This is a genomic window from Palleronia marisminoris, assembly GCF_900172315.1.
GTDB lineage: Bacteria > Pseudomonadota > Alphaproteobacteria > Rhodobacterales > Rhodobacteraceae > Palleronia > Palleronia marisminoris.
In genome coordinates, this window is sequence record NZ_FWFV01000016.1 from 1 (window position 1) to 50,411 (window position 50,411).

Annotated in this window: 48 protein-coding genes and 2 pseudogenes; 24 read left to right on the forward strand and 26 right to left on the reverse strand. The window is 64.4% G+C overall.

Features of this window, described 5'->3' with window-relative positions; genetic code table 11:
• The 12 genes and pseudogenes from PAM7066_RS19200 to PAM7066_RS17265 form a co-directional block, all read left to right on the forward strand.
• On the forward strand, positions 1-192 hold a 192-nt coding region (locus tag PAM7066_RS19200; RefSeq protein WP_217808392.1), incomplete at its 5' end, for a hypothetical protein.
• Positions 153-785: pseudogene (locus tag PAM7066_RS17215) on the forward strand (transposase family protein); the annotation flags it as partial. The gene PAM7066_RS19200 and the pseudogene PAM7066_RS17215, both read left to right, overlap by 40 nt.
• A 532-nt stretch (positions 786-1,317) precedes the next feature.
• Complete coding sequence (locus tag PAM7066_RS17220; RefSeq protein ID WP_085855462.1) at positions 1,318-2,391, forward strand: zinc-dependent alcohol dehydrogenase family protein; 1,074 nt, start codon at positions 1,318-1,320, stop codon at positions 2,389-2,391.
• A gap of 143 nt (positions 2,392-2,534) precedes the next feature.
• Positions 2,535-3,644, forward strand: coding sequence for an ATP-NAD kinase family protein (locus tag PAM7066_RS17225; RefSeq protein WP_217640000.1), 1,110 nt, complete (start codon positions 2,535-2,537; stop codon positions 3,642-3,644).
• Between the two features lie 34 nt (positions 3,645-3,678).
• A complete protein-coding gene (gene gcvPA, locus PAM7066_RS17230; RefSeq protein ID WP_085855464.1) occupies positions 3,679-5,082 on the forward strand; it encodes an aminomethyl-transferring glycine dehydrogenase subunit GcvPA in 1,404 nt (467 codons plus the stop codon).
• Positions 5,079-6,668 carry an aminomethyl-transferring glycine dehydrogenase subunit GcvPB gene (gcvPB, locus tag PAM7066_RS17235; protein WP_085855465.1) on the forward strand — a complete coding sequence of 530 codons (1,590 nt, stop codon included), beginning with the start codon at positions 5,079-5,081 and terminating at the stop codon, positions 6,666-6,668. The genes gcvPA and gcvPB overlap by 4 nt, the downstream gene beginning before the upstream one ends.
• Before the next feature lie 276 nt (positions 6,669-6,944).
• On the forward strand, positions 6,945-8,384 hold the full coding sequence (locus PAM7066_RS17240; protein WP_085855466.1) for an aldehyde dehydrogenase family protein: 1,440 nt from the start codon (positions 6,945-6,947) through the stop codon (positions 8,382-8,384).
• Positions 8,385-8,476: 92 nt separating this feature from the next.
• On the forward strand, positions 8,477-9,622 hold the full coding sequence (locus PAM7066_RS17245; protein WP_085855467.1) for an MFS transporter: 1,146 nt from the start codon (positions 8,477-8,479) through the stop codon (positions 9,620-9,622).
• Positions 9,619-10,596: a pirin family protein gene (locus tag PAM7066_RS17250; RefSeq protein WP_085855468.1), complete on the forward strand. Its 978-nt coding sequence runs from the start codon at positions 9,619-9,621 to the stop codon at positions 10,594-10,596. The genes PAM7066_RS17245 and PAM7066_RS17250 overlap by 4 nt, the downstream gene beginning before the upstream one ends.
• Entirely contained in the window at positions 10,593-11,501 is a 909-nt protein-coding gene (locus PAM7066_RS17255) for a ring-cleaving dioxygenase (RefSeq protein ID WP_085855469.1), read from the forward strand. The genes PAM7066_RS17250 and PAM7066_RS17255 overlap by 4 nt, the downstream gene beginning before the upstream one ends.
• Positions 11,498-12,181, forward strand: coding sequence for an alpha/beta hydrolase (locus tag PAM7066_RS17260; protein ID WP_085855470.1), 684 nt, complete (start codon positions 11,498-11,500; stop codon positions 12,179-12,181). Before PAM7066_RS17255 ends, PAM7066_RS17260 begins: the two co-directional genes overlap by 4 nt.
• A 165-nt stretch (positions 12,182-12,346) precedes the next feature.
• The gene (locus PAM7066_RS17265; RefSeq protein WP_085855499.1) at positions 12,347-13,714 is read left to right on the forward strand and encodes an FAD-containing oxidoreductase; all 1,368 of its coding nucleotides are present in this window, start codon (positions 12,347-12,349) and stop codon (positions 13,712-13,714) included.
• Positions 13,715-13,727: 13 nt separating this feature from the next.
• On the opposite strand, the gene PAM7066_RS17270 is transcribed toward PAM7066_RS17265, so the two are convergent.
• The 4 genes and pseudogenes from PAM7066_RS17270 to PAM7066_RS17280 form a co-directional block, all read right to left on the reverse strand.
• A complete protein-coding gene (locus PAM7066_RS17270; protein WP_085855471.1) occupies positions 13,728-14,168 on the reverse strand; it encodes a hypothetical protein in 441 nt (146 codons plus the stop codon).
• Positions 14,169-14,294: 126 nt separating this feature from the next.
• A complete protein-coding gene (locus PAM7066_RS17275) occupies positions 14,295-16,016 on the reverse strand; it encodes a recombinase family protein (RefSeq protein ID WP_085855472.1) in 1,722 nt (573 codons plus the stop codon).
• Between the two features lie 14 nt (positions 16,017-16,030).
• A pseudogene (locus PAM7066_RS19585) lies at positions 16,031-16,147 on the reverse strand (hypothetical protein); the annotation flags it as partial.
• Positions 16,144-16,509, reverse strand: a complete 366-nt coding sequence (locus PAM7066_RS17280; protein WP_085855473.1) for a recombinase family protein — start codon at positions 16,507-16,509, stop codon at positions 16,144-16,146. The gene PAM7066_RS17280 and the pseudogene PAM7066_RS19585, both read right to left, overlap by 4 nt.
• 519 nt (positions 16,510-17,028) lie before the next feature.
• Here PAM7066_RS17280 and PAM7066_RS17285 point away from each other — a divergent pair.
• Positions 17,029-17,688 carry an SOS response-associated peptidase gene (locus PAM7066_RS17285; protein ID WP_085855474.1) on the forward strand — a complete coding sequence of 220 codons (660 nt, stop codon included), beginning with the start codon at positions 17,029-17,031 and terminating at the stop codon, positions 17,686-17,688.
• Positions 17,689-17,960: 272 nt separating this feature from the next.
• Here the strand turns inward: PAM7066_RS17285 and PAM7066_RS17290 are convergent, their stop codons facing one another.
• Positions 17,961-18,158, reverse strand: coding sequence for a hypothetical protein (locus PAM7066_RS17290; RefSeq protein WP_085855475.1), 198 nt, complete (start codon positions 18,156-18,158; stop codon positions 17,961-17,963).
• 751 nt (positions 18,159-18,909) lie between these two features.
• Here PAM7066_RS17290 and PAM7066_RS17295 point away from each other — a divergent pair.
• Together PAM7066_RS17295 and PAM7066_RS17300 are read left to right on the forward strand one after the other, a co-directional pair.
• Positions 18,910-20,115 (forward strand): PQQ-dependent sugar dehydrogenase, encoded by a 1,206-nt coding sequence (locus PAM7066_RS17295; protein WP_085855476.1) that lies wholly within the window; start codon positions 18,910-18,912, stop codon positions 20,113-20,115.
• 508 nt (positions 20,116-20,623) lie between these two features.
• On the forward strand, positions 20,624-21,037 hold the full coding sequence (locus PAM7066_RS17300) for a hypothetical protein (protein WP_085855477.1): 414 nt from the start codon (positions 20,624-20,626) through the stop codon (positions 21,035-21,037).
• Positions 21,038-21,229: 192 nt separating this feature from the next.
• Here the strand turns inward: PAM7066_RS17300 and PAM7066_RS19430 are convergent, their stop codons facing one another.
• From PAM7066_RS19430 to PAM7066_RS19440, 4 genes are read right to left on the reverse strand one after another with little or no spacing between them, the layout of a single operon-like run.
• The gene (locus PAM7066_RS19430; protein WP_245749749.1) at positions 21,230-21,703 is read right to left on the reverse strand and encodes a glutathione S-transferase family protein; all 474 of its coding nucleotides are present in this window, start codon (positions 21,701-21,703) and stop codon (positions 21,230-21,232) included.
• Positions 21,679-22,023: a glutathione S-transferase N-terminal domain-containing protein gene (locus PAM7066_RS19435; RefSeq protein ID WP_245749750.1), complete on the reverse strand. Its 345-nt coding sequence runs from the start codon at positions 22,021-22,023 to the stop codon at positions 21,679-21,681. Before PAM7066_RS19435 ends, PAM7066_RS19430 begins: the two co-directional genes overlap by 25 nt.
• Before the next feature lie 4 nt (positions 22,024-22,027).
• Complete coding sequence (locus PAM7066_RS17310) at positions 22,028-22,300, reverse strand: cupin domain-containing protein (protein WP_338061505.1); 273 nt, start codon at positions 22,298-22,300, stop codon at positions 22,028-22,030.
• Entirely contained in the window at positions 22,297-22,470 is a 174-nt protein-coding gene (locus tag PAM7066_RS19440; protein WP_245749756.1) for a hypothetical protein, read from the reverse strand. Before PAM7066_RS19440 ends, PAM7066_RS17310 begins: the two co-directional genes overlap by 4 nt.
• A gap of 140 nt (positions 22,471-22,610) precedes the next feature.
• Between PAM7066_RS19440 and PAM7066_RS17315 the strand changes: the two genes are divergently transcribed.
• Positions 22,611-22,895, forward strand: coding sequence for a helix-turn-helix domain-containing protein (locus tag PAM7066_RS17315; protein WP_245749751.1), 285 nt, complete (start codon positions 22,611-22,613; stop codon positions 22,893-22,895).
• Between the two features lie 107 nt (positions 22,896-23,002).
• Here PAM7066_RS17315 and PAM7066_RS17320 read toward each other — a convergent pair whose 3' ends face one another.
• The 4 genes from PAM7066_RS17320 to PAM7066_RS17335 all read right to left on the reverse strand — a co-directional run bounded on the left by PAM7066_RS17320 (position 23,003) and on the right by PAM7066_RS17335 (position 26,662).
• Positions 23,003-23,413, reverse strand: coding sequence for a hypothetical protein (locus PAM7066_RS17320; protein ID WP_175484717.1), 411 nt, complete (start codon positions 23,411-23,413; stop codon positions 23,003-23,005).
• A gap of 297 nt (positions 23,414-23,710) precedes the next feature.
• The gene (locus PAM7066_RS17325) at positions 23,711-23,911 is read right to left on the reverse strand and encodes a hypothetical protein (RefSeq protein ID WP_085855478.1); all 201 of its coding nucleotides are present in this window, start codon (positions 23,909-23,911) and stop codon (positions 23,711-23,713) included.
• A gap of 448 nt (positions 23,912-24,359) precedes the next feature.
• On the reverse strand, positions 24,360-25,433 hold the full coding sequence (locus PAM7066_RS17330) for an AraC family transcriptional regulator (RefSeq protein ID WP_085855479.1): 1,074 nt from the start codon (positions 25,431-25,433) through the stop codon (positions 24,360-24,362).
• A 494-nt stretch (positions 25,434-25,927) separates the two neighbouring features.
• Positions 25,928-26,662 (reverse strand): pseudouridine synthase, encoded by a 735-nt coding sequence (locus PAM7066_RS17335; RefSeq protein ID WP_085855480.1) that lies wholly within the window; start codon positions 26,660-26,662, stop codon positions 25,928-25,930.
• Positions 26,663-26,790: 128 nt separating this feature from the next.
• On the opposite strand from PAM7066_RS17335, the gene PAM7066_RS19080 reads away from it, so the two are divergent.
• Positions 26,791-26,949 carry a hypothetical protein gene (locus tag PAM7066_RS19080; protein WP_175484719.1) on the forward strand — a complete coding sequence of 53 codons (159 nt, stop codon included), beginning with the start codon at positions 26,791-26,793 and terminating at the stop codon, positions 26,947-26,949.
• Positions 26,950-27,009: 60 nt separating this feature from the next.
• Here PAM7066_RS19080 and PAM7066_RS17340 read toward each other — a convergent pair whose 3' ends face one another.
• The 3 genes from PAM7066_RS17340 to PAM7066_RS17350 all read right to left on the reverse strand — a co-directional run bounded on the left by PAM7066_RS17340 (position 27,010) and on the right by PAM7066_RS17350 (position 29,787).
• On the reverse strand, positions 27,010-28,452 hold the full coding sequence (locus PAM7066_RS17340; RefSeq protein WP_090929516.1) for an alanine/glycine:cation symporter family protein: 1,443 nt from the start codon (positions 28,450-28,452) through the stop codon (positions 27,010-27,012).
• 231 nt (positions 28,453-28,683) lie between these two features.
• Complete coding sequence (locus tag PAM7066_RS17345) at positions 28,684-28,926, reverse strand: hypothetical protein (RefSeq protein WP_085855482.1); 243 nt, start codon at positions 28,924-28,926, stop codon at positions 28,684-28,686.
• Positions 28,927-29,322: 396 nt separating this feature from the next.
• Positions 29,323-29,787, reverse strand: coding sequence for an Lrp/AsnC family transcriptional regulator (locus PAM7066_RS17350; protein ID WP_085855483.1), 465 nt, complete (start codon positions 29,785-29,787; stop codon positions 29,323-29,325).
• A 113-nt stretch (positions 29,788-29,900) separates the two neighbouring features.
• Between PAM7066_RS17350 and PAM7066_RS17355 the strand changes: the two genes are divergently transcribed.
• The 4 genes from PAM7066_RS17355 to PAM7066_RS17370 all read left to right on the forward strand — a co-directional run bounded on the left by PAM7066_RS17355 (position 29,901) and on the right by PAM7066_RS17370 (position 33,960).
• Positions 29,901-31,361: an aminotransferase class V-fold PLP-dependent enzyme gene (locus PAM7066_RS17355; protein WP_085855484.1), complete on the forward strand. Its 1,461-nt coding sequence runs from the start codon at positions 29,901-29,903 to the stop codon at positions 31,359-31,361.
• Between the two features lie 78 nt (positions 31,362-31,439).
• On the forward strand, positions 31,440-32,906 hold the full coding sequence (locus tag PAM7066_RS17360; protein WP_085855485.1) for an NAD(P)-binding domain-containing protein: 1,467 nt from the start codon (positions 31,440-31,442) through the stop codon (positions 32,904-32,906).
• A 92-nt stretch (positions 32,907-32,998) separates the two neighbouring features.
• Positions 32,999-33,379 carry a hypothetical protein gene (locus PAM7066_RS17365; protein ID WP_246799795.1) on the forward strand — a complete coding sequence of 127 codons (381 nt, stop codon included), beginning with the start codon at positions 32,999-33,001 and terminating at the stop codon, positions 33,377-33,379.
• Positions 33,376-33,960 (forward strand): peroxidase-related enzyme, encoded by a 585-nt coding sequence (locus tag PAM7066_RS17370; RefSeq protein WP_085855487.1) that lies wholly within the window; start codon positions 33,376-33,378, stop codon positions 33,958-33,960. The genes PAM7066_RS17365 and PAM7066_RS17370 overlap by 4 nt, the downstream gene beginning before the upstream one ends.
• Before the next feature lie 303 nt (positions 33,961-34,263).
• Here the strand turns inward: PAM7066_RS17370 and PAM7066_RS17375 are convergent, their stop codons facing one another.
• The 10 genes from PAM7066_RS17375 to PAM7066_RS17420 form a co-directional block, all read right to left on the reverse strand.
• Positions 34,264-34,986, reverse strand: a complete 723-nt coding sequence (locus tag PAM7066_RS17375; RefSeq protein WP_085855488.1) for a ribonuclease activity regulator RraA — start codon at positions 34,984-34,986, stop codon at positions 34,264-34,266.
• Positions 34,987-35,199: 213 nt separating this feature from the next.
• A complete protein-coding gene (locus tag PAM7066_RS17380) occupies positions 35,200-36,081 on the reverse strand; it encodes a 2-hydroxy-3-oxopropionate reductase (RefSeq protein ID WP_085855489.1) in 882 nt (293 codons plus the stop codon).
• A gap of 36 nt (positions 36,082-36,117) precedes the next feature.
• Positions 36,118-37,107, reverse strand: a complete 990-nt coding sequence (locus PAM7066_RS17385; protein ID WP_085855490.1) for a D-2-hydroxyacid dehydrogenase — start codon at positions 37,105-37,107, stop codon at positions 36,118-36,120.
• Positions 37,108-37,233: 126 nt separating this feature from the next.
• The gene (locus tag PAM7066_RS17390) at positions 37,234-37,944 is read right to left on the reverse strand and encodes a GntR family transcriptional regulator (protein WP_085855491.1); all 711 of its coding nucleotides are present in this window, start codon (positions 37,942-37,944) and stop codon (positions 37,234-37,236) included.
• A gap of 128 nt (positions 37,945-38,072) precedes the next feature.
• Positions 38,073-39,101 carry a lactonase family protein gene (locus PAM7066_RS17395; RefSeq protein ID WP_085855492.1) on the reverse strand — a complete coding sequence of 343 codons (1,029 nt, stop codon included), beginning with the start codon at positions 39,099-39,101 and terminating at the stop codon, positions 38,073-38,075.
• 1 nt (position 39,102) lies between these two features.
• On the reverse strand, positions 39,103-40,308 hold the full coding sequence (locus PAM7066_RS17400) for a mandelate racemase/muconate lactonizing enzyme family protein (RefSeq protein ID WP_085855493.1): 1,206 nt from the start codon (positions 40,306-40,308) through the stop codon (positions 39,103-39,105).
• Between the two features lie 11 nt (positions 40,309-40,319).
• Positions 40,320-42,122 carry a dipeptide ABC transporter ATP-binding protein gene (locus PAM7066_RS17405; protein ID WP_245749752.1) on the reverse strand — a complete coding sequence of 601 codons (1,803 nt, stop codon included), beginning with the start codon at positions 42,120-42,122 and terminating at the stop codon, positions 40,320-40,322.
• Complete coding sequence (locus PAM7066_RS17410) at positions 42,122-43,348, reverse strand: ABC transporter permease (RefSeq protein ID WP_245749753.1); 1,227 nt, start codon at positions 43,346-43,348, stop codon at positions 42,122-42,124. Before PAM7066_RS17410 ends, PAM7066_RS17405 begins: the two co-directional genes overlap by 1 nt.
• A gap of 4 nt (positions 43,349-43,352) precedes the next feature.
• Positions 43,353-44,339, reverse strand: a complete 987-nt coding sequence (locus PAM7066_RS17415) for an ABC transporter permease (protein ID WP_085855494.1) — start codon at positions 44,337-44,339, stop codon at positions 43,353-43,355.
• Between the two features lie 235 nt (positions 44,340-44,574).
• The gene (locus PAM7066_RS17420; RefSeq protein ID WP_085855495.1) at positions 44,575-46,527 is read right to left on the reverse strand and encodes an ABC transporter substrate-binding protein; all 1,953 of its coding nucleotides are present in this window, start codon (positions 46,525-46,527) and stop codon (positions 44,575-44,577) included.
• A 376-nt stretch (positions 46,528-46,903) separates the two neighbouring features.
• On the opposite strand from PAM7066_RS17420, the gene PAM7066_RS17425 reads away from it, so the two are divergent.
• The 3 genes from PAM7066_RS17425 to PAM7066_RS17435 all read left to right on the forward strand — a co-directional run bounded on the left by PAM7066_RS17425 (position 46,904) and on the right by PAM7066_RS17435 (position 50,175).
• Complete coding sequence (locus tag PAM7066_RS17425) at positions 46,904-47,785, forward strand: NAD-dependent epimerase/dehydratase family protein (protein WP_085855496.1); 882 nt, start codon at positions 46,904-46,906, stop codon at positions 47,783-47,785.
• Positions 47,782-48,798 carry an aldose epimerase family protein gene (locus tag PAM7066_RS17430; RefSeq protein ID WP_085855497.1) on the forward strand — a complete coding sequence of 339 codons (1,017 nt, stop codon included), beginning with the start codon at positions 47,782-47,784 and terminating at the stop codon, positions 48,796-48,798. The genes PAM7066_RS17425 and PAM7066_RS17430 overlap by 4 nt, the downstream gene beginning before the upstream one ends.
• Before the next feature lie 237 nt (positions 48,799-49,035).
• Positions 49,036-50,175 carry a mandelate racemase/muconate lactonizing enzyme family protein gene (locus PAM7066_RS17435; RefSeq protein WP_085855498.1) on the forward strand — a complete coding sequence of 380 codons (1,140 nt, stop codon included), beginning with the start codon at positions 49,036-49,038 and terminating at the stop codon, positions 50,173-50,175.
• Positions 50,176-50,411 lie beyond the last annotated feature (236 nt).

The window sequence follows — 50,411 nt, forward strand, 5'->3', positions numbered from 1 at the left end:
ATCGATGACAGATCCGGGCTGGTGAAGCGGGGTGATCGTGATATCGTCTTCCAAGGCGTATCGCTCCTTCGGGAGGTTCTGGCAGGCTTTGACACCCGCCACGATACGCCGCCTTCTCAGGCCCCATCACCCAAAATCTCGCATAGCTCGCAGGCCCGCTACGGGAGCGCGTTCTCGACACACTGGTTCTGACTTCACGGCTGCTGCGGCAACAGCCGAAGGACAAAGGCAAGATCTTCAGCCTGCACGAGCCGGAGGTGGACTGCATCTTCAAGAACAAGGCGCGGGTGCGCTACGAGTTCGGCGCCAAGGTAGTGTCGCCGCCACGATCGACGAGGGCTTCATCGTCGGCATGCGGGCAATGCCCGGAAATCCCTATGACGGCCATACCCTCGCCGAGGTCATTGAGCAGATCGAGGTGCTGACGGACCGCCGGCCCAACCTCGCCGTCGTTGACCGCGGCTATCGCGGGCACGGCGTCGAGACGACACGGGTGCTGATCAGCGGCACTCGCAAGGGTATGACGCCGACACTGACCAAGCTCCTGCGTCGCCGCAGCGCGATTGAGCCGGAGATAGGCCATATGAAGACCGACGGGCGACTGACGCGCTGTCCGCTCAAGAGCACCACCGGCGACGCGCTCTTCGCCGTCCTCTGCGCCCGCGGCCACAACATTCGCAAGATCCTCGCCCACCTCAGGGCCCCTTTTGGCTCTCTTGATTGGCGCCATTCTCAGCGCGTTCAAACCGGATCGCATTCACGCAACGGGAGCGGTCATCGCCTGAGCGGATTGTTCAGGGCGGACTAAAGAAGAGATCGGTGCCCTCAGATGTGGTGACCAGAGCCATGACAGGATTCCCTCAGGTTGAGCTTGCGCAAGTTCCGCAAGAGGATGGAGCATTCCGCCTGTCGTGAGCGGTGTCTTCGCCTCGGGCTATGCCGGCCCTTTCCAGGTGGGGTCCTTCCCGGCCGAAGCGCTCGACGGTTTCGACCCGACCAGCCTAGCAAGCGCTGAAAACCATGCGGCGCGGAAGCTGCTGCGCAGTTGCCGATCGTGCAGCCCAGGCGCGGACTTTGGAGATCGAGCAGCCGTGGCTCACCTGGCGGCGGAAACGGGCGCAATTTCGGCAACTGCGCAGCAGCCCCCGCACCGCATTGCTTCTGCGTTTCGGTAAATTGAGATTATGCCGCGATCGCGACCGCCTTGCAATGCTCGGCGGTGCGAGTCTCGGAGGACCAGAGGGAGCGTAGACGGATCTCCCGCCCATTTCGGCTTCAACCTATCGACGCACCTCGATACGAAGAACGGAACACCGCATGCCCGACACCATGAGAGCCGCCGTACTGACCCGCTTCGGCGGCCCTGACGCGTTCGAGATCCAGACCCTTCCCGTCCCTTCGTTCGGCCCGCGGCAGGTACGCGTTCGTGTGCATGCCACGGCGATCAACCCGCTCGACTACAAGATCCGTCGCGGGGACTACGCTGATGACGTACCGCTGCCGGCCGTGATCGGTCACGACGTCTCTGGTGTCGTGGAGGCCGTCGGTGCGGACGTCACCGAATCCGCCCCCGGCGACGAGGTCTACTACACCCCGAAGATCTTCGGCGGCGCCGGATCGTACGCCGAGGTCCATGTCACCGACGCCCTCCTCGTCGGCCGCAAACCACGCAACGTGTCGCACGTCGAGGCTGCGAGCCTGACGCTCGTGGGCGGGACCGTTTGGAAGGCCTTCGTAACCCGCGCCGGCCTGCGCGTCGGCGAGACGATCCTCATCCATGGCGGTGCCGGCGGCGTCGGGACGATCGCGATCCAGGTGGCTAAGGCCATCGGCGCGCGGGTCATCACCACGGCACGCGCCAACAACCATGATTTCGTCCGTTCGCTCGGCGCGGACGACGTGATCGACTACACCTCGACCGACTACGTCGATGCGGTGAACGGCCTCACCGACGGACGCGGGGTCAACGTCGTCTTCTACACGGTCGGCGGCGACACGCTGACGAGGAGCCCGTTCGTGCTCGCCCCGCTGGGGCGTCTCGTTTCGATTGTCGATAACTTCGCGCCGCAGAACCTCATCGAGGCCTGGGGGCGTAACGCCTCCTACCACTTCGTCTTCACCCGCCAGAACCGCGGCAAGCTCGACGCGCTGACGAATCTCGTCGAACGCGGCCTCGTGCGGCCGGTAGTCGGCGCCGTCCTGCCCCTGGGGCGCCTGGCGGAAGGGCACGAGGTCCTAGAAACGGGCTCGCGCCGCGGGCTGCGAGGCAAGGTCGTGGTCGACGTCACGGGCGAGGCGGCAACCATCGTGCCGCCGCTCACCGTCAGCCTAGCGCAGCCGCTTACTCCGGGCCTCGCGCCCGCGTCGCTCCCTTCCGGAGAACCGACATGACCACCGAACTCGCAATTCTTCGCGTCCGGCCCGGGAACCTAGTCCCGAAGGATCTCGGTCCAGTCACCAGGACCCTGCAACGGTCGAGGCACACGACGGCTCAACATGGGAGGACGGCCGCGGGATCCGGCGAGGGCCCGGTGATGGGCTTCATCGTCAACCCGCTGGCGGGGCTTGGCGGCCCGGTCGGTCTCAAGGGCACAGACGGTGATGACATCGTGCGCGAGGCGCTGCGTCGCGGCGCATTCCCTGTCGCCCAGCAGAAGGCGGTCGAGGCTCTGATGCGGCTGTCGACCATAGTCCCCTCGCTGCGGGTCGTAGCCGCAGGCGGCGCAATGGGCGAGGACGCCGCCTCCGATGCGGGATTTCTACCCAGCGTCATTCATCGGCCGCATGGAGTTCCGTCGACCCGAAGCGACACGATCTCGGCGGCCGCCGCGATGGCGCACCATGGGGTCGACCTCATCTTATTCGCGGGGGGCGACGGCACAGCGCGCGACATACTGGCCGCTGTCGGCGATCGCGTGCCGGTGCTGGGTGTTCCTGCTGGCGTGAAGATGCATTCGGCCGTGTTCGCGACAAGCGCCAATAGCGCCGGCCTGCTCGCCGCGTCGTTCCTCGCCCATGAACCTGCGACAAGACTGCGCGACGCCGAGGTCATGGACCTCGACGAAGACGCCATCCGAACTGACCGCGTCTCTGCCCGACTGTTCGGCTATGCTAGGAGTCCTTACGAGCGCCGCCTTGCACAGAACGCCAAGGCAGGGGGCGGCCCCGGCGAAGACGCGGCGCTGGACGCGACCGCCCGCCAAGTCGCCTCCGCGATGCGCCCGGGCCGCCTTTACATCCTCGGGCCCGGCACCACCACCCGCCGCGTCTCGGACGCCCTTGCCTTGCCGTCCACCTTGCTTGGGGTCGACGCTGTGCTGGACGGCGAGATCGTTGGCCTCGACCTCGGCGAAAGTGAACTGCTGCGGCAGATGAAGGGTCACGAGGCCCACATCATCGTCGGCGTCCTCGGCGGACAGGGCAGCCTGTTCGGGCGAGGCAATCAGCAGATCAGCGCCGAAGTCATTCGCCGGACCGGACGAGAGCGGATCACCGTAATCGCCAGCATCGAGAAGCTGATCGCTCTGTCAGGCGCGCCTCTGCGGGTCGACACCGGCGATGCCGAAACCGACGCAATGCTTTCGGGCCATTTCCACGTTGAGACTGCCCCGGGCCGGAGAACCCTCGTCAGGGTCGTAGCCTGATCCCGTTCCCTCCAAAACACCTAAGGAGCTATCAATGCAACCGCCTACCGCACATCCCTACATGGCCAACTCGGTGCCCGCCATCCAGCGGGAAATGCTGGACTCCATCGGCGTCCGCGACATCGAGGAGCTGTTCGTCCAGATACCAGCAGACCATCGCCTCGCGCGCCCGCTCGACCTGCCGCCGGCGCTGAGCGAACATGAACTTCGGCGACACTTGGTCGAGACGCTGTCGAAAAACAGCACCACCGAGGACAATCTGAGCTTTCTTGGCGCCGGCATCTGGCAGCATCACGTTCCGGCGGCCGTGGATGAAATCGTCCGACGCAACGAATGGCTTACCTCCATCTATGGCGTGCCCAGTTCCGACCATGGCCTCTATCAGTCTTGGTTCGAGTTCTGCAGCCAGCTTGGCGAGTTACTGAACCTCGATCTGGTCGGCATGCCCGTACGTAGTTGGGGTACCGCCGCCGGACACGCTTTGCGCATGGCGGCCCGGCTCACCGGCCGCAATGAGGTGGCTGTCGTACGCGCGATCGACCCCGAACGCCTCTCGATCATCCGCAACTATTGCGAACCCCCGGAGATGGCAGATCACATCGTTGTCCACCTCATAAACTACGATCCCGCCACTGGGCTGGTTGATCTCGATCAGCTGCGGGCAACGGTCGGCGCGCAGACGGCCGCTGTCTACTTCGAAGTACCGTCCTACCTCGGCCTGATCGACCATCAAGCCGCCGAAATCGCCGCGATCGCCCGCGCGGCCGGCGCCGAGACCATAGTGGGGGTCGATCCGATCTCTCTCGGCGTGCTGTCCGCGCCGTCAGACTACGGGGCCGACATTGTCGTCGGCACCATCCAGCCCCTCGGCATCCACCTCCATGCAGGCGGCGGGGTCGGCGGTTTCATCGCGACGCGCGACGAACCTCGCTACGCTGGAGAATATCCGACGCTGTTCATCAGCATCGCCGAGACCATCAAGCCAGGCGAGTACGGGTTCGGGCGCGCCCTTCTCCACCAGTCGTCCTACGCCCTGCGCGAAAAAGGCAAGGACTGGATCGGTCACTCCGTCTACATGTGGGCGGTCGCCGCCACGGCCTACATGGCGATGATGGGGCCGCAGGGCTTCGCCGAGATCGGTGAAATCATCGTGCAACGCGCCCACCACGCCGCGCGCCGCCTCGGCGAACTCGAGGGGATCACGATCACTTTCCCCTCAGGCTTCTTCAAGGAATTCGTCGTCAATTTCGACGACGCCGGAAAGAGCGTCTCCGAGATCAATGACGCCCTGCGCGCCGAAGGCATCTTCGGCGGGCATGACCTCTCCTCCGACTTCCCGGAACTGGGCCAGAGCGCACTCTACTGCGTCTCAGAAGTTCATACTCATTCCGACATCGAGCGCTTGGCCGGCGCCCTTCAGAAGGTGATTTCACAATGAACGCCATACTCAAGCAGTACCAGGCGCCCGTCTGGAACGAGCCTGTCATCATGGAGATGGGCTACCCCGGTCGCCGCGGAGTGCTCTTCGCGCCCGCGGAGCCGGAGATCCGGCAGCAGGTCGGCGACGTGTCGGCCTTGATCCCGTCCAAACTGCGCAGGCAGGACAGACCGGCCTTGCCCGAGATGACGGAGCCCGAAGTTCTTTATCACTACCTGCGCCTCTCCCAGCAGACACTGGGCATGATGGGCATAAGCCTCTTCGGCACCTGCACCATGAAGTACAATCCCCAGATCAACGAGCAGATGGCCTGGCGCCCGGAGATCACGGAACTCCACCCCCTGCAGCACGAAGATACCATGCAGGGCGCCCTCGAGATCGTGCATGAGATGGATCTGATGCTGCGCGAGCTGTCGGGTATGGACCAGTTCGTGTTCCAGGCCGGAGGCGGGTCCGAGGCAGCCTACACCAACTGCGCGGTGACACGCGCCTATCACGCCTCGAAGGGCGAGTTGGAACAGCGCGACGAGATCATCGTGACGATCCAGAGCCATCCCTGCAATCCAGCGACCGCCGCAGCGGCCGGATTCAAGGTCGTCACCCTGATGCTCGACGAGAACGGCTACCCGTCACTCGACGCGCTCAAGGCGGCGGTCTCCAACCGCACCGCAGCCCTGATGGTCACCAACCCTGATGACATGGGCGTCTATAATCCGGAGATGAAGGAATGGGTCCGCATCGTCCATGAAGCAGGCGGTCTGGCCTTTTACGACGCCGCCAATTTCAACGCCACCATGTCGAAACTCCGCCCTCGAGAGATCGGCTTCGACGCCTGCATGTTCATGCTGCACAAGACCTTCGGCGCGCCCAAGAGCGGTGTGGGCGGACCGGCGACCGGCGCCTACGGATGCTCGGCCGAACTGGTGCCGTTCCTGCCGTCGCCTCTGGTGGTGCGTGATGAAGGCCGCTATCGCCTCGACGCCGACCGCCCTCAGAGCGTTGGCAAGATCCGGGAGTTCCTAGGCAACGTCCAGGTAGTCCTGAAGGCCTACGCATGGACCCGGGCGATGGGGGCCGACGGCATCGCGCAGGCCTCCGACATTTCAGTCCTGGCCAATAATTACATGGAGAAGGGACTGCTCGCCATCCGGGGCGTGACCCGATCCCACCCGGAGGCCACGACGCCGAGGATGGAGATGACCCGGTACTCGTTCCAGACGTTGAAGGAGGAGACCGGGGTCGACACCCACGATGTCCAGAACCGGATGTCCGACTTCGGGATGGACCCGCTGTGGCAAAGCCACGAACCTTGGCTTGTGCCCGAACCCTTCACGCCGGAAGCCGGTGAGACGTACGGTAAGGAAGCGCTGGACCAGTGGATCGCCGTGATCAGGCGGATCTCGGAGGAGGCCTATTCCAATCCGGAGCTCGTCAAGACGTCGCCTCATAACCAGGCGGTTCACCGTCTGAAGCCAGGCGCGACGGACGACCCCGAGAGCCGCGCGATGACCTGGCGCGCCTTCCAGAAGAAGCGGCTACGGCAAGCCCGGAGCGGGACCGACCAAATGCGCGCGGTAGTCGACTGACGCGCTGAAGATGGTGCAGGCGTGGCGCGTGCTCAACTGAACAAGAGGTCCCGACGAGGTTGCTCGCCGGGGCCGAAGCGAAAAACTTCTTCCGACGACAGGATCTCGCCTCAGCCTTCGAGATCAAGATGATCGCGCGGATCCCGTGAGGATAAGGCGCCCTGCGGCTAGAGCTTGGCGAGGTTGCGGTTTCAGTAGGGGCCAAGCGCCAGCACGCCCGGCGTCAAGAACCTCCGACGTCGCCGGCTTGTACATGACCTGAAAGGAGAGCAGAGCATGATTTACGCTAATTTCATCGATGGCAGGGAAGTTCAGAGCGCGGACGCGGTCGAGAACGTTAATCCATCGGACACGGACGACGTGATCGGGCAATTCGCCCGCGCGCAGCCCAAGGATGTCGACGACGCGGTCGCGGCCGCCCGCCGGGCGCTGCCGGGATGGGCGGCGAGCCTCCCGGGCGAGCGCCATGATATCTTACGGCGGGCTGCGGACGAGATCTTTGCCCGGAAGGAAGAACTGGGCCGGGCCTTATCTCGGGAGGAAGGCAAGACTCTCGCGGAGGGTATCGGTGAGGTGGTCCGTGCCGGACAGCTTTTGGGTTTCTTTGCGGGCGAGGCTTTGCGTCTATCGGGCGAGCTTTTGCCCTCGGTCCGGCCGGGCGTCGAAGTCGGGATGACCCGCGAGCCGCTCGGCGTGGTGGGCCTCATCACTCCTTGGAACTTCCCGATCGCGATACCGGCCTGGAAGATCGCGCCTGCCCTCGCTTGGGGCAACGCAGTGGTGTTCAAGCCGGCGGAGCTCGTGCCCCATTCAGCGTGGCTCCTCGTGGACATCCTGAATCGTGCCGGCCTGCCAAAGGGCGTCCTGAACCTGGTCATGGGGCAGGGGAGCCGGATCGGTCAAGCCATGATCGATCACCCCGATATCGAAGCGATTTCCTTTACCGGGTCCGTGGCGACGGGACGGCGGATCGCCGCCGGCTGCGTTGCGGCGACGCCGATGAAAAAGGTTCAACTGGAGATGGGCGGCAAGAACCCGTTCGTAGTTCTCGACGACGCGGATCTCGAGGTTGCTGTGGAGGCCGCTGTAAACGGGGCGTTCTTCTCCACCGGTCAGCGCTGCACCGCGTCTTCGCGGCTGATTGTGACGGAAAGAATCCATGATAGATTCGTCGCGGCTTTGATCGACAAGATCGATTCCCTGCGTGTCGGGCACGCCTTGAAGGAAGGCACGCAGATCGGCCCGGTGGTCGATCAGGGGCAGCTGGAGATCGACCAGCGCTACCTCGAGATCGGCCGTCGGGAAGGCGCGACCCTGAAACACGGTGGTCGCAGACTTGAACAGCCAACTGCCGGATTCTACCTTGAACCGGCGCTGTTCACCGAGGTGAATAACGGCATGGCAGTCGCCCGCGAGGAGATCTTCGGTCCCGTTGCCGCAGTGATCCGGGTGCGGGATTACGACGAGGCGCTCGCGGTCTCCAATGATACAGAGTTCGGCCTGTCAGCTGGGATCGCCACCACGAGCTTGAAATATGCGAGCCACTTCCGGCGCCATGCGCAGGCAGGAATGGTGATGGTCAACCTACCTACGGCGGGCGTAGATTACCATGTTGCCTTCGGAGGACGGAAGGCATCCAGCTACGGCGCGCGGGAGCAGGGCGCCTACTCGAGGGAATTCTACTCGATCATGAAGACCGCCTATGTCGCATCTTGACGCTGCCCACGGTCCCGAAGTCACCAAGCAAACTTGCTTCTACGGCATTTTGGCCGATCCGATCGGGCATGTGAAGACGCCACAGGTCATGCGTGACCTGTGGAGCAGTGCTGATCGTGGCACTAGGCCTCTGCGCGCCGTTCCTCGTCAATACGCTGAGCTTCCTAAGCATTCTCGCCGCGCTTTGGCTCTGGGCCGGCGAGCCCGCGCGCCAGGGACGCCTGCCACCCGAGACACTGGTTGCGGCGATGGGCGCGGGTTTGCGCTATGCGAGCCAGAGCCCGCCGCTCCAACGCACGTTGCTGCGCGCTGTTGCGTTCTTCCTCTTTGCCTCCTGCTTCTGGGCCATGCTGCCACTGATCGTGCGGGGCGTGCTTGGCGGTGGTGCGGGCCTCTACGGTCTGCTCCTCGGCGCGGTGGGCGCGGGTGCCGTCGCAGGCGCTTTCGTTCTCCCGACACTCCGGCGCCGGCTCGGCGCGGACCGGATGGTTGCCGCCGGGACCCTGGCAATGTCGTCCACGCTCCTGCTCTTCTCGCTTGCACCGGGCAACATGCTGGCGGTCGCGGCAGCTGCGCTGGGAGGCTTTGCCTGGATCGCGGTTCTTTCGAGCTTCCATGTTGCGGCGCAAATGGCGCTGCCGGACTGGGTGCGCGCGCGCGGGTTGTCGCTTTTCCTGATGGTCTTTGCCGGCACGATGGCCGTGGGAAGCCTGGTCTGGGGGCAGGTCGCGACCGCGACCGGCGTGCCTGTGGCGCTGGCCATCGCCGCCATCGGCGCGATCGTTGCGATACCGCTCACTTTGCGAGCCGCGCTGGAGATGGGGGAGCTGCCCGATTTCTCGCCAGCGCACCACTGGGCCGAGCCCGCTTGGGCGCTGCCCCGAGAGGCGGGCGACCGGCGGATCATGGTCCAGATCGGCTATCGCGTCGAGACCGCGCAGCAATCCGGGTTCACCGCGTGCATGCTGGACCTAGCAGCGGCGCGGCGACGCAATGGCGGCTTCGGCTGGTCGCTGATGCAGGACGCGTCAGACCTCGAGCGGTTCGTTGAGACCTGGACCGAGGCGTCCTGGACCCAGCATTTGCGTCACCATGCGCGGGTCACAGTGGCCGAGAAGGCATTGCAGGATCGGATCCGGAGCCATCTGGCTGCGGGCACCGCGCCCGAAATATACCATCTGGTGACCCCCGAGCCGGGCGCCATCCCGATACCATCTGGAAAGGAGACCAAGACATGAGTTGGAGTCCATGCCCCGACCCGACACTCGGCGATGCCGCCAGCGTGGACGCCGTCGAAACCGTGATCGTGCCCCGCGCCGTTGATCTCGGCGAGATGACCGTGCGCCGGGCCCTGCCCTCGACCGCGCGCCAGATGGTCGGCCCGTTCATCTTCTTCGACCAGATGGGTCCGGCGGAATTCCTGACCGATCAGGGCATCGACGTGCGGCCGCATCCGCACATCAATCTCGCCACGGTGACCTATCTGCTCGAAGGAGAGATCCTGCACCGCGACAGTCTCGGAACCGAGCAGGCGATCCGCCCAGGCGCAATCAACTGGATGCGCGCAGGCCGCGGGATCGTCCATTCGGAACGCACGGCGCCAGAGCTCAAGCGCACCGGGCAGCGGCTCTTCGGCTTGCAGACTTGGGTGGCGCTGCCGGCCGCTGAGGAGGAGTCCGACGCGGCCTTCATTCACCATGGCGAGGCGGAACTGCCGGTGATCGAGGAAGGTGACTTGAGTCTCCGCCTGATAGCGGGCGCGCTCCACGGCGCGCGCTCGCCGCTCGTGACGGCCTCGGAGACGCTCTATGCCGATATCGCGCTGGCGGCGGGCGGGAGCTATCGGGTGGAGGCCACGCACGAGGAGCGCGCGCTTTACATTCTCGCAGGGTCTGTCGGGGTCGATGGAAAGACATATGAGCCGGGCACCCTGCTGATCCTCGCGCCGCGCGCCGAGGCGGTGATCGCGGCCGAGGGCTCCGCCCGCCTGATGCTCTTCGGCGGCGAGCCGATGGAGGGGCCGCGCTACATCTGGTGGAACTTCGTCTCCTCGCGCCCCGAGCGCATCGAGCAGGCAAAGGAGGAATGGCGCCGCGGCCGCTTCGACACAGTGCCGGGCGACGAGGCGGAGTTCATCCCGCTGCCGGACAACGGTACGCGCCCGCGGCGTGCGACCGGCGGGCGCAAGATGGGCGCGGAGGATCAGTCATGACTGCCATTCCCGGACTGCACCACGTCACCGCCATCTGTTCCAGCCCGCAGGACAATCTCGATTTCTACACGCGCAGGCTCGGTCAGCGGCTGGTGAAGAAGACCGTCAACTTTGACGACCCCGGTACATATCATCTCTATTACGGGGACCGGACCGGAACGCCGGGGTCGATCATGACCTTCTTCCCCTTTGTCGGTGCCGGGCCCGGCCGGGCGGGCAACGGCATGGCGTCGGCCGTGGCCTATGCCGCCGACGCCGCAGGCGTTGACGCTTGGATGGAGCGCTTGGCGCTCGACGCCATCGACTTCGACGGGTCGGAAGAACGGTTCGGCGCGCGCGTGATCACGTTGACCGATCCCGACGGGCTGCCTGTCGAGATTGCCGAGACCGCAGACATGGCGCCCGGCGGCTTCCATTCGGTCACGCTCCGCCTCGCCGATCCGAAGCCCACTGCTCGGCTTCTGACCGGCATCATGGGCTACGAGGAGCTTGGTGAGGAGACGCGCCCCGGCTTCTCGCGCCTGCGTCTGCGGGTGCCGGGCGGCGCCAAGGGCAGCGTCATCGACCTCGTCCGCAACGATGCCGCACCCTTAGGGCGGTCGGGCGCGGGAACGATCCACCACATTGCTTTCCGTGCACGCGACGCAGAGGAGCAGAGTGGCTGGCAGGACCGCCTGCGCACGGCTGGGCTCGACGTGACGCCGATCATCGACAGGCAGTATTTCACGGCGATCTACTTCCGGGAACCGGGCGGCGTGCTGTTCGAGATCGCCACCGATCCGCCGGGCTTCGCCATCGACGAGCCGGAGCACGCGCTTGGCCGCAAGCTGATGCTGCCGAAGCGTTACGAGCCGCATCGCGCCGGCATCGAGGATGTGCTGCCGCTGCTGTCGGTGCCCGCATGACCGGCGATCCGCACGGCACGGCCCGCATTCACCGGCACGGCGAGGCGCGGGCCGAACGCGCGCTCGTGCTGCTGCATGGCCGCGGGGCGGGGGCAGGTGACATTCTCGACCTCGGCGCGGCCCTCGTGCCGGCCGGGGCCGCGTTTTTCGCGCCCGAGGCGGCCGGGCGCTCCTGGTGGCCCACGAGCTTCCTCGCCCCCATGGCCGCCCTCGAACCCTGGCTCGGATCGGCGCTTGCCGCCGTGGAACGGGCCGTCGCCGCTGCGCGCGAGGAAGGGTATGCGGAGGACCGGATCTGCCTCCTCGGTTTCAGTCAGGGAGCCTGCCTCGCGCTGGAATACGTCGCCCGTTCTGGCCGACGTCTTGGTGCCGTGGGGGCACTGTCGGGCGGCCTCGTCGGTACCGGCGACGCCGAGGGCGGCCCCTCCAAAGCCCTCTACGGCCACTCCCCAAAACGCTTCGACTATATGGCCGATCTTGCCAGAATGCCCATCTACCTCGGTTGCCACGCCCGCGACCCGCATATCCCACTGGCGCGGGTGCGGGAAAGTGAGGCCGTGCTCTCGGGCCTCGGCACCACCTGCGAAGTCGTGATCCATCCCGGTGCCGGTCACGCCGTCACAGCCGAGGACGCGACCGCCATGCGCAGGTTGCTGGTTTCAGAACAGAGCACGCAATAGTTTTCCGAAACAGGAGCTGAACGATGACGATCCTTGTTACAGTCCTACTTGCCGGCCGGATCGCAGCCGGAGCAGCACGCGGTGCCTGCGTTGCGCGCTATCAGCCCGCCGCTCTGATCGGGGACGCCTTGGCGATTTTCGCCGGACCCATTGCAGGGTGATACCGTGACCGGGTCCTTCGACGCCGTGATTGTGGGCGCCGGCCAAGCCGGCCCGCCCCTTGCCGGTCGTCTGACGGCGGCCGGCATGACCGTCGCGCTGATCGAGCGCCAGCGCATCGGTGGCACATGCGTCAATTTCGGCTGCACGCCGACCAAGACCCTCGTCGCCTCTGCCCACACCGCGCATGTGGTCCGGCGCGGGGCGGAGTTCGGCATCGACACCGCGCCGCCGCAGATCGACATGGGCCGGGTTCGCGCCCGGATGCGCAGCGTCGTTGCGTCTTCGCGAGACGGGCTCGAAGCCTGGCTGGGCGGGATGGAGAGCTTGACGCTGCTCCGGGGAAAGGCACGGCTTACGGCGCCGGATACGGTCGAGGTCGATGGCGAGACGCTGACCGCGCCGCGCATCTTCCTCAACGTCGGCGCTCGACCCGCACAACCGGACATGCCCGGCATCAAGGGTATGCCGTACCTCACCAGTACGACGATCCTCGAGCTCGACCGCGTCCCGAAGCATCTGGTGATCGTCGGCGGCAGCTATATCGGCCTCGAATTCGCGCAGATGTACCGCCGCTTCGGCGCCGACGTGACGGTGGTCGAGCGCGGACCGGCCCTGATCCCGCGCGAGGACCCGGAGGTGTCGCAGGCCATTCGGGGCATACTCCAGGCCGAGGGCATCGCAGTACGCCTTGACGCCGACTGCATCGCGCTCGCCCCGAGTTCAGAGGGTGTCTGTGTGCACGTGAGCTGCGACGAGGGTGTGCCTGAGGTGCACGGGACGGACGTGCTGCTTGCGGTCGGCCGGACGCCGAACACCGACGATCTTGGCCTCGACGCCGCCGGCCTTTCCGCCGACACGCGCGGGTTCATCCCGGTGAACGAGCGGCTGGAGACCGCGGTGCCCGGCATCTGGGCGCTAGGCGATTGCAACGGCCGGGGCGCCTTCACGCATACCAGCTGGAACGACCACGAGATCGTCGCGGCGAACCTGCTCGACGGGGCTGACCGCAAGGTCTCGGACCGGGTGCCGGGCTACGCTCTCTACATCGACCCGCCGCTCGGCCGCGCTGGCCTGACCGAGGCGCAGGCACGTGCCGCCGGGCACAGGGTGCGGACCGCCTCCCGCCCGATGACCCGCGTTGGCCGCGCCGTCGAGAAGGGCGAGACACAGGGGCTGATGAAAGTGGTCGTCGATGCCGATACCGGCACAATCCTCGGTGCCGCCATCCTCGGACCCGGCGGCGACGAGGCGATCCACGGGGTTCTCGACCTGATGACCGCCGGCGTCCCGGCAGAAGGCCTGGCATGGGCGGTGCCGATCCATCCCACCGTCTCCGAACTCCTGCCGACGCTAATCGGCGACCTGATCTGATGTCGCGTTGCCCTTAGAGTATCTGTCTTGATCGAGCTGGTTTCGGCGTCCATTTGCGGTCTTGTTGGACAAGCGCGTTGGCGAGTTCGATCAGCTTTCGCATGAGAGAGAAGCCCGCAAAGCGGAGCATCGACGCCACACCAACCATGGTGGACGACCTTGAGAAGGCAATGGTGAACTGCGGCACAAACAGGCTGAAAGCCATGCGTTCGGGATAGAAGCTGATGGCAACGGCCGCAAAACCGGCGGCAGACAAACTCTTGATGAAAGTGATGACGCCAACCCTCTGTTCGACTGGCAATCTAATTTTGCTCTGGGAGTTCCGCGGGCACATGGTGGTGCGGTAACAGTGGCAGGTCAGTGTCGGGTTTCGTCCTCGCGGTTTCATCTCACCGTGCTGTCGCTCGGCCTCAGCTTGCTCGGCCGCCCAGACGCCGGTCGCCTCGACCGCCACTGGCGATACTGTGGGCACCACCCCAGATGCTGTCCGTCTCCCGGCCGGGACCGTTGCGCGCCGCGTCATGCGGTAGAGCGCGATCGACGCGAAGATCGCTCCGGCACAGGCCAGAACGCAGAGGGATCAACGCGCTTCATCGCCCAGCCGGTGATGATTGGACCAAGTACCGCGCCGATGCTGAAGGTCAGGATCAACCTGCACGAAGCGGTTGGCATCTTTGCTGCATCTTCGAGCACTCAAACACCGCATTTGAGACAAGGTAGGCAACGGCGGTTGCGGGCTGCCGCAACCAACTTCCGCGAAAATCGAACCAGATGCGGCGTCGAGCTTGCTCGGCGCCGATTTGCGTAGCATCGCCAGCAAGTTGTCCTCGATGGTCAGCCGATGCGCGTTGGCCTCGGCGTCCCAATCCACAACAATCCGATCCACAAGTTCGTGCAGCTCGTCAGCCGCGCGACCCGCCATGGCCTCTTCCGAGAGTGTCGCGGCCAGGTTGCCCACCATCTCCCGGTAGAGCTCCGGCAGACCTTCAGGCAACTCGACGTCCGACGGCACGATCTCGCCGCGGCTTGCTGCCATACGTGCCAGATCCGCGTCGATCTGGTTCAGTTCGTCGACGAGCGACTGCGACCCCAGCCCCTGCTTCGCCAGAATGATGAGGTTGCGGCGTCCGGTCTCCAGTTCCATCACCCGCGCGTCGTGGAGGCGCAGCTTGTCCTCGGCAGCGCCCTGGCTGTCGCGCAGGCGCTTATGAAACCGGTTCCGGAACGTCTCGTAGGCCTCGGGCTTCATCAGGTCCTCGCGCAGGCCCGACAGGACCAGGGGCAGGGCGACGCTGTCGCGCAGGCCTCGGAAGCCCGTGCACACGCTGGGGCCCTTCTCCTTGGCATCGGCACAGTAATAGGTCTTGTATTTGCCCGCCCCGGCGACCGTCATCCGGCTGCCGCAGAGGCCGCAGTGAAGCAGCCCTGATAGCAGATACTTGCGCCGGCGCAGCGCCTGCCCGGATGACAGGCGGTTGCGGTCGGTGGTCTCGACTTTTGCCCGACGCTTCGTTTGCGAGGCTTGCCGCGCCTTCACCTCGTTCCAGAGGTCCTGGTCAACGATCCTCAGCTCCGGCACCTCGACGACCTGCCAGGCGCTCTCGGGGTTCAGCGTCGAGCGCTTCTTCTCGGTCAGCGGGTCCTTGCGGTAGCAGAGGCGGTTCCAGATGCGCCGTCCGACATAGAGCTCGTTGTTCAGGAGGCCGGTCCCGCGTTCGCGATTGCCGTTGATCGTGTTTTGCTTCCAGTGTCCCGACGACTTGCGCTTCGACCCAACGGACGGGGAGGGGAAGCCGTCATCGTTCAGGTCGCTGGCGATCCGGATCGGCAAGCGACCCGCCGCGTATTCGCGGAAGACGCGGCGCACCACCGCAGCCTCGACATCGTCGATGTCCAAGGCGCCCTTCACCGGCGCGCCGCGGTCGTCGGTGCCGGGCTTGTAGCCGTAGATGCGGCCGCCGCCGTTCAGGCCACGCAGAACCTGTCCCTCGATACCGCGATGGACATTGGTGGAGAGCTTCTCGAGGAACATGCTGCTCAGCAGCGACGACATGTGGATCGACATCGTGTCGGCCTTGCCGCGATCGACGGTGTGGATATCGACCTTGGCGTGCGTGGCGAGCTTGTTGAAGCGCGCAAGGTGCTCGGGATCGCGTGAGATCCGGTCGAGGGACTCGGCGAGGACGACGTCGAACCCCCGTGTCTGCGACGAGAGCGCCTCCGATAACCGAAGGAAGTCGGCCCGGTCGTGGCTCGCCGTGCCGCTGATCGCCGATCGGAGAACCGCTCGACGATGATCCATCCTTCTCTCGCGGCATACCGCTTGGCCAGGCGGAATTGATCCTCCACCGACATCGGGCTCTGCATGTCGGTCGAGTAGCGCGCGTAGAGCGCGACACGGCGGGGAGCCTCGGAAGAGGATCGCAAAGTCATACCGACGGCCTTTGCATCTCGAGCAGCTGCTTCAGGTCGAACGAGGAGACGGACGACCGTGCGTACGATACCTCCACACCAAGAGCGTCGCAGAAGCCGTAGAACTCGCCGAGCATTACCACATCGCGGCACACGCGGGCACCGTCTTCGGCGACAACGACCGAAGCACGTCCCTCTTGCAGGCAATCACGGAGCGCTTCTATTCCCGGCCGGTCGTCGCGGACACCGCTCACGCCATTGTCGATGAATATCTCGCCGATGCGCCAGCCTTGGGCCACTGCGTGCGCCGCGCAGACGCGGTGCTGCTCGGCAATGGCGTCATCGTCACTGACAGCCGATCGGAGATAGAGGGCAGCAATCATCGTAGTTCCTTCCGGGGTTGGGTGAGGGGTAGTCGGATCGGGTAAGCGAATCGTTGAGGCGCCAGGCGACTCTTCGGCTTTTGTTCATCCATTGCCGCCAGACTGCTCCTATCGCGTCAGGCGTCGCTTCCTGCTGTTCCCGCTCCTGCGAGAGCTTGCGGACCGCGGCTTCTGCGAGAAGGTCGATCAGTCTGTCGAGCGGCATCGGCGGAGTCCTTTCCTGTTCGGGCATCAAGCAACCGACATGGCGGACGCCTACCCGAGCCTTCGCGCATGAGTGGCCGATAGCGCCCGCGGGAGACCCCCGTGGGCGCGCCTGCCTCAGCGGAACAGCAGGGCGGCGTGCACAGGCAGCAGCAGCACGAGAGCAGCGCGCACGAGCAGGCTCGGGTGGCGGCGCACGAAGTTTCGCGTTCGGCGACGGCAAGCGGACATGTTGGCTCCTGTTCGAATGCGTGATGAAGTCGGCGCGAGACGCGCGGCGGATTGGCTTGCGCAGGCGCAGCGGGGGCAGGGCGGATGTGCAACCTCTACTCATTGTCGAAAGGCCAGGCGGCCATCCGAGAGATCGCCAGCGTCTGGACCGACCGGACAGGAAACCTCGCGCCGCAGCCTGCGATCTTTCCGGATCAGTCGGCGCCCGTCATCCGTATGGGCGACGATGGCCGGGAACTCGTGATGATGCGGTGGGGCATGCCGTCGCCGAGCTTCGCGCTGAAAACCCGCAAGACGGATCCGGGCGTGACGAACATCCGCAATGTCGGATCGCCGCACTGGCGGCGCTGGCTCGGACCCGAGCACCGCTGCCTCGTGCCGTTCACCAGCTTCTCGGAGTATCGCGTCGAGCTCGAAAAGTCGCGAACCCCCGTCTGGTTCGCGCGCGCCGAGGATCGACCGCTGACCTTCTTCGCGGGGATTTGGACCCGCTGGACTTCCGTGCGCAAGCTCAAGGAGGGGGAGGTGGAGGCCGACCTTTACGGCTTACTGACGACCGAAGCGAACGCGACCATTGGCGAGATTCATCCCAAAGCTATGCCCGTCATCCTGACCCAGCCAGAGGAGTGGGAGACCTGGCTGACAGCGCTCCTCGACGAGGCGAAGGTGCTGCAACGGCCGCTATCGAATGACGTCCTCGAAATCGACGCAGAAGGCATTAAGGAGGATCCGGAATGCGCCTGATGGTGTCTCCGGTCCTAAAAGGGTTCAGCGAGAAAGAATGTCGAAGATGACTATATTTTCGCCGATCGTGCCGCTTGAATAGCCATGCCATGAGGTTGGCAAGCTAATTGGTCGCGCAATAGCATAGTCTCCACATGGCGCGGAACCTCGAACGGGCACCCCAGCGTGTCGGGTGGTAGGAGTATCTCGAAGGCTACGAGCCGCAAACGCATCGAAACGAACTGTTTCTCCGAATCGAAGTTTGTACTTTAGAAAATTACTCAGTTCTGTGTCTATTCGGCGATAACCTTATCCAGACCGAGCGCATTGCGCCGAGCTGCCGTGTATAGTTCCTCGAGGTCGGCAAAGGATCCGCGGAAGCGATCCGCATACACCGTGTCGATAAGTTGTCCTGAAGAGGGGAAGTCATCGCCACCACTATAGACATCAAAGCGGAAGATGGTCTCTTCGCTGTCACTGTCAAGCGCCATGCTATTTGAAACTTTTTATGACCGAAACGAGCGATGAAGATATCGTCGCCAAGGTCGCTCCAGGTGATCTTTCTTCTTCGGGTAATCTCAAGAAGTTTCGGAAGTAGATCTTCGAAATTCATTTCCAGACCTCACCAGCCTGCTGTCTAAGGGTGTTCTCCCAGTCGACGATTGTTTCCTGAATGCCAATCCAGAGCACTACGTAGTGTTCCGTTCTTGTATTTGGCGTCGCCAGATGCGGCGTATCCAATGTGAGTTCGGACGATCTTCGGTCGTCTATTTACGTCATCCACAGTGTTTTCGCTCGCTCGAACGTCACCTGCGTGGTGGAGCATCTCCCGTTTCAGTGTTGCCAAGAGAGCATGTGCTGGGCCGTAGTGATCGCTTTCAACGAATTGCACCAGCATATTAAGGTGTGAATGAGCATACGCTAAGAGCTGGTTCCGAGAGTTGCCCTCAGCTGTGCTACGGCGGTGACCGCAGCGCTCGCTTGCTGTGTGGCAGCTTTCGCCTATCTAAAGGCAACGATGAAGCCGACGAAGGTTATTACGAGTCCGATGGCAGAGAGAACAGTCCCTCCCCATGTTGCCGCTCCCTGAGGGCCGGTCGCGGTAAACCAATCCCACGAGTGTTCGGCCGAGTCTTCTCCGACAATTTTCACGCTCCCGGCAATTGTGGCAGTGCTGGGCGACAATCCCACAACCGGCGCCAGTCGCTCCTTCGCACCGCACTTGAAGAAAGGACCAGACCCATGAGACTCTCCTTGATCGCGCTCCTCGCCTTCTCCGGCCCGGCGCTGGCGCAGCCGTCACCCCCGAACCAGGTGGAATCCGTCAATACCGGCGAAGTCCCGATTTCGATCGTCGAGATCGCGACGGGCCTAGATACGCCATGGGGAATGACGTTCCTGCCCGACGGGCAGATGCTTGTGACGGAGCTGCCAGGCGACCTTGTCGTCGTCAGCCCCGACGGCACAGTCTCGGACCCGATCGAGGGCACGCCCCCGGTCTTCGCCCAGGGACAAGGCGGGTTGATGGACGTGGCGCTCCATCCCGACTTCGCGGAGAACCGGCAGGTCTACCTCTCGTTCGCCGAGCCGGGCGAAGGGGCGACGGCGGGCACCGCGCTGGGACGAGGCCGGCTTTCGGACGACCTCAGTCGCATCGAGGACTGGGAGGTCATCTTCCGTCAGGAGCCGAAGGTCGAGGGGCCGAACCATTTCGGCAACCGCATCGTCTTCGACGGCGACGGCCACGTGTTCCTGGCCCTTGGCGAGCGCTTCCAGTTCGGTCCTGCGCAGGAGCTGTCGAACACGCTGGGCGCGGTCGTCCGGCTGAACCTCGACGGCACCATCCCCGAGGACAATCCCTTCGTGGGCGAGGAAGGTGCCGAGGACGCGATCTGGTCCTACGGCCACCGCAACATCGAAGCCGCGATCTGGCACCCCGAGATGGAGCAGGTCTGGGTGACCGAGATGGGTCCGCTGGGCGGTGACGAGCTGAACGCCCTCGAGCCCGGCGCGAACTACGGTTGGCCGGTGGTCAGCTGGGGCATCAACTACGACGGCGTGGAGATCCCCAACCCTTCGGAGTTCCCCGAATTCGCGGACGCGGTCTATAACTGGAGCCCGGTACGCTCCCCGTCGGGCATGATCCTTTATACCGGAGAACTGTTTCCCGAGTGGCAGGGCGACGTCCTGTTCGGTTCACTGTCTGCCGGTGGCGTGGAGCACGTGGACATGGAAGGCGGCGAGGTCGCGGGGAGCGAGTTCATCCCGATGAACACCCGCATCCGCGATGTGGTGCAGGGGCCGGACGGGGGCGTCTACCTGCTGACCAACGTCAGCGGCGATGCCGCGGGCGCAGTCTGGCGGATGGAGCCGCTCGAGGTGCATCCCCCTTCGGCTGATGGCGGGCGCTCTGGTCCTGGCGCCGAAGAAGACGGCGCCTCTGACTGAGCATCCGCATCGACGAGGTGCTGACTCGGAGCTGGCGGTGCAAACCGTCAGTTCCATGCTGCCTGCGGGGCCTGATTCGACTTCATTGCTTCAATATCCCGAGCCTTGTCGCTCAAGCTGCTGTCGTAGTTCAGGAACGCCGGCAAATTCGCAGCGAGAGGACGGAAGACCTCAGGCCGCATCGCCGGGCCGGAGAATGGCTTCGCTGCGGTCCTTCGCTGGGGCCTGCATCAACGCCCGAGATGCGCAGGAAGCGGACCTGCCAGTCGGACGCTTCGTCGCCTTATCGATGTGGAAGAAAATGTCCCTTGGAACCACCTGCTTCCATCCATCGACCGGTTGCCGCACTTCTCGCCACGGTCAACGTCAACCTCGACAGGGGCGCGTGACGCTCAAGATGGGCGCGGCTCACCACAATGACCCTGCGCAAAGCGATCCGCCCGGCCTTTCCGGAAATACACGCCCGTGCTAGCCTATTGACGCTACGTCATTACAAGGGGGCCTTTTCATGCGGCGTTCGGCCATCATCGCGTTGTCTTTTTGCGCTCTCGCCGTTCCCGCCTCGGCGCAGGTCATGGACAGTTACTATGCCACGATAGCCGAAGCTGACCGACACAACTCTTCGGGCGCACGGTTGTCCTCCCCAGGCGCCGTGCTTCAGCAAGACCGCGCCAACTTCCACCGCTTCGGCACCCGCCAAGCCGGTGACCAGAGCGACATGTTCTTCGCTAACCGCGAACTTCGCGCCCAGATCCCCGCGCTCTACGCTCGGGGTCAGCGCGACGATTGGACCGATGGTGTGCTGTCCGGCGCGTTTGGTCCCGGTGAAGCCTACCTCTTGGTATTCGTGTGCGGCCCACGCAGCCAGCCTACTCACATCAATGTCGAGCCGGCCGACGGAGATTCCGAACGCGGCTGCTGACGCTCACCGCCCCTTGGACCTGGCAGTGCGCTTGCTACCCGCCAGGCAAGGCAGGACTGGTGACTACGGGCCGTTCGCGCCGACCCAGAGCGGGCTCTCCGGATCTTCGCTACAAGCCGGCACGCGCTGCTGCACGGTCTCGAATGCAACCTTTGTTTCAGTCCGCGAGGGTGTATGGCTCCGACCTCACGGTCAGGCGACAAGTCCCAGTGCCTCATCGGTCGGCGTGCCGGCATATTTTTCCCGCGGCGGCCATGGCCGATCCTTCCAGTGCGGCGTGAACGCAAAGCTCGAGACCGAGCGACCATCGACAAGTGCTCCGTTTCCGGCGCCGAGCGCATAGTCGAAGTAGAGTTTGACGATCTCTTCTCTGGCCACCTGCTGGGTCGCTGGGTGGGACATGCAGGCGTCCCTCCAAGCAAGCACACGCAGGTATTCGGGAGTATCAGGAACTCGGAAGTCCTCGTAGTAGTCGAGAAACCAGAAGCGCTTGAACATCGGCGTGAAGACCGCCTCGGCCAGTCCGAACTCGTTGAACAGGTAGAGCCCGTCTTGGCTGTGCTCGAGCAGGAAGACGTTGATGTCGCGATAGATGGCCAAGAGCTTGTCGGCGCATGCCTCGCGGCGGTCGCGCTCTTGATTCATGACGAACAGATAACCGGCCATCGTGAAGCCCCCTCGCACGTGATCAGCATCGACTCGATCGCATGCTGCGCTGGATCGGTGCGGCGCAACGCCGGCCCCTCGATCATCTCATCGAGATAGCGAAGGATGACGAGGCTCTCCTTGATGATTGTGCCGTCGGGCGTCTCGAGTACGGGCAGCGCGGTAGTTCCCCGCGTCTTCGCGACGAGCGCCGGATCACGCGGCTTCGTGATGTCCACCACGCGGAACTCGACTGCCTCTTCCTGTCCACGAAGGGCCAGCAGGATCTCGAGCCGCTGCGAGAACGGGCAGACGGGGATATGGTAGACGATATGCTTCATGGCATCACTCCAGCGGCGGTCCGGTGAAGCTGAGGTGGTGGCGCCGGGCGGACTCCTCGATCGCAGGCATGTCGTCCGGGATGCGGAACTGCCCTGCAGCCCTATTCGCAAGGAACCCCTCTGAGCCGCCAAGCGTCAGGATCACGTGATGCCGGGACGGTTCGTCGTCAATCACCTTGAACGATTGGGCGGTGCCACGCGGAATGAAGACGCTTTCGCCGGGGCCGGCGATCAGCTCTTCGCCCTCGATCCAAACCTTGCTCGTCCCGGAGATCATGACGAAGGTCTTGTCTTGTTTCTCGTGGACATGCCGTGGCGGCCGGTGCCCACTGGCGAGCAGTTGTCCACGATCGCCAGAGCGCCGCCGGTCTCCGCGGGCGAAAGGATGGTATTGTAGCGGACGCCGAGCCACTCGATGGCGTCGCTGGCTACGTCAAAGTCTTTCATCGTTCCCCTCCTTGCCTGGGACCAGAAAGAAAGCGCGCTCCTGAAGATGAAGATAACCTTGAACCGATTCATCGACCAAACCGTATTCCGCGAAATAAGGTATCGCCCAAACGAATTTTGCCACCATCGAGCTCAATCTGATGCGCGTGCTGGACGCGATATTCCGCGAGGGCTTGACCTTGAAATCCGTCGCAAGTCTGGGCCTGTCTCGGTCTGCCCTCTCGGGCCGCCTCTCGCGGCTGCGCCATTCATTGGCCGACCCGCTCTTCATCCGGCAGGCCAATAAGCCGGACGCCACCGACTACGCCCCCGGGGTTGAGAGAGCCTGTCAAGCAGGAGCTCGAACGGATCGACGCGATACTTTCACCGCCGGCTCGCTTCGACCCTCAGACCGCCGTAGGGACGTTCCACATTGCGCCCGGTGACTTCTTCGGCGAGATGGTGATGCCAGCGCTTGAGGAATGCTACACTGGAAAATCCACCACGACCGTGGATGCTAACTGCCGGACGGTCAGGTCGGCCCTGCATCCGGCTACTCTGGCTGGATCAACGCCACCTCTTCGGGGCTGATGAGGTACATGTGGATATCGTAATGCGGCACCTCGAAGCCCTCATGTCCATGAGGCTCGAAGCCGATATGGGTGTGATTTGCCGCGGGCAGGCCAGGCATGCCGGCGAGCATGGGCCAGGACTTGCCGGCGGCGAACTCCTCCTGCGCGATCATGAACTCGAGGCAGACGATCTTGCCCTCATGCACGCAGTAGATAGGCCCGAGCGGCAGCGTGGCGGGATCGGCCCAGTGCTCACCCATTGCTGGCACCACGCCCGAGATTTGGATGACGCCTTCGGGAAGGGTCTCGACGCCGGGAAGCGATGCATAGCTGTCCTGCGCGAGGGCAGGACAGGCTGCGAGGGCCAGGGCGGCGATGGGGAGAATATGCATCGAAGGTTTGCTTTCGTTTTGCGGTTGCGGAAAAATTGGCGTGGCTGACACAGGCATGGAGGCGCGTGACGCGTAGGACGGGGCCACCCTCCGGCGCAGGTGGGCTCGCCGCCCAGAAGCTGCCAGAACGCGTCACGGGTGTTGTGGTGCGGAAAGGGCTGCCTCGGGAGCGGCACGTCGAAGAACCGGCACAGCAGCTCCCGGCCGCTCGTGCGAATGGAAGAGCATCCGCGCCCGGCCTGGTGTCCCCGACTGGTGAAGGGCGCAGTGCAACGGACCAAACGGTCCTCACCGGCCCTACATCTTGTCCGACAGGCCGGGTGCAGCGATTGTGCAGCGTTCCGTGAACCGGCATCCCCAGCTTCCGTTCTTGGTCGGGAACTGAAGGGTGGGCATGTTCACGATGGTCTGCGCCGCAACGGGAGGGATGGCAGACAAGCCGTAGGCAATCGCCGCGGCGGCGGAGAGTTGGATGATGTTCGAGGTCCTCGAGCGCATGAATCCATTCCATTGTTGACCGAAGGGGGTCGTGACCCGTTCGTGAAGCTTGGGCAGCAACCCAGGTGACCCTCTGGACCGGACGATCGGGGATGCCCCTTCCGGCAAGGGCACTGTGTTGGATGGGCCCGCGCGTGGCTGGACGGTTCCCGCGCAGAGCGGACAAAATGCGCAGAAATCTCGATTCAAATGACAGACACTGTCCCTTTCCGCTGATGGCTGTGCGCCGGCATGCATCCATGCTTCGCCTTTTCCAGACCACGACCACAGATCCGTGAGCGAGGTTCCGATGCCGGTGCGATGCACGGATGCGCTGAAAAAGGAAGGAGCCCTTGAGGTCGAGCAACAGGGAGTCTGGCGTCACGGTCCGGGTAACCTTATCGTTCGGCTCCGAAGGGAGCGCATCAGAACGAACAGGCCGGTCTGGGCCGCCCGGACAAATGTCTGGCTACATGTCGCCGCGGCGAAGCAGTTCTGCAGGGGAGACCCCATAGGTCCGCTTGAATCGCCCCGCGAACCGGCCCGGGTTCGTGAAGCCGTAGCGCATCGCCACGGTGGTAACGGTGGTGCCGGGGAGAGCGTCCAGAAGCGCCGCACGTGCTGCACGAAGGCGAGCCGCGTGGATGACCTGAAGCGGCGTGGCCTCGCGAAAGCGCTGAAAGGCTGCCTGCAGGCTTCGAACGCTGCATCCAGCCGCGACGGCCACTTCGTGGAGAGCGATGGGATCCTCCAGGTGCGCCGCGATGTATGCCTCCGCCCGGCGCACCGTAGCGGGCAGAACCGGCGACGCTGGCCGATCGAGCAGGTGCGAATGTCGGTGTGGCACGGATCGCAGCAGGGTGTAGAGAAAGAGGTCCACGAAAGAGCGCGCCGCGACTTCGAGGGAGAGAACTCCCCGTGCTTCGCAAAATTCGTCGACCAGCATTGAGACGAGGCCCCTGAGGCTCTTTGTTGCAGGTGCGTCCCACTCGAAGAGCGGCACGAACTCGATGTCGTCCAGAACCGGCTCGCCGAGAAGAGCTGACAGACGCGTCCGGAGCATCGCCGCCGGTATCCAGATCGCGAAGCGTTCGTGAGATCCGGATGCCGTCAGCGTCGTCCCAGGCTGACCCCGGTAGATGAGGCCCGTATCTGGCCCGACGCGAAGATCGTCAGCACCCGGCAGGCCCGTGCAGACGAGTCCCCCCTTGCGCACAAGGGTGAGGCAATAGTCCGGCAGTCCGTTGCCCGCGATGCTGAGCGCGGCCGCGTAACGGTCGGCGATGAATGCAAGATCGAGAGAGTCGACGCGTGCCGCCCCACGCAAGGACAGATGCGCGCCGTCGACCGACGCCGGGGCACCCTCGAGGATATTGTAACGCAGGCGACGGTAGGCCGGATTGGAGAAGTAGGGGCACAATTCCGGCCAATAGGTGCCGCCTTCCAGCACCGATGGATTACCGATCCGGACAAGCTTCGGAACCCGTGTGAACCCGCTTCCAACCTCCGGCGGAGTTTGTGTGACGGCTGGGTCAAGTGTCATTCCCGCGACTCCCGCTCGGGCCTTGGCCTGGGCTTCGGTCCGGGCTGCATGTCTGAGGACGTCGACATGGACGAAGGTCCTTCACGCGGTTTCGATCGGCATCTGGTCCGAACGTGTTCCGTAGTAGTCTTGCGTGCATGGGCACTATTGCAAACGAAATCTCATGGCTCCGCTCTGTGCATGATTAACCTGAGAAACCTTGGCCATATTATCCACGAGAAAAAGCAGGTCAGTCAGCGACGCTACGCATGCTTGACTTCCGGCCGCCTCGAGGACGCCAGGACGTAGTCGCTTCCGGTTCCGGGAGACCAGCATCTCCTGGGCTCCGCCGAAGCGAGGCTGCCCGATGATCGCCGAACTGAAGTCCGTCCGCGACGTCTGGAAGAAGATGCCGACCGAGAGACACGCGCGGCTCTTCCTGGCGGTCCGCGAGGCCCTGGCCGCGGTGACAGGAGGCGTTTATCCAATTGTCCACTCTGCGCCGATCACAGCGGCTACTGGAAGATCAAGGCGATCTCTTTATCGCTCAGCAGCTTCCACTGGCCGGGAGCCATGCCATCAGGCAGTGAAAGACCGCCCACACGTTCGCGATGCAGTTTGTCGACATGGTTGCCGGTGGCCGCGAACATTCGGCGCACCTGATGGTAGCGACCCTCGGTAACAGTGAGCAGGGCTTCGGCTTCTGAGACCACCTGCAGTTCCGCAGGAGCCAGCGGCTTGTCCTCGCCTTCCAGCATCAACTGGCCCGAGGCAAATAGGGCGCCTTCGGTCCCATCGAGCGGGCGGGCCAGATTGACGCGATAGATCTTCGCGACGTGGCGCTTGGGGCTGATGACACGGTGCAGCAGGCCGCCATCATCGGTCAGCAACAGAAGGCCTGACGTCTGCTTGTCCAGGCGGCCGATGGTCGAGATCGCCGGATCGCGCCGTCGCCAGCGCTCGGGCAGGACGTCATGGACCAGCGCACCGGTCTCCTTGTGCGAGCAGGTCATGTCCAGAGGCTTGTTCAGAAGGATGACCATGCCCGCGAGGGGATCAAGCGCCTCGCCCCCGATCTCCATGCGCGCCGATAAATCCGGAGTGACGGGAATGCGTTTGGTGGCGTCCAGCAAGGCGACCGCGTCCAGGGATATTGCACCCCGCCTTGCCATTCGCGCAATCTCGGTGCGCGAACCATAGCCCATGGAGGACAGGAGCCTGTCGACGCGGGAGGTTGGAGTCTTGGCCATAACGAGTGCTTCCTTGCATAAGCCAGCCGGGCAGCCCGCCGCCTCGAAATCGATGATCCAAGGCTCGAGACACGCAGTGCGCGTGCGACTCCTCGCATGGCCGCAACCCCGGGACGATGGACCCGGAGATGCTCGAGGGTGAGGACGCCGAGGCGGTCAGCGCCAACAGACAGATGAAGCGCAAGCGACCCGGCGGGTCCGATTGCGAGAGTGACGCGCAATCCCTGATCCCGGGCACGCGCCTGCCGTCCGACTGGGACGCGGAGTTCAGCCGAGAGTCGGAGTAAGGGGAGCCGCCGATCCGGCCGGAACGGGCGAGAGCATAGGTCTCGCCCGCCCTTTTCTCGTCAGCGATTGCGCTCGGCCGCCACGTCGCGGTTCCAGATGCTGGCATCGACGCCGTCGCCAAGCTCGGGATACTCGCGGATGCGGAACACCGGCTCGGTGCCGCTGCGCCTCTGGGCGAAGTAGTCGCGCGTCAGCTTGGCGACCGTCTTCGACAGGATCAAGATCGCGACGAGGTTGATCGTCGCCATGATCGCCATGGCTGCATCGGCAAGGTTGAAGACGGTCGTGACCGCCTGCAGCGATCCCCACATCACGAAGCCCAGCACGATCACCTTCAGCACCAGCAGCCCTTTCTTGCCGCCAAGGCCCAGGAACTCCATCGCGTTCTCGGCATAGGCGTAGTTGCCGAGGATCGAGGTGAACGCAAAGAAGAAGATCGCTATCCCGATGAACCACGGACCAAAGGCGCCGATATGCGTGTCGAGCGCGATCTGCGTCAGCGCCATGCCCGTGGGCGCGCCCTCGGAATGGTCCACGGCGCCCGATAGCAGGATCATCAGAGCGGTCGCCGTGCAGATTACCAGCGTGTCGATGAAGACGCCAAGGCCCTGCACCATGCCCTGCGACGACGGGTGGTGCGGATCGGGAACCGCCACGGCCGCGATGTTCGGGGCCGAGCCCATGCCGGCCTCGTTCGAGAAGAGCCCGCGCTTCACCCCGTTCAGCAAAGCTGCCATGAGCCCCCCCGTGAAGCCGCCCGCGGCTTGCTCGAACCCGAAGGCCGACCCGACGATCAGCGCCAGCACGCTCGGGATTTCGGTGATGTTGATCACGCAGACATAGAGGGCAACCAGGAGGTAGAGCCCGGCCATCGCCGGCACGACCTTCTCGGCCACGCGCGCGATGGAGCGGATGCCCCCGAAGATCACGATGCCCGCCAGCACGACGAGAATGATCCCGGTGACAAGCTTCGGGATCGAGAACGCTTCGTCCATCGCGACCGAGATGGAATTGGCCTGCACGGCCGAGAAGATCAGCCCGAAGGCGAGGATGAAGGCGATAGAGAACGCGTAGCCCATGGCGCGGCTGCCGATGCCGCGCTCCATGTAGAACGCCGGACCGCCGCGATATTGGCCGTCGGCGTTCCTGATCTTGTAGAGTTGTGCCAGTGTCGACTCGGCATAGGCTGTGGCCATGCCCACAAGGGCGACCATCCACATCCAGAAGATCGCACCTGGCCCGCCGAGATAGATCGCCACCGCCACGCCAGCGAGGTTGCCGGTGCCCACGCGCGAGGCGAGCGAGATCGTCAGCGCCTGGAACGGCGTGATGCCCGAGCTGGAGGTCGAGCGTGACGAGGTGATGACCCGGAAGAACTCTGCGAAATGACGGAACTGGATGAATCCGGTCCGCCAGGTGAAATAGAGTCCGACCGCTATCAGGCCGTAGACCAGTACATATCCCCAAAGAATCGCATTGATGAAATCTATGATTGCCGTCACGACTTGCTCCCCAGACCGTGCTGATGTGACAGGTTTGACCGACGCGACGAGCGTTGCAAGTCTGCGCAACATGATCTCCCTTCAGCAGGCGCCGAGCCAGAGACTAAAACCAGGCACTCGTCGTCCGTGTCGCTGCCTCAGGAGGCTCGGTATCCACTTGCGGATCGGCACATGTTCGCATTTCGGTCGATAGCATGCGGGTCAGAACGGCGTTGCGCCACGCGACGGCCTTCAGCAGGACGCGTCGGCGATTTCGCCGCGAAGCCGTAGCCGGACAATGGCCTCGGGCTTCAGGGGCTCGCCCCCGGGCAGCTCGGGCGATCCCCCTGCAACATGTTGCACGGCCACGTCGCGGTTCTGCCGGGCGTGCCATGTGAGGGGCAGAGGAAAGCCATCGACCTGAATCGGCGGCAGGCGAACGTCCAGGTCGAACTCGGCATGCGCAGCGAAGCTCTGCCTGGGGATCATCGCCATGAGATCCGTTGCCGCTAGCACTCTCGGAACAAGCTAGAACGCCGGGACAACAAGCCCGACCTGCCGCCGTCGCCTCGTGCCCGCGCCCTTTTTGCTCACTGGAAACACCGCAAGTTCGGTCGCGCGAAACAGGCTAGTTGTCTGACCGTCGCAGCTTTGCTTCCTGCTCCCGCAATGAGATCGTTGAGTTCACATAAAGTCGGTTCGGAGGCGGTTCTTTATTATCCGACGAGTGCCGGGACCCCGGCGCAAGCTGCAGGATCCTCGCCAGTCGACCTAGCGATCGAGCCGAACATCCGAATCCCGGCCGAGGTGGCGCCTCGGATTTTGGACACCATGCTCCTTGCCGAGGCCGGACATGCCGACCGACCGGGGCCAGCGAAGGCGAAACAGACACTATGTGAGCGCGATGGTTCGTTGCTCCTCGATGGCTTCCATCGAGAAATACGAGGTCACTGTGTCCAACTCGACATTCTCGATAAGGCGTTTGTACACGCTGTCATAGGTATGCATGTCGGTGGTGATGATCTTGAGAAGATAGTCGTAGTCGCCGCCGATGCGGAAGAAGTCGACGACCTCGGGGATGTTCGAGACATGGCTGCGAAACCTGCGCAGCCAATCCGCAGAGTGATGGCGGGTCCGCACCATCGCGAAGACCACCAGCCCGATATCCAGTTTCTGGCGGTCGACGACCACCGTTCGCCTTTGGATCACGCCCGTGGCCTCGAGAGCCTTGATGCGGCGCCAGCACGCATTCTGCGACAGCCCGACCCGTTCGGCCACGGCGCGTTGCGACTGAGAGGCGTCGTTCTGGAGTTCCTCCAGAATGCGGCGATCGATTTTATCGATGCTTTTGGACATGACCGCATCAATGACACAAAAACAGGACGAACGGCAGCATATTGTGTGAAGAACCTGCTTCGAGCCGATGATAATTACTTTCGGTAGCGCAAGTTGAAACGGCAGGAGGTCCCATGTCCCCGCTCAAAGAGTTCGCGATCGCCCTCGACACTGCAGACAGGCGTGACCGCATCCGCGCGGCGCTGATCGGGGACGGGATCGAAATCGACGGACCCTTCGGCAAGAAGCCGTTGATCTATGCCGACTACGTTGCGTCCGGTCGGGCGCTGGCCGTGATTGAGGATTTCGTGCGAGCGTCGGTGCTTCCCTATTATTCGAACACGCATACCCAAGCGTCGTTCTGCGGCTCGTACATGACCCGTCTGCGCGAAGCGGCCCGGGGCGAGATCGCGCGGTTGGTCGGCGCCGACGCGACGACGAGCGTAATTTTCACGGGTTCGGGGACGACGGCCGCGATCAATCGGCTGGTCGGCCTTCTAGGCCTGTCCGGTTCGACTGCCGAAGGGTCCGCGCGCGTTCTAGTCGGCCCCTACGAGCACCATTCGAACATTCTTCCTTGGCGCGAAGCCGGTATAGAGGTCACCGAGATAGCGGAAGCCGCGGCGGGCGGTATCGACATCGACCACCTCGAGGCGGAGTTGAACGCAGCGCGCAGGTCGGGTGTCGGTCGGATCGTGGGCGCGTTCTCGGCTGCATCGAACGTGACGGGTGTACTCGCCGACGTGGACGCCGTGACACGCCTGTTGAGGCGCCACGGTGCGATCTCCGTCTGGGATTATGGCTGTGCTGCACCCTATGTAGACATGAACATGAAAATCGGCACCGACGCCCAGAAGGATGCCATCGTCTATTCTCCACACAAGTTTCCCGGCGGTCCCGCCGCGTCCGGGATCGCCGTCATCCGCGACGAGATCGTCCGGCGCAAAACGCCGACGTCGCCCGGGGGCGGGACGGTGTCCTTCGTGTCGCCCTGGAACCACGTCTACTCGTCGAAGCTTTCAGACCGAGAGGAGGGTGGCACGCCAAACATCGTCGGAGACATCCGGGCGGCCCTTGCGATGCTGGTCAAGGAAGCGCTGGGCCAAGACTGGCTGAACCGCCGCCACGACCACCTTCGCGCCATGGCTTTGGCTGTATGGTCGCGCAATCCTTATATCGAGATCCTAGGCATGACCGGCGTGAAGGCGTTGCCGATCTTCTCGTTCCGGGTCCGCGATGGTTCGGGGGGCTATGTGCATCACCAGTTGTTCACGCGCATGCTCAGCGATCTCCATGGAGTTCAGGCGCGCGGCGGATGCGCCTGCGCCGGCCCGTATGCCCACCGACTTCTGGAGATCGACGAGAAAGCCTCGACGGAGCTTTTCGCAGCGATTTCCCAAGGCGACGAGATACGCAAACCCGGCTGGATCCGCCTCAATCTCTCGGCTCTGTTGACCGATGAAAAGGCAGACACAATAGTGCAAGCCGTCGACCGACTTGCGGCGTCCGCTTCGAACTACACGGGGAATTACAAAGCAGACCACGCGATGGCTCAGTTCAAGTTCTGCCCGCCGGAGAGCATGGCGGTCCCATAGGATCCGTTTCCTCCATTTTGCGGGCTTAGCCGCCGGCTGCCGATCTCGAAGATACCCCAATCCGCAAGGATGATGCCCATGCCCGAGAATTGCCTGCCCTCGATCGATGACGTCGGTCTTCCGGCGCTGGAAGAGCGCGTGAATGCGGAATTGCGAATGTTGAACTTCCCCGGGAAGCCCTGGGTTCCGCAGCGAGAGAACGTGACGGATGTCACGATCATCGGCGGTGGGATGTGCGGCATCCTGGCGTGGTTCGCCTTGCAGAGCGCGGGGATCACGAATTGCCGGATCGTCGATCGCAACCCGGAGGGTCTCGAAGGTCCGTGGCTCAACTACGCCCGGATGGAGACTCTGCGCTCGCCCAAGGAACTGACCGGACCGGCCTACGGACACGGGCTGCTGACCTTCCAAGCCTGGTTCCGGGCGCAGTTCGGCGCCGAGGCCTGGGATCGCCTGGGCAAGATCCCGCGCCCGCAATGGATGACATACCTGCGCTGGTACCGCGCGCTGTTGGCGATCCCGGTGGAGAACGGGTTGTCCGTCGATCGCGTAGAGCCAGAAGGAGAGCATCTCCGGCTGCATCTGTCCGGAGATCGAAGCGAAACCTGCGTCACCCGTAAACTGGTCTTTGCAACCGGGCGGGATGGGACGGGCCGCCCGAACATCCCGAACTTCGTGGAGGGGTTGCCGCAGAGATACTGGGCGCATTCCGCCGACGACATCGACTTCGGGACGCTTAGGGGCAAGCGCGTCGCGGTCATCGGCGTCGGCGCGTCGGCCGTCGATAACGCCGCCGAGGCGCTGGAGCACGGGGCCGCCGAGGTGCGCCATCTGATCCGCCGAAAGGAGATGCCCACGATCAACAAGATGACGGGCATCGGCAGCTACGGGTTCACCGCCGGCTTCGCGGAACTGCCTGACGAGTGGCGCTGGCGATTCATGCAATACAGCTTCGCGTCGCAAACCCCGCCGCCGCACGGTTCGACCCTACGGGTCAGTCGGCACGAGAACGCCCACTTCCATTTCGGCAAGAGCACCTCTGCCATTCGGGAAGTGAACGGCGTCGCCCGGATCGAGTTCGCGGACGGCACGACCCACGACGCCGACTTCGTCATCCTCGGAACCGGGTTCACCGTCGATCCGCAGGCGCGCACCGAATTCGGCGAAGCAGCGGACGACATGCTGCTGTGGCAGGACGTCTATAGACCGCCCGCCAGCGAGGCCTCGAAGGATCTGGGAAGCTTTCCCTATCTCAATCCGGATTTCACGTTTCGTGAGAAAAAGCCGGGCCGCGCTCCATGGATCGGCAATGTCTATTGCTTCAACTACGGTGCCACCGCCAGCCTCGGTAAGGTCAGCGGCGATATCCCCGGCATCTCCGACGGAGCGGCATGGCTGGCGCGGGGGCTTGCGGCAAAGCTCTTCGGCGAGGATGTCGAACGGCACTGGCAGAACCTGCAGGACTTCATGAACCCCGAGCTCGACGGCAGCGAATGGACGCCGACCGAACTTGGCCTGCCCGGACGCAAGGAACGGATCGCGTGACAGCCATGGACACGACAGTTGGCAAGCATGCCGATATCGAGGAAGGCTCCCCCTTGGACGTTGCCATCAGGGGACGCGCCGACATCTTCAAGATGACCCAGGCCGCCGAGGACGCCGTCCTGCGGCCGCACGAAACAGGGGCGTGGCCGCATCCTCTGCGCGCTGCCTTGGCGGCTAGGATTGCGGCTCTCAACGATGAGCATGAGCTGTCGCGGCACTACGCGGCCGATGCCGCCGAATTCGCAGCCCATGCCGACCCTTCCACCGACGGGGGCGATCTGAAGGAGGTCGTCGCTTTCATGGAAAAGGTCGCGGCACAGACCCGCAGCGTCGATGCCGAGGACATCTCCGCGCTGAAAGCGACCGGGATCGACGACGCGGACATCGTGCGTCTGGCAGAGCTCAACGCCTTCCTGTCCTACCAGATCAGGCTGATCGCCGGTCTGCGCCTTATGAAGGGCGCCTCAGCATGAGCACAGTCATCAAGAAATTCACCCGCACCGTGCCGCATTGGCAGCCCCGGGTGCGGCCGGTCGTCCTCGCGGAAGCGACCGAGGCGCAACTCGACGCTCTGAAGGTAACCCCGTCGAACACCAAGGTGTCGGAATACGTCCTGACCCTCGCCCATGACGTCGAGTCCTTGAAGGTCCGATCGCCGCTCTTCAACGCAATCATGTATGATGAAGGCGGATTGCGCCGGGCCGAGCGGGAACTCGGCGCGATCGGCGCGTCGCTCGTCAACGGCTGCATCTTTTGCGCGGCGGTCCACGCATCGCGGCATGCGCAGCTGGAAAAGTCGGAAGAGGTCACGGACAGACTGTTCAGGGACGGGATCGAGGCGAGACTATCGACCCGCGACCGCGCAATCCTCGATTTTTCGACGGCCTTGTCGGCCTGCCCGTCCCAAGCGACGGATGCGCAGATGGATGCGCTTCGCGCGGAAGGCCTGAGCGAGGCGGAAATTCTCGACCTGATCCTGTCGATCGCGCTGTTTGGCTGGGCAAACAGACTGATGCACGTCCTGGGCGATCCGGTTCGCCCAGAAGCCCGGTGAATGACTCGATCCTGAAACATGCCTCAGTGTGCGCGTGCCGTCTTTGTCTCCTGAGTCGAGCGGGCTGGACCGACGGTACGCGGCCTGGATGGGCATGCGCCTCAACTGCCCTGGGGGTCAGCGCGCCAAGACGTTCTCAACGGCATCGAGCGCTTCTACAGCCCTAAGCGTGGCCACGCGCATAGGAACCTACCCGGTCCGATAATCCTCCTCGACCGCGAAGAGCCCCTAGACACAACGTCAACGCGACCCGCAGGGGCCCGGGACCGGATCTTCACCTTCTCGGACGGCTCCTCAAACCTGTCATCTCCTGTTTGTCTCGCGCCATGTCTTGAAGGTCTCGGCATGCTCAGGGTCGGTCTGGGGGTAGAGGCCGATGATGGTCTTGCCGTTCTTTACCTGTTCGACGACGAAATCCTCATAGGCCGACATCTCGACCGCCTCGGCGGCGACCTCATCGGCCAGATGTGCCGGGATCACGATCACGCAGTCGTCGTCACCGACGATCACGTCGCCGGGAAAAACCGGTGCGTCGCCGCAGCCGATCGGTCCGTTGATCTCGATCGCCTCGTTGGTGGTGAGGTTCGTCGGGGAGGAAGGGCGCGTGTGATAGGCCGGGATGTCCAGCGCGCCGATGGTCGCGGCGTCGCGGAAACCGCCATCGGTGACCACGCCGGCCCCGCCGCGAACCATCAGGCGCGTGATGAGGATGTCGCCGGCCGAGGCCGCGGTGGCGCTCTTGCGACTATCCATCACGAGGACGTGGCCCGGAGGGCATGTCTCGATGGCGACACGCTGCGGATGCTCAGGGTTGCGGAACTCCGCCAGGGTGTTGCGGTCCTCGCGGGCGGGCATGTAGCGCAGCGTGAAGGCGGGGCCGACCATGTTGCGGCCCTTCGGCGCCACGGGGTTCACGCCCTGAATCACCTGCCCCCGCAGGCCACGCTTGTAGAGCGCAGTGGCCAGTGTGGCGACGGAGACCTTCTCGAGCTTGCTGCGGGTGTCGTCGGAAAGGGTGTCGGTCATTTCGGGTCCTCCGGAAAGATGGCGTGTGGCATGTTTTGATCAAAGACGGGCGGTGAATGGCGAGGGTGCCGGCCGAAAGGTTGTGGGCGCCGCCGCGGGCCGGCTTCGAGGTGAAGGTTGCGTCACCCGACACCCGGTCGGGTGCAAGCAGGTGCTTTACGCGTGGTGTGAAGGTCTCTTTGCGCCTCAAATGCCTCGGCCATGGCCAAGGCGTCAGCCACCGATCTCGTGGTCCGACATCATCTCGAGCGCGCGGATCAGCGCAGAGTGGTCCAGGTCACCGAAGCCATGCGCGGTGCAGGCCTTGAACAGTTCCTGCACCTGGGCGGTCGCGGGGAGGGTTATGTTCAGGCTCCGCGCAGCCTCTAGGGCGTTGTTCACATCCTTGCGGTGTAGCGCGATGCGGAAGCCCGGGTCGAAGGTCCGGTCGGTCATGCGGGCACCGTGCAGCTCCAGGATGCGCGACGAGGCGAGGCCCCCCATCAGGGCGCTGCGGACCTTCGCGGGGTCGGCGCCCGCCTTGGAGGCGAAGAGCAGCCCTTCCGCCACGGCACCGATGGTGAGGGCGACGATGATCTGGTTGGCGATCTTGGCCGTCTGCCCGGCACCGACCTCCCCAACTAGATTGATGTTCTGGCCCATGATCTCGAGGATCGGCAAGATGCGGTCGAAATCTGCCTGCGCCCCGCCCGCCATGATCGACAGCGACGCGGCCTTGGCCCCGGCCTCGCCGCCGGAGACGGGGGCATCGACATACGCGCAGCCCGCCTCGGCGATGCGCGCGGCGAAGTCCCGTGTGGCGACCGGGGAGATTGACGACATGTCGATCACGGTCTTGCCGGGGCTCAGCCCCTCGGCCACGCCGTCCGGGCCAAAGAGCACATCCTCGACGTCAGGGGTGTCTGGCACCATGACTATGATGACCTCGGCGGCATCGGCCACGGCACGGGCGCTGTCTGCAGCGAGTCCGCCCTGCTCGACCAGGGGGCGGGACCTGTCCTTGACGCGATGCAGGTGCAATTGGTGCCCCGCCGCGATCAGATGCCCTGCCATGGGCTGACCCATGACGCCCAGACCGATGAAGCCAATATCCATGGTGTATCTTTCCTCGTGGTGATGTCGTTCGGTGCGTCAGCCCTTGGACCAGAGATCTTCCTCGCTGATCCGGTTCAGCATCTCTTCGCCCGCGCGATAGCGGCGGATGTTGTCGAGGATCATGCCCAAGGAGCGTTCGGACCGGTCCGGAAGCGACGCGGTGAAGTGCGGCGTGATCAGTGTGTTTGGCGCGTCCCAGAGGGGATGTCCGGGTGGAAGCGGCTCGGGCGTGGTCACGTCGAGACCCGCGCCCGCGATGCGCCCCTCGGTCAGCGCGACCAGCAGCGCGTCCTGGTCGACGACCGGGCCGCGCGCGAGGTTCACGAGGATGGAAGAGCGTTTCATGCGGGCCAGCTCGGGCGCGCCGATCAGGTGGTGGGTCGCGTCGGACAGGTTGACGACGAGGGCCAGGATGTCGGCCTGCTCGAGCAGCGCGTCCAGGCCCTCGCCCTTGTCGCTGCTGTACATGCGGTCCACGCCCTCGGGCGCCGGCGCGTCGCGGCGGCGGTAGCCCAGAACGGTCATGTCGAAAGCCTTGGCGCGCAACGCCAGGGCCTTGCCGGTATGGCCCATGCCGACGATGGCCATGGTGCGGCCCGAGAGCGCGTGCAGGTTCTCCATCTCGGGCTCGCGGCGCCATTCATGCCGCTTCTGCGCCTCGAAGAAGGCGGGGTAGCCAGAGCAAAGCAGCAGGGAGAACATCATCACGTGCTCAGCCAGCGCGGGGCCCGAGCGCCCGGCTGAGCCGGTCACGATCAGGCCGCGCTGAAAGACTTCGGGTCGGGCGGACTTGGTGAGGCCTGCATGATTGCAGTGAACCCATTTCAGCTTGGGACCCGTCAGGATGCGCGCGTCGAGGTCGCTTTTGAGGATGGCGATCTCGGCGTTCTGCAAGGCTGCGGCGAGGGCGGCGTCGTCGGCGATGTCGACCCGCAGCAGGGAGCCGGGCAGCACCGCCTCCAGCCGCGCCCATTGGTCCACGTCGAACGGGAGGTCGTCGGAGGCGAGGGTGATGGGATTGGTCATGGGCCGGGGAGTCCTGCTTATGTGTGGCGGCAGGATCGGGTCTGCCAGCGGTGTGTCATTGCATCCAGATAATACATTATTCGAGAGCGCGGAAAGCGCGCCGCTGGCGGGCGAATCCCGCTGCGGTCAGTTCGCCGCGTTGAGACGTCTCCGGCGTAGCCGCTCAAGGAAGCTGGCTTGGGCGTTGGTGAGATGCTCCTCGATGGCGTCGGCGGCCTTCTGGGTTTCGCCCGCCTCGACGGCCTCGACGATACGCCAATGCTCGGCGACGGAGCGGCGCATCTGCGCGAGGCTCAGGGGCTCGGACTTGGCAAAGGCCTTCATCCAGCCATTGTGCTTGCGGATGATCGCGACCGCTTCGCTGTTGAAGTGATGGTCCACGATCAGGTCGTGGAACAGGATGTTGGCGTGGTGATAGGCGGGATAGTCGCCGTTCTGGGCCGCCGCCTCGCAGGCGAGCTGGTGGCGTCGCAGTTCCGCGATCTCGTCGGCGGTGGCGAACTCCACGAAGGTCTTGATGATGTAGATCCACAGGAGCGTGCGCAGCTCGAACACGTTCTGGAGCATGTCCTCGTTGATCTCGCGCACGCTGGCGCCGCGGTTGGGCGTGATCGTGACGAGGCCTTCGCCCTCGAGCACCTGCAGCGCCTCGCGCGCGGGGTTGGTGCTGGTACCGTAGCGCCTGGCGATGTCGGATACCTTGAGGCGTGCTCCGGCTGCGACGTGACCGCCGAAGATCTCCTCCCGGAGGAGGTGGGCCAAACGGGCATACCCCGGCTCGCGGGGCTTCTTGCCCTTCAGGCGGGCGGCTTGGGAGTTCTTGACGACCCGGTCCATGTCTTCCTTCCTAAACGCCGAGGCCGTCGAGGGCCATTACTGTCGTCGGTTCGGTCGGCGGGAAGTATCTGCATCCTAACGCCTTCATGGGCAACGCATCCTATCGGGACCCCCCAGCCGCCGTACGGTCAACATGCCCCGACCGACTTATTCGCAGGCCCGAAGGCCAGGACCCAGCTCGGGCCAGCACCGACGGAAAGCCTGGCTGCGGGGACGAGCATTCCGTCCCCGTCGATGCGATAGGACCACGCATCGCCGCTTTTCTCTCCGAGCGCGATCAGGTGGCGACCGGTGGAATCCAGACCGATGGCGCGCGGGCAGTCCGGGGCCGGGAACGCGCCCATCAGGTGCATCCTCGCGTCTTCCAGGCGGTAGGCGAAGATCTGCGACGTGTTCCGCTCGGATGCGTAGAGGACCCGTTCGTCCGGGCTCAGGCATAGCTCGGAAGCCTTGGCCTTTTCGCCGTCGGAAAGGAACGACACCGTCTGGCGCGGCGTCAACGTGCCGGCTTTCGGGGCGACGTCGAACGCGGTCAGAGTTCCGGCGAACTCCGACAGAAGGTAGGCCGTGGCGCCGTCCGCGGTGAAGAGGATGTGACGCGGACCTGAACCGTCGGGCGCGTCCTGCCGGGCAACTGGCCGCAGGGAAGAGGCGTCGTCGGCGAGGGCGTAGATCTGGACGAAATGCCCCTTGAGGCTGGGGGCGTAGAGCAGGCCGTTCGGTGCCTCGATCAGGCAATGGGCGAAGGGCGCCGCATCGCTCCAGACTGGAGCGCTGGCCGTTCCGTCGGGCGCGAGGGGGCTCAGGGCGATGGTGCTATCCGTCATCGAGGCGGTCGCAAGGTGGCGGCCGCCGGCGACCGGGCTGGCGTGACACATGCTGGCGGGCAGGGGGGCGTCGGAAAGCGGGGCAAGATGGCGCGCGGCGGTGTCGAGAGCGAAGGTGAACAGCCGCTTTTCCTTCCCGCGCCAGGCCACGTAAACCCGGTCGCCCGCCGGGTTCGTCGCAAGAGGCATGCCGAGGCAGGCGCCCTCGACGCCGGGAAGGGAGACCTTTTCGCGCAGGGTCATCCCGCCCGTTTTGCCGTCGAGATCGCAGAGCACCAGCGCGCTTTCTCCTGCGAGTACGATGACGAGGATGTCCTGGTCGTTTGTCACGTCAGTCCCCGGTGCGTTTCAGGCGCAGACGGGTTCCGCGGCGCAGGCGGGACTGGAAGTAGACGCATTCGCCGACAGTGCCTGGCTCATAGGCGCCGTCGGTCTCGGGCATGTCGGTCACGTTGCGCTGGCTGGGATATTTGGCGATTTCCTCCTCGACGAGCTCCACCCCCAGGCCCGGCGCGTCGGGGACGCGCAGTGCGCCGTTCGTGGAGGAAAGCGCGGGGGAGACGACCTCGGCGCGACCTTCCCAGTCGAACTCGACCCGCTCCAGCATCAGGGCGTTCGGTACGGTGGCCATGACGTGGAGCGCTGCGAACTCGGCCACGGGGCCGAGGGAGCCGGAATGCGGCGCGAGCGTGATGTAATGGCTTTCGGCCATGGCGGCCATCTTGCGCATCTGCGTGATGCCGCCCGCGCGGCCGGTGTCGGGCTGGATCACGTCGACGAGGTCGCGCTCGATGTAAGGGCGGATACCATAGATCGTGCTGACCCGTTCGCCGGCGGCGAGCGGCACGTTCACCGCATCGCGGACTCGCTGCAGGGCGTCCAGGTTCTCGGGCGCGACCGGGTCCTCGTAGAACAGCAGGTCGAGCTGCTCCAGTTCGCGGCCCACCAGGATGGCGTCGGCGGCGGTCATCCACGACGGCCCGTGGGCGTCGACCATCAGGTCGGCGTCGGGGCCGATCTCGTCGCGGATCGCGGCCACGAGGTCCAGGTCGACGGCGCCGGTGAAGCCGACCTTCACCGCGGAATATCCCCGGTCCATCAGCTCGCGCGCGCGCTTGGTCGACTTGGCGTGGCCGTAGCAGGGGATGGTGTCGCGGAACTTGCCACCCAGCAGGTTCCAGACCGGCTGGCCCAGCACCTTGCCCTTGATGTCCCAGAGCGCCATCTCGATGCCGGTCAGCGCGCCGCCGCCGACCGTGCCGGTCATGCCGTGGCCCATGGTGGCGACGTACATGCGCTGCCACAGCCGGTCAATGTCGCGCGGGTCCTCGCCCTTCAGGATGGTGGCCAGGTCCTCGACCGCGCGCTCGATCACGCGGGGCCAGCCAGAGCATTCGCCGATGCCGGTGACGCCCTCGTCGGTCTCGACCTTGAGAAACAGCCAGTTGCGCGAGCCGCGGAACGACCCGTCCTTCGCGGGCACGCCCGGTCGGGGTCCGACCTGCATGAGGTACGTCTTGATGTCGGTGATCTTCACTTGGGCTGTCCTCAGGTCGTTTCGGTGTAGCGCACGCGCTGCTTCTGCCCGCGCATGCGCGGGTCGGCCACGGGCACGGCCGAGAGCAGGGAGCGGGTGTAGTCGTGGGCGGGGTTGCGGCAGACCTCCTCGGTGTCGCCGGCCTCGACGATCCGGCCCCGGTACATCACCGCGATGCGGTCGCAGAAGTATCGGATGACCGCGATGTCGTGGCTGATCAGGATGAAGCTGAGGTCGAGACGTTCCTGCAGGTCGAGCAGCAGGTCCAGGATCTGGGTGCGCAGGCTGACGTCGAGCGCCGACGTCGCCTCGTCGGCGATGATGATGCGCGGGTTGGGCGCGATTGCGCGGGCGATGGAGACGCGCTGCCGCTGCCCGCCCGAGAAGGCGTGCGGATAGCGCATGTAGGCCGTGTCGGGCAGGCCCACCAGCTCCAGCAGCTCGAAGACGCGGTCGCGGATCTCGGGGGCCGTCAGCTTGCCGGCGACGACCAGCGGTTCGGCGATGATCTGGCCGATGGTCATGCGCGGATTGAGGGACGAGAACGGGTCCTGGAACACGGTGCGGATGTCGCGCCAGGGGCCGGCGAGCTGGTTCTCGGTCATGGGCGCCAGATCCAGCTCGCGCCCGTCCTCGGCGGTGTAGAGGACGTGGCCCGCTGTGACGTCGTAGACGCGCTGCAGGCAGCGTCCCAGCGTGGTCTTGCCCGACCCGCTCTCGCCCACGATCCCCAGGTTCTCGCCCTTGCGCAGCTCGAGGTCGGCGCGATCGACGGCGAGCAGCCCCCTGGCCTCGCGGCCCCGCCAGTTCTTGCCCGCGCCGAACACCTTGGTCACGCCGTCGGAGACGAGGCAGGGCGCGCCGACGGGGCGGGCCTGCCGCATGGCCAAGCGGCGTTCGGATGGCTGGTCCAGCTCCTTGACGGAGTTCAGAAGCCGCTGGGTGTAGGGATGCTGCGGCGCCTCGAAGATGTCGTAGACGTCGCCGGTCTCGACCACCTTGCCATAACGCATGACGGCGATCTCGTCGGCGATCTCGGCCACGACGCCCATGTCGTGGGTGATGAAGAGAACGGCCATGTCGCTCTCGTCCTGAATCGAACGGATCAGGTCGAGGATCTCGGCCTGGATCGTGACGTCCAGCGCGGTCGTGGGCTCATCCGCGATCAGGACCGTGGGGTTGCATGCCAGCGCCATGGCGATCATCGCGCGCTGGCGCATGCCCCCCGAGAACTCGAAGGGAAACTGGTCGATGGCCTTGCCGGGGTTCGGGATCTCGACCTTGCGCAGAAGCTCCAGCGTGCGCTCGCGCATCTCCTTCTTGCTGACCCGTTCGTGCAGGCGGATCGCCTCGCCGACTTGATCGCCGATGCGGTGCACCGGGGAGAGCGAGCTCATCGGTTCCTGGAAGATCATCGCGATGTCGCGGCCGCGCAGGTTGCGGATGGCCTTGGACGTCGGCGAGAGCTGCAAGAGGTCGACCGTATCCTCGATGCCGGCGTCCCGCGCCGTGCGGTGGCGATGCAGAAGCACCTGTCCCGCGGCGACGCGTCCGGGCGGGTCGACGATCTGGAGGATCGAGCGCGACATCACGCTCTTGCCCGAGCCGCTCTCGCCCACGACGCAGAGTGTCTTGCCGGCGTGGAGTTCGAGCGAGACGTCGTCCACCGCGCGGAAGGCGCCTCGCTTGGTGACGAACTCGGTCGAGAGGTTCCTGATCTCGAGGACCGTAGTGTCGCGACCCTTGTTATCGTGGTCTCTGGTATTCGGGATCGGGGCACCGCGGGGCATGGTGGAGGGGGCGGTCGAGTCCATCAGTCGTTATCCTGCACATAGGGGTCGGCCGCGTCGCGCAGGCCGTCGCCCAGGAAGTTGAGCGCCAGAACCGCGAGGCAGACCGCGGCACCCGGCACGAAGAGCCAAGGGGCCTGGGCGATGGAGCGGATGTTCTGCGCCTCCTTCAGGAGCACGCCCCACGAGATGATCGGCGGCGTGAGTCCCAGTCCCAGGAAGGACAGCGACGTCTCGGCGATGATCATCACCGGAATGGCGAGGGTCACCGATGCAATGATGTGGCTGACCATCGAGGGCATCATGTGGCGGAAGATCACGCGGCCCCGCGAGCAGCCATCGAGCCGGGCCGCGGTCACGAAATCCTCGGTCCGCAGCGTCAGGAACTTGCCCCGCACGACGCGGGCCAGCTCGGTCCAGGCGACCAGCGACAGGATCACCGTGATCGCGAAATAGCGCGTCAGCGGCGACCAGTCCTGCGGCAGCGCAGCACTGAGCCCCAGCCAGATCGGAATCGTCGGCAGCGAGATCACCAGCTCCACGACGCGCTGGATGAACATGTCCGTCCGGCCCCCGAAATAGCCCGAGATGCCGCCCAGGATCAGGCCCAGCACCAGGCTGAGGCTGACGCCGATCAGGCCGATCGACATCGAGATGCGGGTTCCGTAGATCGTCCGGCTCAGCATGTCGCGGCCCAGCCGGTCGGCGCCGAAGAGGAAGAACATCTCGTCGGGGTTCTCGGTCGTCAGCAGGCGCCGCTCCATCGGGATCAGGCCCCAGAGGCGGTAGGGATCGCCCTTGCCGAAGAAATCGAGATAGATCTTGCGGTCCGGATCCTCGGTGAAGGTGGTCGCCAGGGTGAAGGGATCGCGCTCGGCCGTCAGGAAGTTGACGTGGGGGTTGATGGACCAGCCGCCGTCGGGCGCCCGATCGATGAAGTGGATCATCTGCGGCGGGTGGTAGATGTCGGGCGCCGAGCTCGCATTCGGGTCGAACGGGGCCAGGAACTCCGCGAAGGCGCCGATGAGATAAAACAGGACCACGATGATCAGGCCCGTCATCGCCAGCTTGTGCTTGCGGAACGAGATCCAGATCAGCTTCCACTGCGACGCGAAGTCCTCGGGCGCCTGGCCCAGGGCACGGGGATCGTCGTTGGCCGTCGCAGTGCGCGGGTCGGGATGGGCCGCGGCGCCAAGCTTGCCGGGCTCCACCATCGTCACGTCGGGATCTGAATAGATTTTGCTGGTCATGGGATCACTGGAACCTGATGCGCGGGTCGATCAGCGCGAGAAGGATGTCGGACACGAGCATGCCCACGATCGACAGGCAGCACAGCAGCAGGATGAAGGCGCCCGCGAGATACATGTCCTGCGCCAGGAGCGCCTGCAGCATCAGCGGACCGGACGTCGGCAGCGACAGCACGAAGGCCGTGATCACCGCGCCCGAGATCAACTGCGGGAAGGCCCACCCGATGGTCGAGATGAACGGGTTGATCGCGATCCGCACGGGGTACTTCAGGATCAGCCGCCATTCCGACAGGCCCTTGGCCCGCGCGGTGGTGACGTAGGGGCGGTAGAGTTCGTCCAGCAGGTTGGCGCGCATGATCCGCACCAGGCTGGCGGTGGCCGAGGTGCCCAGGATGATGACCGGGATCCAGATATGGCTCAGAAGGTCGCCGAACTTGGCCCAGGACCAGGGCGCGTCCTGGTAGCCTTCCGAGAACAGGCCCGACACGTCCGAGCCGAAATAGACGACCGCCACGTACATCAGCACCAGCGCGAAGAGGAAGTTGGGGGTGGCGAGGCCGATGAAGCCGATGGTCGTCGCGACGTAGTCGCCGATCGAGTATTTCCTGACCGCCGAATAGATCCCGATCGGCAGCGCCAGGGCCCAGGTGAACATCAGCGTCGCCAAGGCCAGGGTGACCGACAGGGCCATCCTCTCCCAGATCAGCTGACCCACCGGCTGCTGCCATTCGAACGAGATCCCGAAATCGCCCTGCAGCACGCCGCCGATCCAGCGGAAATACTGGACGATGAAGGGCTGGTCGAACCCGTAGCGTTCGCGCAGCGCGTCCAGCCGCGCCTCGTCCACAACGTCCCCGGACTGCGCCAACGTGGCCGCGAACGACGTCAGATAATCCCCTGGCGGCGCCGTTATCAGCGCGAACGCGATCAAGGAAACCGCAAACATGAACGGAATCGCCCAGAGAAATCGCCGCGCAATATAAGCTAGTAGCATTCGAAAGGACCCCAGATGGCTCGATGGTGTCTCGGCAGCAGGCCCCGAAGTCTGGTGCCCACAGTGACGACAATCCCCCGAACGGGCCCCGCCGATCATCGGTGCGGCCCCTGCGTTCGGAGACTGGCCGGTTCGCGCGCTGGGGCGAAGGGCCGGGTCGGATTTTCCTTCGGATAGAACCCGATCGGAGAGAAAGTGACGCGGCGCCCCTAGCAGAGGCGCCGCGGGGCCAAGGTTACTCGTCTTTCCAAAACCAGCTCTGCGGCAGGGCCGGCGCCGGCGTGGGATAGTACCACGAGTTCGGCATGGTCCGGGGCACGTTGGCCAGATCGTTCTTGACGATCCCGTAGGTCGGGATGGCCTTGTGGACGCCGATCACCTCGAACTCCTCGGCGGCGATGTCAGCGATCTGCTGGAAGGTCGCGATCCGCTCTTCGGCATCGGTCATTCCGCGCGCCGCATCATAGAGGTCCATACGCTGCTTGATCGACGCCGGGGGTTCCTCACCGCTCTCGCCGCCACTCAGGTACCAGTCGCGCCAAGCGACGCCCCACCGGCTGTCGTGGTGCACGGGGATGATATGCTGCGGGATCTGGCCCGGGACCCAGCTCTGCGTGGCGTTCCAGATTGCAGCATCGTGATCGTTGGAGTTCGAGGTCCGCTCGTAGAAGAACGTGCGCTCCAAGGGGTTGATCTCCATGTCGACCCCGATCTCCGCCCATTGCTGCTCGATGATCTGCAGCGCGTCGACCCAAGTCGGATCGTAGGTCGGGATGACATCCACCTGGAAGCGGAGGGGATCGCCGTTGGCCATCCGGCGCACGCCGTCGTCGCCCATCTCGAGGCCCAGACCGTCCAGCAGCGCGTTCGCCTGCTCGGGGTCGTACTCCAGGAACTGCGTGGCGATCTTTTCATGGTAGTAGGGATGATCCGCGAAGGGACCCTGCTGCCACGGCTCACCCTGGCCCAGCATGACCGTGTCGATGATCTCCTGACGGTCCATGCCCAGCGACAGGGCGACGCGGAAGTCCCTCATGTTGAACAATTCGCGCTTGGCCGGATCCTTGTGTGTCAGGTTCAGGTTGATGATCATGTCCGTGCCGCCGGTCGCCTTGGCCTCGAAGAATTTGTAGTCGCCTGCCTCCCGGTTCTCGGCCAGCACGGGGCGGTTCATAGGGGGGTCGATGTGGCGCAGGCCGAAGTCGATCTTGCCGCCGATGACCGACAGGATCAGGCTTTCGACGTCCTGGTCGATGGGGGCCACGATCTGGTCGATATAGGGCAGCTGATTGCCCTCGGTGTCGATCTGCCAGAAGTACGGGTTGCGCTCCAGCACGACGCGGGTCGTGCCGCCGACATAGGGGTCCTTGATGACCCAGGGGTCGAGGGTCGGACGGTCGGGGTTGCCCCAGCGGGAAGGGATCTCCAGATCGCCGCACTTTTGCAGGTAAAGGTTCTGCCAGTCGGTGGCATTGTTCTCCGAGATCAGCGTCTCGATGTCATCGCTGTAGGATGGCAGGAACTGCGAGCAGTAGTGCTTTGCATAAAGGACCGGGTGCTGGCCCAGAGGGCTGGCCAGTTCTGCCAGGAAGTCGCCGTAGGGTTCCGTGAAGGTCATGCGGACGGTGTAGTCGTCGATCTTCTCGATCTCGACCGGATCGTCGCCGGTCATGTAGCGCGGCGGCGTCGGCGCGAACTCTTCGTTGAGGACGAGGTCGTTGATATTGAACAGGACGTCGTCGGCGGTGAATGGCTCGCCGTCCGACCACTTCATCCCGTCGCGCAGGTTGAAGGTGAAGACGCGGCCTTCCTCTGTCACCTCGAAGCTCTCGGCCACGTTGGGGACGATCTCGGTGTATTCGGGATCCCAACGGACCAGGCCCTGGGGGCCGACGACGCGCAGGATGTGGTTGTGGTCGGAGCTGCCACGCAGTCCGATCCGAAGGTCGCCGCCATATGTGCCGATCTCGTTCAGCGGCGTGATCACCTCGGGCTCGGAGCCGACGCGCTCGGCCACCGGGGGCAGGTCGCCGGCGGCGACCATGTCGGCCAGGGCCGGTGCTTCGCCCGACGCGCCTTGCGCGAGGGCGTGCAGCGACAGCATCGGCACGATCGCGGCGCTCAGCATCAGCTTGGAGGCGAGGCGCCTTCCGGACGCGGACCTCTCGGTTTGGATGTCTCGTGTCATTGCAATCCTCCCGTTTGCATCACCCTGCGAGACGAGAAACTCCTCCCTCTCGACGCGCCTGGCTTTGCCGACCGTATGCTGACTATCCTACACAGATCAACAATTATCGTACATTCTTTTGAGATCGGTCTGGCCGGTGTCTGGGTCCATGTTTCATGAACGTTGCACATCTGTCGACTTATCTGGAAGATTCGCCGATCCTCGCTGGCGGATCGCCTTGGAACGAGCAGCCATCTCGGAGTTCAATATCGTACACTATTTACAGAGCTGGGGCGGTTCGGTACTTCATGGAGGATCGCTGCCTTCGACGCAGCGCGGCCGACGGGCGAAACGCGATCGTCTCGTCCCTCAGACGCTGAAACCATCGAGGCATGTGATGACCGAAGCCAACTCGACACCCACCGGCGCGGCGCAAGATGCCGATGCCTGGCCGTTCCCGCGCTCGGCCAAGCGCATCGCCCTCACCGGAGGGTCCGGCCGGATCGGCACGGCGCTGCGGCGCGCGCTGGCGGGAAAGGTCGCGGGCATCACGATCGTCGACAGGATCGACCCTGGCCCCCTTGGTCCGCACGAGACGTGGGAAGAGGTCGACATAACCGACATCGCGGCGCTGACGCGCAGTTTCGACGGGGTGGACGCCGTCGTACACTTGGCGGGCCACCCCAACGAGCGGAGCATCGAGGATATCCTGCAGGTCAACGTTCTGGGGACCCACAACGTGCTGGAGGCCGCGCGGCGGAGCGGCGTCGACCGCATCGTTTACGGCTCGTCCAATCACACCGTCGGCTTCTATCCCCGCGACACGGAGATCACCGAAGACGTTCCGATGCGGCCGGACACGCTTTATGGGCTAAGCAAATGCTGGGGTGAATTGGAGGCCGGGCTCTACTACGACAAGTTCGGGATCCGGACGCTCAACGTCCGCATCGGCAACGCCGCGGACCGCCCCAAGGATGCGCGCGCCGCCAAGATCTGGATCAGTTCCCGCGATCTGGCGCAGCTTGTGCTCATCGGAACAGAGCACCCCGACATCACCTGCACGACGGTCTACGGAATGTCTCGCGCATGGTCGGACTGGTGGGACAATACCACGGCTGCCGCCTTGGGCTATGCACCCCTCGACAGCGCGCGGGACGTCGCCGGTCCCGAGGCCAGCATCGAAGCAGAGACGGATCTGCCGCAGGTCGCCGAGTACTTCCAGGGCGGTCGTTTCTGTGCCATCGACCACGACGGCACCCGCCGGTCCCGCCTCCCATGACCGATCAACGCGTGACCCCGGCGCACCCGTTCGCGGGATCAGCGGTCGAGCGGCACGTCCTGCGCAACGATCGGTGGGAGGCCGCCCTGTTGCCGGCGGCGGGAGGGCGGCTGCAACGGCTCCGACACGTCGATCACGGCGATCTCCTCGTCCCCCTTCTGACGTCGAGCCCAAATCTTGACGCTTGGCCCAAGGCTGGCGCCTTCCCACTGTTCCCCTTTCACAATCGTTTGCGTGGCGGCGCCATCTTGATTGGCGACCGACGCATTCGTCTGCGGCCCAACACCGCGAACGGAGAGGACGTGATGCACGGTCCTGCGCATCGGCGCCCCTGGTCCGTATCCGACAAGGGACCGGACTTCATCGAGATGACCCTCGACTATCGGCCGGATGCGGATTGGCCGTTCGCGTTTCAGGCCGTGCAGCGCCTCACGCTGCGCAAGACCGACATCACGGTGGCGCTCTTTCTGCGCAACACTGGCGAAACACTCATGCCCGGCGGAATGGGGTGGCACACCTACCTGAAACCGCCGCCCGACGGCCTCGTTCGGATCGAGGCTTGCAGTGAATGGGTGATGAACGGGCCAGGAGGCCTGCCCAGCCGAGCACGCTACAAGGAAAGCGGGACAGACCGGATCGTAGAGAGCGATACGGTCCAGCATCTGTCGGATTGGACCCAAGCGGGTACTCGGATCGGTGATGGCGCGCGGCTGGCGATAACGGCGGATTGCGGTCTCGCCCATCTCGTGGTCCATCGGAAGCCCGGCTACCTTTGCCTGGAGCCCGTGTCCCACGTCGCGGGCGCATTGGCGACATTGCCCATGCCAAACGCAAATTCGGGACTTCGCCTGCTGGAGCCCGGCGCGCTCATGACCGGGACCCTGACACTTCGGATTGAAGACCGCGCCCCCCTGCAAACCGGCGACCGCACGCTCTCGACCTCGACGGACGCACCCAGGCAGCTCGACCCGGACGGGTCTGTTGCGTTGTTAGGTGGCTGGCCGGAATGTTGATGCTGCGTTCCGCAGAGCCGACACCAATGGCCATCGAGACAATACGACCATCGCGCATGGCCATATCTCGAACAAGCAGCCGGGCGTTCGCGGGGAGATCAACTTCGTCCGAGATTTGTTCGGTGAAGCGTCATGAGGTGCGGATGGAGTGACTGACCTCCGCTCAACGCGGGATAATGCAACGCTCCCGCCTTGGGCGGCAATTGTGGAAACCCTTTTTTTCAAGGCCCTCGCATCATGAAGATTGACCGTATCAGGACGTACATGACGCGCGTAGATGATCGTCCGCGCCTGATTGTCGCCGTCGACACCACGGACGGGATCACTGGCTGGGGAGAGGCGTACAACCATGGCCCTGATCGGGCCTTGCCACCCGTGCTCGACTGGCTTGAACATCAGATCGCCGGAGAGGATCCGCGGCGGGTGACGTTCATTCACCAAAAGCTCATTCAGCAGTCGCGTTTCCCACCGGGAGCAATCGGCCTGGCTGCTATCGCTGCGATCGATCATGCCTGCTGGGATATCGCTGCCAAGGCTGCAGGAGTACCGGTTTTTCAGCTTCTGGGCGGCAACGTTCGTGACAAGGTAGAAGTCTATTGCGGCGTTTATTCCGCACCTGATGCGACTCAGGCAGTCGAGGAAGTGCAGAGATACCATGAAGAAGGTGGCTATCGCGCATTCAAGCTTTCACCATACCGGCGCAGCCCGCACCAGGGGCGGTGGGGCGAGCTCTGCCGCGTTGCGGGTGACTGGTTCGGAAAAATGCGATCATGTCTGCCGGCAGATTTCGAGCTCGCCTTCGATGCTCATGCGCGCATCTCCGAGCCGGTCCGCGCCCTCCAACTTGCCAACGCGCTTGCGCCATATGATCCGCTGTTTCTTGAAGAACCTTTGCGGCCTGAACATATCCCGGCATGGGGCGCGTTACGCGCTCAGATGAGCATCCCGCTCGCGACTGGCGAATCGCTCTACAACCGGTTCGAGTTTCTTAGCCTTCTCTCCGCCCGTGGCGCCGACATCATCCAGCCTGACATCGCTGTCGTAGGAGGGCTGACCGAGATGCGGCGCATCGCCGATCTGGCCGACGCGCATTTTGTCACCGTGATGCCACATAATCCGATGGGCCCGCTTGCCACGGCCCACAACGTTCATTTCGCTGCCGCACAACCGAACTTCCGTATGCTGGAGTACAAGCCACCCCGGCATGCGCCTTGGGCCATCGATCCCTATCTGCCGAAGGAGGGCCACCTCGAACTTCGCCCCGACCGAGCGGGGTGGGGCATCGAGATCGATGAGGAAGCGCTGAAGTCAGACGACTATATCCACTGGGAGCGGAGGATCGAGATCAAGCGCGACGGCTCAACGGCCTACCCATAAAAGAAGAGCTATGCGGACGCGAGCAATGGTTTGAAAGGTCTTGTCAGAAGAACCCGGCCTGAGGGGCGGGGCAGGGGGCTGGGTCGACAAGCCCAGAGGTCATCCGATTTGAACTGCTGCCGGTTTCGTGGACACGAAGATAAGATCGTGACCATGGAACTGGAGAGTGGACATGACGAGACGGAAGTTCCGCCGCGAGTTCAAGATCGAGCCTGTGAAGCTGGTGACGGAGCGGG

Excerpts from the sequence above, each read along its gene's own strand:
- PAM7066_RS17220 (WP_085855462.1), top strand. The coding sequence starts at position 1,318 with ATGCCCGACACCATGAGAGCCGCCGTACTGACCCGCTTCGGCGGCCCT.
- PAM7066_RS17225 (WP_217640000.1), top strand. The coding sequence starts at position 2,535 with ATGGGCTTCATCGTCAACCCGCTGGCGGGGCTTGGCGGCCCGGTCGGT.
- gcvPA (WP_085855464.1), top strand. The coding sequence starts at position 3,679 with ATGCAACCGCCTACCGCACATCCCTACATGGCCAACTCGGTGCCCGCC.
- gcvPB (WP_085855465.1), top strand. The coding sequence starts at position 5,079 with ATGAACGCCATACTCAAGCAGTACCAGGCGCCCGTCTGGAACGAGCCT.
- PAM7066_RS17240 (WP_085855466.1), top strand. The coding sequence starts at position 6,945 with ATGATTTACGCTAATTTCATCGATGGCAGGGAAGTTCAGAGCGCGGAC.
- PAM7066_RS17250 (WP_085855468.1), top strand. The coding sequence starts at position 9,619 with ATGAGTTGGAGTCCATGCCCCGACCCGACACTCGGCGATGCCGCCAGC.
- PAM7066_RS17255 (WP_085855469.1), top strand. The coding sequence starts at position 10,593 with ATGACTGCCATTCCCGGACTGCACCACGTCACCGCCATCTGTTCCAGC.
- PAM7066_RS17260 (WP_085855470.1), top strand. The coding sequence starts at position 11,498 with ATGACCGGCGATCCGCACGGCACGGCCCGCATTCACCGGCACGGCGAG.
- PAM7066_RS17275 (WP_085855472.1), bottom strand. The coding sequence starts at position 16,016 with ATGGATCATCGTCGAGCGGTTCTCCGATCGGCGATCAGCGGCACGGCG.
- PAM7066_RS17280 (WP_085855473.1), bottom strand. The coding sequence starts at position 16,509 with ATGATTGCTGCCCTCTATCTCCGATCGGCTGTCAGTGACGATGACGCC.
- PAM7066_RS17285 (WP_085855474.1), top strand. The coding sequence starts at position 17,029 with ATGTGCAACCTCTACTCATTGTCGAAAGGCCAGGCGGCCATCCGAGAG.
- PAM7066_RS17290 (WP_085855475.1), bottom strand. The coding sequence starts at position 18,158 with ATGGCGCTTGACAGTGACAGCGAAGAGACCATCTTCCGCTTTGATGTC.
- PAM7066_RS17295 (WP_085855476.1), top strand. The coding sequence starts at position 18,910 with ATGAGACTCTCCTTGATCGCGCTCCTCGCCTTCTCCGGCCCGGCGCTG.
- PAM7066_RS17300 (WP_085855477.1), top strand. The coding sequence starts at position 20,624 with ATGCGGCGTTCGGCCATCATCGCGTTGTCTTTTTGCGCTCTCGCCGTT.
- PAM7066_RS19430 (WP_245749749.1), bottom strand. The coding sequence starts at position 21,703 with ATGGCCGGTTATCTGTTCGTCATGAATCAAGAGCGCGACCGCCGCGAG.
- PAM7066_RS19435 (WP_245749750.1), bottom strand. The coding sequence starts at position 22,023 with ATGAAGCATATCGTCTACCATATCCCCGTCTGCCCGTTCTCGCAGCGG.
- PAM7066_RS17310 (WP_338061505.1), bottom strand. The coding sequence starts at position 22,300 with ATGATCTCCGGGACGAGCAAGGTTTGGATCGAGGGCGAAGAGCTGATC.
- PAM7066_RS19440 (WP_245749756.1), bottom strand. The coding sequence starts at position 22,470 with ATGAAAGACTTTGACGTAGCCAGCGACGCCATCGAGTGGCTCGGCGTC.
- PAM7066_RS17315 (WP_245749751.1), top strand. The coding sequence starts at position 22,611 with ATGCGCGTGCTGGACGCGATATTCCGCGAGGGCTTGACCTTGAAATCC.
- PAM7066_RS17320 (WP_175484717.1), bottom strand. The coding sequence starts at position 23,413 with ATGCATATTCTCCCCATCGCCGCCCTGGCCCTCGCAGCCTGTCCTGCC.
- PAM7066_RS17325 (WP_085855478.1), bottom strand. The coding sequence starts at position 23,911 with ATGCGCTCGAGGACCTCGAACATCATCCAACTCTCCGCCGCCGCGGCG.
- PAM7066_RS17330 (WP_085855479.1), bottom strand. The coding sequence starts at position 25,433 with ATGACACTTGACCCAGCCGTCACACAAACTCCGCCGGAGGTTGGAAGC.
- PAM7066_RS17335 (WP_085855480.1), bottom strand. The coding sequence starts at position 26,662 with ATGGCCAAGACTCCAACCTCCCGCGTCGACAGGCTCCTGTCCTCCATG.
- PAM7066_RS19080 (WP_175484719.1), top strand. The coding sequence starts at position 26,791 with ATGCTCGAGGGTGAGGACGCCGAGGCGGTCAGCGCCAACAGACAGATG.
- PAM7066_RS17345 (WP_085855482.1), bottom strand. The coding sequence starts at position 28,926 with ATGGCGATGATCCCCAGGCAGAGCTTCGCTGCGCATGCCGAGTTCGAC.
- PAM7066_RS17350 (WP_085855483.1), bottom strand. The coding sequence starts at position 29,787 with ATGTCCAAAAGCATCGATAAAATCGATCGCCGCATTCTGGAGGAACTC.
- PAM7066_RS17355 (WP_085855484.1), top strand. The coding sequence starts at position 29,901 with ATGTCCCCGCTCAAAGAGTTCGCGATCGCCCTCGACACTGCAGACAGG.
- PAM7066_RS17360 (WP_085855485.1), top strand. The coding sequence starts at position 31,440 with ATGCCCGAGAATTGCCTGCCCTCGATCGATGACGTCGGTCTTCCGGCG.
- PAM7066_RS17365 (WP_246799795.1), top strand. The coding sequence starts at position 32,999 with ATGACCCAGGCCGCCGAGGACGCCGTCCTGCGGCCGCACGAAACAGGG.
- PAM7066_RS17370 (WP_085855487.1), top strand. The coding sequence starts at position 33,376 with ATGAGCACAGTCATCAAGAAATTCACCCGCACCGTGCCGCATTGGCAG.
- PAM7066_RS17375 (WP_085855488.1), bottom strand. The coding sequence starts at position 34,986 with ATGACCGACACCCTTTCCGACGACACCCGCAGCAAGCTCGAGAAGGTC.
- PAM7066_RS17380 (WP_085855489.1), bottom strand. The coding sequence starts at position 36,081 with ATGGATATTGGCTTCATCGGTCTGGGCGTCATGGGTCAGCCCATGGCA.
- PAM7066_RS17385 (WP_085855490.1), bottom strand. The coding sequence starts at position 37,107 with ATGACCAATCCCATCACCCTCGCCTCCGACGACCTCCCGTTCGACGTG.
- PAM7066_RS17390 (WP_085855491.1), bottom strand. The coding sequence starts at position 37,944 with ATGGACCGGGTCGTCAAGAACTCCCAAGCCGCCCGCCTGAAGGGCAAG.
- PAM7066_RS17405 (WP_245749752.1), bottom strand. The coding sequence starts at position 42,122 with ATGGACTCGACCGCCCCCTCCACCATGCCCCGCGGTGCCCCGATCCCG.
- PAM7066_RS17410 (WP_245749753.1), bottom strand. The coding sequence starts at position 43,348 with ATGACCAGCAAAATCTATTCAGATCCCGACGTGACGATGGTGGAGCCC.
- PAM7066_RS17415 (WP_085855494.1), bottom strand. The coding sequence starts at position 44,339 with ATGCTACTAGCTTATATTGCGCGGCGATTTCTCTGGGCGATTCCGTTC.
- PAM7066_RS17420 (WP_085855495.1), bottom strand. The coding sequence starts at position 46,527 with ATGACACGAGACATCCAAACCGAGAGGTCCGCGTCCGGAAGGCGCCTC.
- PAM7066_RS17425 (WP_085855496.1), top strand. The coding sequence starts at position 46,904 with ATGACCGAAGCCAACTCGACACCCACCGGCGCGGCGCAAGATGCCGAT.
- PAM7066_RS17430 (WP_085855497.1), top strand. The coding sequence starts at position 47,782 with ATGACCGATCAACGCGTGACCCCGGCGCACCCGTTCGCGGGATCAGCG.
- PAM7066_RS17435 (WP_085855498.1), top strand. The coding sequence starts at position 49,036 with ATGAAGATTGACCGTATCAGGACGTACATGACGCGCGTAGATGATCGT.